At 68.7% G+C, this 57236-nt stretch carries 50 protein-coding genes (2 of these 50 running past the window's edge); 28 read left to right on the forward strand and 22 right to left on the reverse strand.

Going from position 1 to position 57236, the window contains the following annotated elements; all coding sequences use genetic code 11:
* Positions 1–41, forward strand: partial view of an NAD(+) diphosphatase gene (gene nudC / locus AC07R7_RS13140; RefSeq protein WP_494635445.1) — the 3' end only. It extends 898 nt beyond the left edge of the window; the window shows 41 of its 939 coding nt (coding positions 899–939); its start codon lies off the left edge, out of view; its stop codon occupies positions 39–41.
* Positions 42–89: 48 nt separating this feature from the next.
* Here the strand turns inward: nudC and AC07R7_RS13145 are convergent, their stop codons facing one another.
* Positions 90–1544: an AMP nucleosidase gene (locus tag AC07R7_RS13145; protein WP_494635446.1), complete on the reverse strand. Its 1455-nt coding sequence runs from the start codon at positions 1542–1544 to the stop codon at positions 90–92.
* Between the two features lie 307 nt (positions 1545–1851).
* Here AC07R7_RS13145 and AC07R7_RS13150 point away from each other — a divergent pair, with 307 nt between their 5' ends.
* Both AC07R7_RS13150 and AC07R7_RS13155 read left to right on the forward strand, forming a co-directional pair.
* On the forward strand, positions 1852–3108 hold the full coding sequence (locus tag AC07R7_RS13150) for a dicarboxylate/amino acid:cation symporter (protein ID WP_494635447.1): 1257 nt from the start codon (positions 1852–1854) through the stop codon (positions 3106–3108).
* Between the two features lie 252 nt (positions 3109–3360).
* The gene (locus tag AC07R7_RS13155; RefSeq protein WP_494635448.1) at positions 3361–3783 is read left to right on the forward strand and encodes a DUF6491 family protein; all 423 of its coding nucleotides are present in this window, start codon (positions 3361–3363) and stop codon (positions 3781–3783) included.
* 109 nt (positions 3784–3892) lie between these two features.
* Here the strand turns inward: AC07R7_RS13155 and AC07R7_RS13160 are convergent, their stop codons facing one another.
* Positions 3893–4933, reverse strand: a complete 1041-nt coding sequence (locus AC07R7_RS13160; protein WP_492887170.1) for a ribonucleotide-diphosphate reductase subunit beta — start codon at positions 4931–4933, stop codon at positions 3893–3895.
* A gap of 136 nt (positions 4934–5069) precedes the next feature.
* Here AC07R7_RS13160 and AC07R7_RS13165 point away from each other — a divergent pair, with 136 nt between their 5' ends.
* From AC07R7_RS13165 to AC07R7_RS13180, 4 genes are all read left to right on the forward strand, one after another.
* A complete protein-coding gene (locus AC07R7_RS13165) occupies positions 5070–5759 on the forward strand; it encodes a glutathione S-transferase family protein (RefSeq protein WP_494635449.1) in 690 nt (229 codons plus the stop codon).
* The gene (locus tag AC07R7_RS13170) at positions 5760–6638 is read left to right on the forward strand and encodes a hypothetical protein (RefSeq protein WP_494635450.1); all 879 of its coding nucleotides are present in this window, start codon (positions 5760–5762) and stop codon (positions 6636–6638) included. It begins immediately after the preceding gene.
* Positions 6639–7069: 431 nt separating this feature from the next.
* Entirely contained in the window at positions 7070–8887 is a 1818-nt protein-coding gene (locus AC07R7_RS13175) for a CPBP family intramembrane glutamic endopeptidase, BDIM_20840 family (RefSeq protein ID WP_494635451.1), read from the forward strand.
* Positions 8888–9110: 223 nt separating this feature from the next.
* Positions 9111–10157, forward strand: a complete 1047-nt coding sequence (locus tag AC07R7_RS13180; RefSeq protein WP_494635452.1) for an aspartate-semialdehyde dehydrogenase — start codon at positions 9111–9113, stop codon at positions 10155–10157.
* Between the two features lie 20 nt (positions 10158–10177).
* Here AC07R7_RS13180 and AC07R7_RS13185 read toward each other — a convergent pair whose 3' ends face one another.
* Positions 10178–11104: a LysR family transcriptional regulator gene (locus AC07R7_RS13185; RefSeq protein ID WP_494635453.1), complete on the reverse strand. Its 927-nt coding sequence runs from the start codon at positions 11102–11104 to the stop codon at positions 10178–10180.
* A 95-nt stretch (positions 11105–11199) separates the two neighbouring features.
* Here AC07R7_RS13185 and AC07R7_RS13190 point away from each other — a divergent pair, with 95 nt between their 5' ends.
* The 5 genes from AC07R7_RS13190 (at position 11200) to AC07R7_RS13210 (ending at position 16116) form a co-directional block, all read left to right on the forward strand.
* A complete protein-coding gene (locus AC07R7_RS13190; protein ID WP_494635454.1) occupies positions 11200–12366 on the forward strand; it encodes an MFS transporter in 1167 nt (388 codons plus the stop codon).
* A 37-nt stretch (positions 12367–12403) separates the two neighbouring features.
* Positions 12404–13174: a sulfite exporter TauE/SafE family protein gene (locus AC07R7_RS13195; RefSeq protein ID WP_494635455.1), complete on the forward strand. Its 771-nt coding sequence runs from the start codon at positions 12404–12406 to the stop codon at positions 13172–13174.
* A gap of 242 nt (positions 13175–13416) precedes the next feature.
* A complete protein-coding gene (gene trhA / locus AC07R7_RS13200) occupies positions 13417–14100 on the forward strand; it encodes a PAQR family membrane homeostasis protein TrhA (RefSeq protein ID WP_492836345.1) in 684 nt (227 codons plus the stop codon).
* A 9-nt stretch (positions 14101–14109) separates the two neighbouring features.
* Complete coding sequence (locus tag AC07R7_RS13205; RefSeq protein WP_492887178.1) at positions 14110–15378, forward strand: patatin-like phospholipase family protein; 1269 nt, start codon at positions 14110–14112, stop codon at positions 15376–15378.
* Positions 15379–15480: 102 nt separating this feature from the next.
* Entirely contained in the window at positions 15481–16116 is a 636-nt protein-coding gene (locus AC07R7_RS13210; RefSeq protein WP_494635456.1) for a DUF2799 domain-containing protein, read from the forward strand.
* Between the two features lie 6 nt (positions 16117–16122).
* Here AC07R7_RS13210 and AC07R7_RS13215 read toward each other — a convergent pair whose 3' ends face one another.
* The 9 genes from AC07R7_RS13215 to AC07R7_RS13255 all read right to left on the reverse strand — a co-directional run bounded on the left by AC07R7_RS13215 (position 16123) and on the right by AC07R7_RS13255 (position 26328).
* Positions 16123–16458 carry a hypothetical protein gene (locus AC07R7_RS13215; RefSeq protein ID WP_492836339.1) on the reverse strand — a complete coding sequence of 112 codons (336 nt, stop codon included), beginning with the start codon at positions 16456–16458 and terminating at the stop codon, positions 16123–16125.
* 106 nt (positions 16459–16564) lie between these two features.
* Positions 16565–17548: a lipid A-modifier LpxR family protein gene (locus AC07R7_RS13220; protein WP_492887180.1), complete on the reverse strand. Its 984-nt coding sequence runs from the start codon at positions 17546–17548 to the stop codon at positions 16565–16567.
* A gap of 191 nt (positions 17549–17739) precedes the next feature.
* A complete protein-coding gene (locus AC07R7_RS13225; RefSeq protein WP_492836918.1) occupies positions 17740–19629 on the reverse strand; it encodes a ribonucleoside-diphosphate reductase subunit alpha in 1890 nt (629 codons plus the stop codon).
* A gap of 500 nt (positions 19630–20129) precedes the next feature.
* Positions 20130–21332, reverse strand: coding sequence for an OmpA family protein (locus tag AC07R7_RS13230; RefSeq protein WP_494635457.1), 1203 nt, complete (start codon positions 21330–21332; stop codon positions 20130–20132).
* Between the two features lie 336 nt (positions 21333–21668).
* Positions 21669–22847, reverse strand: a complete 1179-nt coding sequence (locus AC07R7_RS13235) for an ABC transporter permease (protein ID WP_492836333.1) — start codon at positions 22845–22847, stop codon at positions 21669–21671.
* A complete protein-coding gene (locus AC07R7_RS13240; protein ID WP_492887182.1) occupies positions 22844–23779 on the reverse strand; it encodes an ABC transporter ATP-binding protein in 936 nt (311 codons plus the stop codon). Before AC07R7_RS13240 ends, AC07R7_RS13235 begins: the two co-directional genes overlap by 4 nt.
* Positions 23776–24774: an HlyD family secretion protein gene (locus AC07R7_RS13245; RefSeq protein WP_494635458.1), complete on the reverse strand. Its 999-nt coding sequence runs from the start codon at positions 24772–24774 to the stop codon at positions 23776–23778. The genes AC07R7_RS13240 and AC07R7_RS13245 overlap by 4 nt, the downstream gene beginning before the upstream one ends.
* Positions 24771–25412, reverse strand: coding sequence for a TetR/AcrR family transcriptional regulator (locus AC07R7_RS13250; RefSeq protein ID WP_494635459.1), 642 nt, complete (start codon positions 25410–25412; stop codon positions 24771–24773). The genes AC07R7_RS13245 and AC07R7_RS13250 overlap by 4 nt, the downstream gene beginning before the upstream one ends.
* 52 nt (positions 25413–25464) lie before the next feature.
* Positions 25465–26328: a class I SAM-dependent methyltransferase gene (locus AC07R7_RS13255; protein ID WP_494635460.1), complete on the reverse strand. Its 864-nt coding sequence runs from the start codon at positions 26326–26328 to the stop codon at positions 25465–25467.
* A 32-nt stretch (positions 26329–26360) separates the two neighbouring features.
* Here AC07R7_RS13255 and AC07R7_RS13260 point away from each other — a divergent pair, with 32 nt between their 5' ends.
* On the forward strand, positions 26361–26786 hold the full coding sequence (locus AC07R7_RS13260; protein WP_494635461.1) for a helix-turn-helix domain-containing protein: 426 nt from the start codon (positions 26361–26363) through the stop codon (positions 26784–26786).
* A gap of 109 nt (positions 26787–26895) precedes the next feature.
* Here the strand turns inward: AC07R7_RS13260 and AC07R7_RS13265 are convergent, their stop codons facing one another.
* Positions 26896–28692 carry a cation:proton antiporter domain-containing protein gene (locus AC07R7_RS13265; RefSeq protein WP_492887187.1) on the reverse strand — a complete coding sequence of 599 codons (1797 nt, stop codon included), beginning with the start codon at positions 28690–28692 and terminating at the stop codon, positions 26896–26898.
* Between the two features lie 18 nt (positions 28693–28710).
* Positions 28711–28959: a helix-turn-helix domain-containing protein gene (locus tag AC07R7_RS13270; protein WP_494635601.1), complete on the reverse strand. Its 249-nt coding sequence runs from the start codon at positions 28957–28959 to the stop codon at positions 28711–28713.
* Between the two features lie 71 nt (positions 28960–29030).
* On the opposite strand from AC07R7_RS13270, the gene ybaL reads away from it, so the two are divergent.
* The 3 genes from ybaL to AC07R7_RS13285 all read left to right on the forward strand — a co-directional run bounded on the left by ybaL (position 29031) and on the right by AC07R7_RS13285 (position 33591).
* Complete coding sequence (gene ybaL, locus AC07R7_RS13275) at positions 29031–30713, forward strand: YbaL family putative K(+) efflux transporter (protein ID WP_494635462.1); 1683 nt, start codon at positions 29031–29033, stop codon at positions 30711–30713.
* Between the two features lie 60 nt (positions 30714–30773).
* The gene (locus tag AC07R7_RS13280) at positions 30774–31268 is read left to right on the forward strand and encodes a copper chaperone PCu(A)C (RefSeq protein ID WP_492887189.1); all 495 of its coding nucleotides are present in this window, start codon (positions 30774–30776) and stop codon (positions 31266–31268) included.
* Positions 31269–31470: 202 nt separating this feature from the next.
* Entirely contained in the window at positions 31471–33591 is a 2121-nt protein-coding gene (locus AC07R7_RS13285) for a M13 family metallopeptidase (protein ID WP_494635463.1), read from the forward strand.
* Positions 33592–33719: 128 nt separating this feature from the next.
* On the opposite strand, the gene AC07R7_RS13290 is transcribed toward AC07R7_RS13285, so the two are convergent.
* On the reverse strand, positions 33720–33968 hold the full coding sequence (locus AC07R7_RS13290) for a hypothetical protein (RefSeq protein ID WP_494635464.1): 249 nt from the start codon (positions 33966–33968) through the stop codon (positions 33720–33722).
* 708 nt (positions 33969–34676) lie between these two features.
* Positions 34677–40796, reverse strand: coding sequence for a hemolysin-type calcium-binding protein (locus AC07R7_RS13295; protein ID WP_494635465.1), 6120 nt, complete (start codon positions 40794–40796; stop codon positions 34677–34679).
* A gap of 510 nt (positions 40797–41306) precedes the next feature.
* Here AC07R7_RS13295 and AC07R7_RS13300 point away from each other — a divergent pair.
* From AC07R7_RS13300 to AC07R7_RS13345, 10 genes are all read left to right on the forward strand, one after another.
* A complete protein-coding gene (locus AC07R7_RS13300; protein WP_494635466.1) occupies positions 41307–42383 on the forward strand; it encodes a helix-turn-helix domain-containing protein in 1077 nt (358 codons plus the stop codon).
* A gap of 8 nt (positions 42384–42391) precedes the next feature.
* On the forward strand, positions 42392–43060 hold the full coding sequence (locus AC07R7_RS13305; protein ID WP_492887194.1) for a phytanoyl-CoA dioxygenase family protein: 669 nt from the start codon (positions 42392–42394) through the stop codon (positions 43058–43060).
* 192 nt (positions 43061–43252) lie between these two features.
* A complete protein-coding gene (locus AC07R7_RS13310) occupies positions 43253–44311 on the forward strand; it encodes a DegT/DnrJ/EryC1/StrS family aminotransferase (RefSeq protein WP_494635467.1) in 1059 nt (352 codons plus the stop codon).
* 105 nt (positions 44312–44416) lie between these two features.
* Positions 44417–45427 carry a 3-oxoacyl-ACP synthase III family protein gene (locus tag AC07R7_RS13315; protein ID WP_494635468.1) on the forward strand — a complete coding sequence of 337 codons (1011 nt, stop codon included), beginning with the start codon at positions 44417–44419 and terminating at the stop codon, positions 45425–45427.
* A 9-nt stretch (positions 45428–45436) separates the two neighbouring features.
* On the forward strand, positions 45437–45661 hold the full coding sequence (locus AC07R7_RS13320; protein ID WP_492887197.1) for a phosphopantetheine-binding protein: 225 nt from the start codon (positions 45437–45439) through the stop codon (positions 45659–45661).
* 2 nt (positions 45662–45663) lie between these two features.
* Positions 45664–46734 carry a 3-oxoacyl-ACP synthase III family protein gene (locus AC07R7_RS13325; protein ID WP_494635469.1) on the forward strand — a complete coding sequence of 357 codons (1071 nt, stop codon included), beginning with the start codon at positions 45664–45666 and terminating at the stop codon, positions 46732–46734.
* Positions 46731–47492: an SDR family NAD(P)-dependent oxidoreductase gene (locus AC07R7_RS13330; RefSeq protein WP_494635470.1), complete on the forward strand. Its 762-nt coding sequence runs from the start codon at positions 46731–46733 to the stop codon at positions 47490–47492. Before AC07R7_RS13325 ends, AC07R7_RS13330 begins: the two co-directional genes overlap by 4 nt.
* 14 nt (positions 47493–47506) lie before the next feature.
* On the forward strand, positions 47507–48127 hold the full coding sequence (locus AC07R7_RS13335; RefSeq protein WP_492887200.1) for an LbetaH domain-containing protein: 621 nt from the start codon (positions 47507–47509) through the stop codon (positions 48125–48127).
* Positions 48124–49149, forward strand: coding sequence for an aromatic ring-hydroxylating oxygenase subunit alpha (locus tag AC07R7_RS13340; RefSeq protein ID WP_494635471.1), 1026 nt, complete (start codon positions 48124–48126; stop codon positions 49147–49149). Before AC07R7_RS13335 ends, AC07R7_RS13340 begins: the two co-directional genes overlap by 4 nt.
* Positions 49149–50594: a glycosyltransferase family protein gene (locus tag AC07R7_RS13345; protein ID WP_494635472.1), complete on the forward strand. Its 1446-nt coding sequence runs from the start codon at positions 49149–49151 to the stop codon at positions 50592–50594. Before AC07R7_RS13340 ends, AC07R7_RS13345 begins: the two co-directional genes overlap by 1 nt.
* A gap of 39 nt (positions 50595–50633) precedes the next feature.
* Here AC07R7_RS13345 and AC07R7_RS13350 read toward each other — a convergent pair whose 3' ends face one another.
* Positions 50634–51311 (reverse strand): ferritin-like domain-containing protein, encoded by a 678-nt coding sequence (locus tag AC07R7_RS13350; RefSeq protein WP_494635473.1) that lies wholly within the window; start codon positions 51309–51311, stop codon positions 50634–50636.
* Positions 51312–51516: 205 nt separating this feature from the next.
* On the opposite strand from AC07R7_RS13350, the gene AC07R7_RS13355 reads away from it, so the two are divergent.
* Positions 51517–51912 carry a MerC domain-containing protein gene (locus AC07R7_RS13355; protein WP_492887204.1) on the forward strand — a complete coding sequence of 132 codons (396 nt, stop codon included), beginning with the start codon at positions 51517–51519 and terminating at the stop codon, positions 51910–51912.
* Between the two features lie 120 nt (positions 51913–52032).
* Here AC07R7_RS13355 and AC07R7_RS13360 read toward each other — a convergent pair whose 3' ends face one another.
* Positions 52033–52779 carry a siderophore-interacting protein gene (locus AC07R7_RS13360; RefSeq protein ID WP_494635474.1) on the reverse strand — a complete coding sequence of 249 codons (747 nt, stop codon included), beginning with the start codon at positions 52777–52779 and terminating at the stop codon, positions 52033–52035.
* Positions 52779–53474 carry an O-methyltransferase gene (locus AC07R7_RS13365; protein ID WP_494635475.1) on the reverse strand — a complete coding sequence of 232 codons (696 nt, stop codon included), beginning with the start codon at positions 53472–53474 and terminating at the stop codon, positions 52779–52781. Before AC07R7_RS13365 ends, AC07R7_RS13360 begins: the two co-directional genes overlap by 1 nt.
* Positions 53475–53622: 148 nt before the next feature.
* Here AC07R7_RS13365 and AC07R7_RS13370 point away from each other — a divergent pair, with 148 nt between their 5' ends.
* Complete coding sequence (locus tag AC07R7_RS13370; RefSeq protein WP_494635476.1) at positions 53623–54441, forward strand: AraC family transcriptional regulator; 819 nt, start codon at positions 53623–53625, stop codon at positions 54439–54441.
* A gap of 411 nt (positions 54442–54852) precedes the next feature.
* On the opposite strand, the gene hisG is transcribed toward AC07R7_RS13370, so the two are convergent.
* The 3 genes in view from hisG to hisS are tightly spaced (at most 2 nt apart) and all read right to left on the reverse strand, a layout consistent with a single transcriptional unit that may run on beyond the window.
* Positions 54853–55812 (reverse strand): ATP phosphoribosyltransferase, encoded by a 960-nt coding sequence (hisG, locus tag AC07R7_RS13375; protein ID WP_494635477.1) that lies wholly within the window; start codon positions 55810–55812, stop codon positions 54853–54855.
* Positions 55809–56939 carry an ATP phosphoribosyltransferase regulatory subunit gene (locus AC07R7_RS13380; protein WP_494635478.1) on the reverse strand — a complete coding sequence of 377 codons (1131 nt, stop codon included), beginning with the start codon at positions 56937–56939 and terminating at the stop codon, positions 55809–55811. Before AC07R7_RS13380 ends, hisG begins: the two co-directional genes overlap by 4 nt.
* A 2-nt stretch (positions 56940–56941) precedes the next feature.
* Positions 56942–57236, reverse strand: the final stretch of a protein-coding gene (gene hisS, locus AC07R7_RS13385; RefSeq protein WP_494635479.1) for a histidine--tRNA ligase. 1202 nt of this gene lie beyond the right edge of the window; the window shows 295 of its 1497 coding nt (coding positions 1203–1497); the start codon falls outside the window, past its right edge — the gene reads right to left on this strand; its stop codon occupies positions 56942–56944.

The raw sequence follows: 57236 nt of genomic DNA on the forward strand, positions 1-57236 counted from the left end.
CGATCGCCCATCAACTGATCAAGGCGTGGAGCGAGGAGTGACGCTCCAGACGCCCCCCGGACGACGGGGAGCATCGTCCAAGGGCGCCCCTATCGGAACGGCGGCTCGTCGAAGGCTCGCAGCTTGCGCGAGTGCAGGTTCGGGCCCTCGGCGTGCAGCAGCTTGCAGGTCAGGATCCCGATCTGCAGGTGCTGGCTGATCGCCCGCTCGTAGAAGGCGTTGGCCTGGCCGGGCAGCTTGATCTCGCCGTGCAGCGGCTTGTCCGACACGCACAGCAGCGTCCCGTACGGCACCCGGAAGCGATAGCCCTGGGCCGAGATGGTCGCGCTCTCCATGTCGATCGCCACGGCGCGGCTCTGGTTGAAGCGCAGGGCCGAGAGGCTGTGGCGCAGTTCCCAGTTGCGGTCGTCGGTGGTGACGACGGTGCCGGTGCGCAGGCGCTTCTTCAGCTGGTCGCCGCTGTCGCCGCTGATCGCCTTGGCCGCGTCGTAGAGGGCGCGCTGCACCTCGGCGATCGATGGGACCGGGATCTCGGGCGGCAGCACGGCGTCCAGCACGTGGTCGTCGCGCAGATAGGCGTGGGCCAGCACGTAGTCGCCGATGGTCTGGGTGTCGCGCAGGCCGCCGCAGTGGCCGATCATCAGCCAGGCCTGCGGGCGCAGCACCGCCAGGTGGTCGCAGATGGTCTTGGCGTTGGACGGGCCGACGCCGATGTTGAGCAGGGTCACGCCCGCGCCGCCCGGGGCCATCAGGTGATAGGCCGGCATCTGGTGCTTGCGCCAGGTCGACTCCGCGATCGCCAGTTCCGGATTGACCGTGTTGGCGGTGATGGTCAGGCCGCCCGAGCAGGACAGGGCCGTATAGGGGCTGCCCTCCTGCTGCAGCTGTTCGATTCCCCAGCGGACGAACTCGTCGACATAGCGGTGGTAGTTGGTGAACAGGATGAACTGCTGCACGTCCTCGGCCGGGGCGCCGGTGTAGTGCTTCAGGCGGGCCAGAGAGAAGTCGGTGCGCAGGCCGTCGAACAGCGACAGCGGGCGGGTCTCCTCCAGCGCCGGGTTCCAGACGCCGTCGGCGATCTCGTCGCCGATGAAGGCCAGGTCCGTGGTCGGGAAGAAGCGGGCGATGTCCTCGCTGCGCACGTCGGCCTGGTTCAGGTCGATGGTGGCGTCCAGCACGTAGGGATAGGGGATCTCCTGGCTGGAGCGGTCGACCTCGATCTCGACGTCGAAGTCGTCCATCAGCAGGCTGAGCTGCTCGACCAGATAGTCCTTGAACTGGGCCGGCTTGGTGACCGTGGTCGAATAGACGCCGGGGCGGCTGACGCGGGCGTACGACCGGGCCAGCTTGGGCGGCAGGGCCTCCGGGTCGTAGGTCAGTCGCAGCTCGGGATAGGCGAACGTGCCGTCGAACCGCGTCTGCGGGTCGGGGCGGGTTCCGTTTTCGAGATAGGCGCGCAGGGCGGTCCGCAGAGCGTTGACGGCGCGTTCGTATTCGTCATTCAGCCGTTCGACGACGGCGATTGCTTTTTCTTGGTTTGACATGGGTCCTTATAGCGACGTTTTGCGACGTTGGCGAGACGCCGGCCCGGCCAAATGGGAATGATTTATTACTTAGCGAAGGTGAGGAAGTCGCGCGGACTTCCGTCTCTAGGATGAGCCTAATTCTTCGGCTTGGTTTGCCGGAAGCTAGGCCGTGTCATCGCAAGGGCATGGACGAACCGGCGCCGGTCGGCCACAAGGGCTGAAATGCTCAAGGAGGGGCGAATGGCGGCGCGAGCGTTCTCGCGCGTCGTTCCTTCCGAACACCAGAACAAGGCCGTCGACGTCGAGACAGACGCCAGGGGGATTCATGAACAAGCGCTTCGCCTATCTGATCATCGCATCCATGATCCTGGGGGTCACGGTCGGCTGGGCCTGTAATCAGTTCCTCGATCCGGCCCAGACCGAAGAAGCGGTCAAGTGGTTCAAGATGGGAACCGACCTCTTCCTGCGGCTGATCAAGATGATCATCGCCCCGCTTGTGCTGACGACGCTCGTCGCGGGCATCGCCCACATGGAGGACGCCGCCGCCGTGGGCCGGATCGGCGCCAAGACCATGGCCTGGTTCATCAGCGCCTCGGCCGTATCGCTGCTGCTGGGTCTGCTGATGGTGCACCTGTTGCACCCGGGCGCGGGCCTGAACCTGACCGAGCTGACCAGCGCCGCCAACGCCCCGGCGGCCTCGACCGAAACCTTCACCCTGCAGGGCTTCCTGACCCATCTGGTGCCGGCCTCGATCTTCGAGGCCATGGCCAAGAACGAGATCCTGCAGATCGTGGTCTTCAGCCTGTTCGTCGGCACCGCCGTCGCCTCGCTGGACAACAAGGCCCCGCACATCCTGGAACTGGCCGAGCAAGGCGCCCAGGTGATGCTGAAGGTCACCGGCTTCGTCATGAAGCTGGCCCCGCTGGCGATCTTCTGCGCCCTGGCCTCGACCATCGCCACCCAGGGCCTGTCGATGCTGGCCGTCTACGGCAAGTTCGTGCTGGGCTTCTACGCCACCATGGGCACGCTGTGGCTGCTGCTGTTCATCGCCGGCTTCCTGGTGCTGGGCAAGCGGGTGATCCCGCTGTTCGGCGTGATCCGCGAGCCGGCCCTGCTGGCCTTCTCGACCGCCTCGTCGGAAGCCGCCTATCCGCGCATCCTCGACAGCCTGCCCAAGATCGGCGTGCGCCGGCGCATCGTCTCGTTCGTCCTGCCGCTGGGCTATTCGTTCAACCTCGACGGCTCGATGCTCTATTGCACCTTCGCCACCATGTTCATCATGCAGGCGCACGGCGTGCACCTTTCGGTCCAGCAGCAGATCTTCATGCTGTTGCTGCTGATGGTGACGTCCAAGGGCATCGCCGGCGTGCCGCGCGCCTCGCTGGTGGTGATCATGGCCACCCTGACCTATTTCGGCCTGCCGGAAGCCTGGATCGCCCTGGTGCTCGGCGTCGACCACCTGCTGGACATGGGCCGCTCGGCCACCAATGTCGTCGGCAACAGCGTCGCCGCCGCCGTGGTCGCCAAGTGGGAAGGCGAGCTGGACGAGATCCAGCCCGACACCGAGCCCGCCAAGGCCTAAAGCCCTCCGAGGGCAAGGCTTCGATCATAGCCCGCCACCCCCGAGCCAGTCAGGTTTCCAACCTGGCTGGCTTTTTCTTTTCAGGGAGAAGCGCGCGCCTGAGCGCGCCGGCTTTTCAGGGAGAGGCGCGCGCTTGAGCGCGCCGGGAGGCGGGCTTTTTCGTGTACAGTTTCAAATGTACAGTAAAAACTTGACAAGGCCCCGGCGAGGTCCAATCTCTTGAGGCGAGGGGCCTTTGAGGACGATGACGTCATGAGCAAGATCACCCACATCGCGCGCTCGGCGCTGATCGGGCTCGCTCTGGCCGGCATGGGCGCCACGGCCGCTTCGGCGGCGCAAGGCGACGTCCCGGTCAAGGCGGCCAAGCCCGCCCGCCAGTGCTTCTACCTGTCCGACTGGCGCGGCTGGACCGCGCCGGACAAGAACACCCTGTACATGAAGGTCCGCGGTCGCGACGTCTATCGCGTCGACCTGGCGTGGGGCTCCAACCAGCTGACCTGGCCGGGCACGCATCTGGTGTCGATCGTGCGCGGCCCCGACAGCGTCTGCGGTCCGCTGGACCTGGATCTGCGCGTCGGCGACGGCCTGGGCATGGCCATCCCGATCCGGGCCAAGACCATCACCAAGCTGACGCCGGAAGAGATCAAGGCGATCCCGAAGAAGTATCAGCCGTAAGGCCGCCGGGCGCCACCCTGTGTCGGCGCCGACGCCCAGGAAGCGAAACAACAAAGGGCGGGACCCGGCTTCCGGATCCCGCCCTCTGCTCACGCCCCTCGTGAAGCGATCACTGCGCCGGCGTCAGGTCCGTGCGCTTCTTCATCATCTCGTCGAAGCTGGTCCAGACGCCCTCGGCGCCGTGCCACTGGCCCTTGGTCGCGGCCTTGGAATATTCCGTGGCGCGCGCCTCGAAGAAGTTGGCGTGCTCGACGCCCGACAGCAGCGACTGCAGCCAGGGCAGCGGGTTTTCCTTGACGCCGTACACTTCCGGCAGCTGCAGCTGGCGCAGGCGCCAGTCGGCGATGAAGCGGATATAGGCCTTGATGTCGTCGGGGGTCATGCCCTGGATTTCGCCGGCCTCGAAGGCCAGGTCGATGAACTTGTCCTCCAGCCCGACCACGTGCTTGCAGCAGTCGACGATGTCGTCGGCCACCGACTTGGTCACCGCGCCCGTCTCCTTGTTGAAGGCGTGGTACAGCTTGATGATGCCGTCGCAGTGCAGGCTCTCGTCGCGGATCGACCACGAGACGATCTGGCCCATGCCCTTCATCTTGTTGAAGCGCGGGAAGTTCATCAGCATCGCGAACGAGGCGAACAGCTGCAGCCCTTCGGTGAAGCCGCCGAACATCGCCAGCGTCCGGCAGATGTCGGCATTGGTCTCGACGCCGAAGGTCTGCATGTAGTCATGCTTGTCCTTCATGGCCTCGTATTCCATGAACGCCGAGAACTCGGTCTCGGGCATGCCGATGGTCTCGAGCAGCAGGGCGTAGGCCGCGATATGGATCGTCTCCATGTTCGCGAACGAGGCCAGCATCATCTTCACTTCGGTCGGTTTGAACACCCGGCCGTAGCGCTCCATGTAGTTGTCCTGCACCTCGACGTCGGACTGGGTGAAGAAGCGGAAGATCTGCGTCAGCAGGTTCCGTTCCTTGTCGTTCAGCTTGACGGCCCAGTCCTTGAGGTCCTCGCCCAGCGGCACCTCTTCGGGCATCCAGTGGACCTGCTGCTGGGTCTTCCAGAAGTCGTAGGCCCACGGATAGCGGAACGGCTTGTAGCCGCCCGACGGGGTCATCAGGCCGGGCAGGATGAGCGACGACGGAGCAGACATGGCGGGCCTCGGGAGCGAGAATCGAGCGGACGGGTTAGGCTTAAGGCTACGGCAGGCCGACGCCCGACGCACCCTGATAGTGACCCACTACATTTAGTGTGACAATGGGCCGCGCCCACAACATAGGGGATGATTTGTGGAGAAACCGTTCACGATTTTCAGCGCTCTCGGCTCGGGCGGCGTGCCCGTCGAGGCGGCTATGTCCTTGATCGGCCTGCCCTATGAGATCGTCGAGGCCCCGACCTGGGAGGGCGAGGCCGAGCAGGCCAAGGTCGCCGCGATCAATCCCCTTAAGCAAATTCCGGCCCTCGTCACCCCGGCGGGCGAGACGATCACCGAAAGCGCCGCCATCCTGATCTGGCTGGCCGACCGCTATCCGGAAGCGCGGCTCGGTCCCGCGCTCGACGATCCGACCCGCGCCCAGTTCCTGCGCTGGATGACCTTCATCCCGGCCTCGATCTATTCGCTGTTCTGGATCAGCGACGAACCCTCGCGCCTGGCCGGCCCCGACGCCGAGCTCCAGGCCAGGATCAAGGCCGCGATCAAGGAACGCATCGTCGACTGCTGGGCGATGATGGAAAGCCAGATCACGCCCTTCAGCGAGAAGATTGGGGGGCGGTATCTGCTGGGCGACGAGCTGAGCGTGCTGGACCTCTACGTCACGGTGCTCAGCCGCTGGGGTCCGCGCCGCGTGCGGTTCTACGAGGCCGCGCCGAGGATGAGCGAGGTGGTCAGGCGGGTGGACGCGGATCCGAGGTTGGCGGAGCTCTGGGCGAAGCGGTTCCCGTTCTTCGACGGGTGGGAGCGGTTGGGGCAGCAGGGGTAGATGTCAGCACAGTTTCGTTGGGACGGAACACCTCTCTCCCTGCCATTTTTGGACTCTGTCGCGGGCGACCTTTCAAAGCTCGCCAAGCCAGGAACGGCGCGATTCAACTTTACAATTAATTCCATCATTATCCGGCACTTTCTCGGCGACGATTGGTTCCGGGAAAATTTGCTGCCCGATGCCAGGCCCGATTCCTTTTTCCGGCCAGACTTTTCAAACACCGAAGCAGATCCAAGATATTCGGCACTTACGCTCGAGCTCGCCGAGAATCTTCTAAATCTTCAGTCTGTCCGGGGCTTTCATCGTTGCCTGGATCATATGGCCCCTCGTCAGATGCAATCTGGACTAGCTGAGCTTCAGATAGGCCAAGTGCTGAGACTGCGTGGCGTACCGTTTCGCTACATTGAAGAGAATGAACCAACGACCGTGGATTTGATGTTGCAAGCGCCGTCTGGAGACGAATGCCTCGGCGAGATTAAGTGCAAATACGAGGAAGTAGAATATTCCGACCGCACCCTTACAGATGCGCTCGCGACAGCTCGCAAACAGATTGGCAAAGGCAACTCTGGCGTAGTTTTCGTTAAGGTGCCCCTGGCTTGGGTTGACGTGCTGAACGCGGCCGCAAACTCGCCGCCTGATATTCGACTGCCGGCGCGAATTGTCGCCGCAGCGAAGGCCGCGATGCTCCAATCCGCTCGGATCAAGAAAGTGATTTTCTACGTATTCCATCATGCCTTTGATCCGAATTGGGGTCTCAGCGCGACGCACGCGACTATGGAGATGACCAACCCTCAGCTCAGCGAGATATCGCCATGGCGGGGTGAACTCCTGAATGGCGAAGGCACCTGGGTTCGAATGCCAGACCTCGCGAAGAGGTAGTCATAGTAGGCGCCACCCCGACCTTCCGGGGCCGGGTGCGATCCTTGAATCTCTTGGAGGCTGCAGCGTGCCGGTCTGGACAGGTCAGTTAAGGACGGCCCTCGGGGCCGCCGTGAGATGTAAGGAGGGCTCCTTCTCCGGGGAGAAGGCGGCTCAAGCTCGAACCCCATAAACACCCGATCTCCCCGGCGAATGCCGGGGCCCAGATTCATCCGGAGCGGTTTGGGTGGGCGCGCCTGTGCGCTCCCAGGAACACCCGCTTCGGCGGGCTCGATCTGGGCCCCGGCATTCGCCGGGGAGATCGGCGGTTAAATGGTCCCTACCCTGGCGGAGCGCGCCTGAAGCGCTTTAAAAATCTCGCCCCCTCCCACGCCTCTAGCGTGGCCCCCGCCCTCTCTCACCGAGAGAGGGATTTCGCACTTCGGAGCCCCATGGACATCCACCAGCTCGACGTCGTCGTCCGCGTCGCCGGCGCGACCCTGCTGCTGTTCCTGGCGGGGCTGCTGGCGCGCGAGCCACGGACGCGGCGGCTGGCCGTCTATTTCGCGCCGATGGCCGTGTGCCTGGCGGGCTTCCTGGCCGGCAACACGCCGGATCCGGCGCTGCGGCTAGGCGGACCGCTGGGCCACGTCGGGGCGCTGATCGCCGGTTATGCGGCCGCCTTCCTGTGGTGGTTCTGCCTGGCCAGCTTCGATCCGACCTTCCGGCCGCGCGGCGCGGTGCTGGCGGCGGGCCTGGCCTGGATCGCGATCGCCAGCGCCGATCGCGGCCTGCTGGGTCCGGCGGTCGAGGGCAAGGGCCTGTCCTGGCTGCTGATCGCGCTGGGCCTGTCGATGATCGGCTATCTGGCCTGGCGGCTGGTCCACGACCGCGAGGGCGACCTCGTGGAGGAAAGCCGCCTCGCCCGGGTGCTGGTCGTCGCGCTGCTGGCCGGACAGCTGCTGGCCGACTTCCTCGTCGACCTGGTCATGGGCCTGGACTGGGGACCACCGGCCTTCACCATCGTCCAGAACACGGTCTTCCTGGCCTTCGGCGCCTGGCTGGCCCTGCGCCTGCTGCCGGTCTCGCCGCCCCTCGCCGCGCCCAAACCCGTCCTCGCCACCGCCATGTCGCCCGCCCCCGGGGAAGAGGCGCGGCTGGCTGAGCGGCTGCGGGTTCTGGTCGAGGTCGAGCGGGTCCATCTGGAGCCCGACCTGACCTTCGCCGACTTCGCCCGCCGCATGGGCGCGCCGGAGAAGACGGTGCGGGTCTTCATCAACCACCGCCTGGGCCACGACCACTTCCGGGCCTTCCTGAACGTCCCCCGCGTCGCCGAGGCCCGCCGGCGCCTGGCCGATCCCGCCCATGCCGGCGACAAGCTGATCACCATCGCGCTCGACAGCGGCTTTGCCTCCCTGGCCTCGTTCAACCGCGCCTTCCAGGCCGTCGAAGGCCGCCCGCCTAGCGCTTTTCGTCTTCCGAGGAACGATCCCCGTCTTCTGAGGAGCCGGCCTGAGCCGCCGCCGCTAGACGCCCTTCATCATCTTCGGAGGGGTTTCATGGACGGACTATTGGGGATCGGCCTGGTGCTGGCGCTGTTGCTGGGCGCCGGCGGCGTGATCGGGCTCGTGGGCAAGCGCGAGGACTTCTCGCCGCGCTGGCTGCTGGCGGCGGCCGTGCTGGTCCTGCTCAACGACCTACTGCTGACCCGCTTCTACGGCCGCCTGCCGGACCTGATCCCCGGCCATTGGAACTGGGAAGGCAAAATCCTGGCCCTGCTGGCCACCCTGGCCGTCGCCTCCCTGCCCGCCCTCGGCTGGACCCGGAGCGGCCTCACCCCGCGCCAGGCTGACCTGAAAGCCCCGCTGATCGTCACCGGCCTCTACTGTCTGCTGTTCGTCGGCCTGGCCCTGGCCTTCCCCAACGAAGCCAACACCGCCGAGACCCTGGCCTTCCAGCTGACCATGCCCGGTCTGGAGGAAGAGGCCTTCTATCGCGGCGTCCTGCTGCTGGTCCTGGGGCAGGCCTTCACCGGCCGAGTGCGCTTTCTCGGCGTCGACTGGGGCTGGGGCGCGCTGCTGTCCTGCGCTCTCTTTGGGCTGGCCCACGCGCTGGGGGTCTCGCACGGCAAGGCCTCCTTCGAGCCGATGGTCTTCGCCCTGACCGCCGGGCCGGCGCTGATCGGCGTCTGGGTGAGGCTGCGGACGGGAAGCATTTTATTGCCCGTCCTGATGCACAATGTCGGCAACGCGGCGTCATTGTTCCTCTAGCGTGGCTTTACGGGGCGGCGCTGACCCGCTAGAAGCGCCGCCGATGACCTTCGCCGCGACCATGATTATTACCCCGAAAACGACCCGCCTCGGCGGGGCGTGGTCGGGTCTGTGCGCGAACTAGCGAGCATCCCCAACCAGCCCCGCCGATGCGCGGGGCCGGTTCTCACACCCTTGAGACCTCCAAGCCCGCGCCTCCGCACTTTTCAGGAGACGTAGACCCGTGAGCTTCAAGTTTTCCCGAGCCAACCCGCCCCGCGTCGGCGTCGTCGGCGCCACCGGCCTGGTCGGCGGCATGATGCGCGAGCTGCTGGCCGAGCGGGACTTCCCGTTGGCGGACCTGCGCCTGTTCGCCTCGGCCCGCTCGGCCGGGACCAAGGTCGACTTCAAGGGAACCCAGGTGGTGGTCGAGGACGCCGCGACCGCCGACTTCGCTGGCCTGGACATCGTGTTCTTCTCGGCCGGCGGCGGCACCTCGCTGGAGCTGGCCCCGCGCGCGGCGGCGGCCGGGGCCGTGGTGATCGACAACTCCTCGGCCTGGCGCTCCGACCCGGACGTGCCGCTGGTGGTGGCCGAGGTCAATCCGCACGCGCTGGCCAATATCCCCAAGGGCATCGTCGCCAACCCCAACTGCACCACCATGGCCGCCATGCCGGTGCTGAAGCCCCTGCATGACAAGGCGGGCCTCAAGCGCCTGACCGTCAGCACCTACCAGGCCGCCTCGGGCGCCGGGGTGGCGGGCATCCAGGTGCTGGGCCAGCAGTTGAACGCGGGGCTGGACGGCGACATCGAGGGCCTGGCCCGCTCGCCCGACGCCGCGCCCCTGCCCGCCCCGGTCAAGTGGGCCGTGCCGCTGGCCTATAACGTCGTGCCGCTGAACTATCGCGTGGTCGAGGACGGCTACACCGAGGAAGAGGTCAAGCTGCGCGACGAGAGCCGCAAGATCCTCGAGATCCCCGGCCTGCCGGTGTCGGGCACCTGCGTGCGCGTGCCGGTGTTCACCGGTCACTCGCTGTCGATCAATGTCGAGTTCGAGCGGCCGATCTCCGCGGCCGAGGCCGCCGCGCTGCTGGCCGCCGCGCCGGGCGTGGTGCTGGACGAGGTGCCGAACCCGCTGGCGGCGACCGGCCAGGATCCGGTGTTCGTCGGCCGCATCCGGCCCGACCCGACCGTCGAGCATGGCCTGGCCCTGTTCGTGGTCGGCGACAACCTGCGCAAGGGCGCGGCGCTGAACGCGGTGCAGATCGCCGAAGTGATGCTGGGGGCGTAAATCTCGCCGAGGGGCGGGCGCTAAACCGCTCGCCCCATCGGCCAGTCCACATCGACCTCCGCCGCCAGGAAGTCGATGAACGCCCGCACCCGGGCCGGCAGCGGACCCGCATGGCCGACATAGACGGCGCTGACCGTCTCCAGCTCGCCGGAATTGAAGTCGTCCAGCACCGGGACCAGCCTGCCCGCCCGGATGTGGTCGACGATGTGGAAGATGCCCAGCTTGGTGATCCCCTGCCCGGCCAGGGCCAGGTGCGTGGCGCTTTCGCCGTCTCCGACCATGGCCCGCCCGTGAGCGGGATAGCACACCCGTTCGCCGGCGATCTTGAACGGCCACTCGTCGCACTGGCGCGAGAAGTTGAAGGTGATCAGGTCGTGATCGGCCAGGTCGTCGGGATGCCGCGGCGTCCCGCGCCTTGCCAGGTAGTCGGGCGAGGCGACCAGGACGGTGCGACTGTCGCCCAGCTTCCTGGCCACCAGCTGCGAGGGCCGCATCGGCCCCACCCGGATCGCCAGTTCGGTCCGCTCGTCCAGCAGGTCGATGATCTGGTCGGTCAGGGTCACGTCGACCTGCACCTCGGGGTTCAGGGCGGTGAACTTCGGGACCACGGGCAGCAGGTGGTGCAGGCCGAACGGCACGTTGGCGTTGATCCGCAGCCGGCCCTTGGGGACGGCGCAGGCGGCGACCGAACGCTCGGCCTCGTCCAGGTCGGCCAGCACCCGCAGAGTCCGCTCGTGGAAGGTCAGGCCCTCGGCGGTCAGCTGCAGCTTGCGGGTCGAACGGTTGATCAGCCGCGAGCCGAGCCGCGCCTCCAGCCGCGCCACCAGCTTGCTGACCGCCGACGGGGTCATCGACATCGCCTTGGCGGCGGCCGTGAAGCCGCCCTCCTCGACGACGCGGGCGAAGACCTCCATCTCCCCCGAGCGATTGATCTCCGAGCGCGCCATTGTGCCCTCATTTCACAAGTAAAGTTCCTTCATCCAATCTAATTCATCGAACACGCCGGCGCTATCTGGGGGGCCAACCCAATACGAGAGCCGTCATGCCCCTCGCCCTCTATGCCCTGACCGTCGGCGCCTTCGGCATCGGCGTCACCGAGTTCATCATCATGGGCCTGCTGATGCAGGTCTCCGCCGATCTCGGCGTCTCGATCCCGACCGCCGGCCTGCTGATGACCGGCTATGCGCTGGGCGTCTTCGTCGGCGCGCCGATCCTGACCATCGCCACCCGCCGCCTGCCGAAGAAGACCACCCTGCTGGTGCTGATGGCGATCTTCACCCTGGGCAACATCCTGGCCGCCATCGCCCCGACCTATGGCATCCTGATGGGCGCGCGGCTGGTCACGGCCCTGGCCCACGGCACGTTCTTCGGCGTCGGCGCGCTGGTCGCCGTCTCCCTGGTGCCCCCCGAGCGCAAGGCCTCGGCGATCTCGATCATGTTCACCGGCCTGACCCTGGCCACCCTGCTGGGCGTGCCGTTCGGCGCGTGGCTGGGCCTGGCCTTCGGCTGGCGGATGGCCTTCTGGGCCGTGGCCGCCGTCGGCGCCCTGGCCTTCGTGGTCCTGGCTGTGCTGGTTCCGAGCGCGAAGGAAACGGTCGAGCCCGCCCCGCTGCGCGAGGAGTTCGCCGTCCTGGCCCGCCCGCAGGTGCAGCTGGGCCTGGCCATGACCGTGCTGGGCTTTGGCGGGGTGTTCGCGGTCTTCACCTATATTCAGCCGATCCTCACGGAGCTGGCCGGCTTCTCGCAGGCCGCCGTCTCGCCGATCCTGCTGGTGTTCGGCGCGGGCCTGGTGGCCGGCAACCTGGCCGGCGGCCGCTGGGCCGACAGGAGCCTGAACGCGGCCCTGGCCGGGACCCTGATCCTGCTGACGATCATCATGGGCGCATCGGCCTTCGCCTTCCATAGCCAGGTCGGCGCGGTGATCGCCGCCTTCCTGCTCGGCGCGGCCGCCTTCGCCACCGTCGCGCCGCTGCAGATGCGGGTGCTGAGCCAGGCTGGCGGCGCGGGCCAGGGCCTGGCCTCGAGCCTGAACATCGCCGCCTTCAACCTGGGCAACGCCTTCGGCGCCTGGCTGGGCGGGGCGGTGATCGACCACGGCCCGGGCCTGGCCGCCGTGCCCCTGGTCGCCGCCGTGGTGCCCCTCTCCGCGCTCGCCCTGGCCGCCTTCAGCCTGAGCCTGGAACGTCGGACGGGACCCGTCCTGGCCTGAATAGGCATGGGCGGGGCTTGCTGCTAAGCACCGGCCCATGCTGACCGATCCGTTCTTCTACGCGGTGGCGATCCCCGCCGTGATCCTGCTGGGCCTGGCCAAGGGCGGCTTCGCCGGGATCGGCGTGGTGGCGGTGCCGGTGATGGCCCTGGCCGTCTCGCCCGTGATGGCCGCCTCGATCACCCTGCCGATCCTGCTGGTCCAGGACGTGGTCAGCGTCTGGGCCTTCCGGAAGAGCTGGGACAAGGGCCTGCTGATCCTGATGCTGCCGGCCGCCGCGGTCGGGATCTTCCTGGGCTGGGCCCTGGCCGCCTTCGTCAAGGAGGCCGCCGTAGAGCTGGCCGTCGGTCTGATCTCGGTGGCCTTCGCCCTGCAGCGCCTGTGGGTCGAGCGCGCCGTCAAGGCCGCCGCCCAGGTCGAGGCGACCCCAGGCCGGCCGTGGCTGGGCGCCCTGTGCGGCGCGGCGGCCGGCTTCACCAGCCAGATCGCCCACGCCGGCGGCCCGCCGTTCCAGATCTACGTCCTGCCGCGCCGCCTGCCGCGCGACGCCTTCATCGGCACCAGCGCCATCTTCTTCGCCGTGGTGAACTGGATGAAGGTGCCGGCCTACATCGCCCTGGGCCAGTTCACGCCCAAGGTGCTGGCCACCGCCGGGGTGCTGCTGCCCCTGGCCATCGCCTCGACTTGGGGCGGGGTCTGGGTGGTGCGCCGCGTGCCGGCCGAGGGCTTCTATAAGGTCATCTACGTGCTGCTGGTCGCGGTCGGCGGCAAGCTGATGTTCGACGGGGCCAGAGGTCTTCTCTTTTAGAGGGGCCTCTTTTTCTGACGCCTTTGCGTGGTCCCCGTCCTTCGACAAGCTCAGGAAGAGGACCAAAATCGCTTCAGTGGAAAACCTCATCCCGAGCCTGTCGAAGGACGGGGTTTTCGGTTCCGCTGATTTTTACCTCGATCGTGTCGCCGACGCCCTTTCGCGGCCACGATGATCGACGCTTATATGTCACGGAACGAACCTAGCGTTCGGACGTACTGCATTTCGCATCGAGCGGGGCCATGACGACCACCACGACCGACATCATCGCCACCGAGGTCGCCACGCATTATCCGACCCCGGCCGCCAAGTGCGCCGACCTGGTGGTGCACCTGGCCGGCCTGGCCTGCGCCCTGCTGGGCGGCGGCATCCTGCTGGGCCTGGCCTTCGGGATCGGCAATCTGCAGCAGGTGGCCGCGGTCAGCGTCTATACCGTCGGGCTGATCCTGATGCTGTCGCTGTCGACCGCCTACAACTTCGCCAAGGCCCGCTGGCGGCCGCTGCTGCGCCGCTTCGACCATGCCGGCATCTTCGTGATGATCGCCGCCTCCTACACGCCCTTCACCACCCAGAACCTGCACGGCTGGTGGGCGATCGGCATGACCACGGCGGTCTGGACCGTGGCCGGCGCGGGCGTGCTGGCCAAGCTGTTCCTGCCGGGCCTGGACAAGCGCTTCTGGGTCGGCCTCTACCTCGCCCTCGGCTGGCTGGTGCTGGTCGCCATCAAGCCGATGATCGACGGCCTGTCCTGGGTGGCCCTGCTGCTGCTGGCCATCGGCGGCCTGGTCTATTCCACCGGCACCATCTTCTACCTGATGCAACGGCTTAAGTTCCGCCGCGCCATCTGGCACGGCCACGTCATCGGCGGCGCGGGCCTGCACTACGCGGCCGTCCTGGTGGGCGTGGTGCTGGCCGGCGCGCGCTAGAGGCCCTCCTTGGAAAAGGATCCCTCCGGCAAGATCAACCTCCAGGGCTTCTTCAAGGACAGGAAGGCCACCGATCCGCTACGCGGCAAGCGCCTGCCCGCGCCGACGTCGGAGCGCCACGTCGAGGCCCTGGGCTTCCCGGGCGTGCGCCTCTCGGTCGACCAGGCCGACGACGCCCTGCGCAGCGCCGCCGACCGCCTGGCGCCGCTGCGCTCGCTGATCGGCCGCGACGAGTTCAACATCCTGGCCCTGTCCGGCGGCGCGTCCGGCGGCGCCTATGGCGCGGGCGTCCTGGCGGGTTTGACCAAGGCGGGCCGCCGCCCCGACTTCGCCATCGTCACCGGCGTCAGCACCGGGGCCCTGATCGCGCCCCTGGCGTTCCTCGGCCCGGCCTGGGACGAGCGCCTGACCGACGCCTATGTCGGCGGCCACGCGGCCGAGCTGCTCAGCTTCCGCCGCCTGGGGACGGCGCTGGGCCCCAGCATCTTCAAGGGCGAGAGTCTGGACGCCCTGGTCGAGACCTTCGTCGACCAGGAGATGGTCGACGCGGTCGCCGCCGAGCACCTGAAGGGCCGGCGCCTGCTGATCGCCACCACCAATCTCGACAGCCAGCGGGCCGTGGTCTGGGACATGGGCGAGATCGCCAACCACGGCGGCGACGCGGCTCTGAAACTGTTCCGTACCCTGCTCGTCGCCTCGTCCTCGGTGCCGGGCATCTTCCCGCCCAAGCTGATCGACGTCGAGGTCGACGGCCAGCATCACCAGGAAATGCACGTCGACGGCGGCGTCGCCGCGCCGCTCTTTCTGATGCCCGACGCCCTGCTGCACTGGCGCAACCTCGGCCCCCGCTTCCGGCGCGGCCGGGTGCATGTGATCGTCAATACGGTGCTGGATCCCTCGCCCCAGTCGACCCCGCCCGGCGTGGCCTCGATCATGGCCCGCAGCTTCGACACCATGCTGCGGTTCTCGTACCGCCAGGCGCTGAGTCTCGCCGCCGGCTTCTGCTCGCGCCACAACCTGCCGCTCAGCGTGGCCTCGATCCCCAACAGCTTCGAGGGGACCAACCTGCTGAAGTTCGAGACCGACCTGATGCGCCGCATCTACGACGCGGGGCGCCAGCAGGCGCTGGAGGGCACGGTGTGGACCAGCGCGGTCGAGGAGCAGAGCCTGTGGCGCGGCCTGTTCAAGAAACAGCTCCCCGCCCCGTCCAGCGGCACGGGCGTGATCATCCGCGACGAGCCGGGCCCGGTAGGCATCACGGCGCCGCTGGAGCCCTAGGTTTCCCGGAAACGGCCGCTGAACGCCGTTCAGCCACGGTTCACACGGCCAAGCTCTATGCTCGCCCGACACCAGGGGAGCTTTCGGATGCCGAGCCTATCGATGCGAAGCCTTATCGTCGGGGTGGCTGTCGCTGGAGCACTGACCACGGTCGGCTGCGCGACCATCAGCAAGGAGCAGTGCCTGAGCGGCGACTGGGGCGCGGTCGGCTACGGCGACGGGGTGGACGGCCGCCCGATGAGCCGCCTCGACGCCCACGCCAAGGCCTGCGCCAAGGTCGGGGTGACGCCGGAGCCCGTCCCCTATTTCGCGGCACGCGCCGAGGGGCTGAAACGCTACTGCACCGAACCGAACGGCTTCCGGGTCGGCCGCGAGGGCAAGAGCTATGCCGGGGTCTGCCCGCCGCCGGTCGAGGCCGAATTCCTGGGCGGCTACGCGGACGGCGAGCGGGTCCACGCGGCGACGCAGCGGCTGGAGTCGGCGCGATCGGATCTCAACTCGGCCGACGCGCGCGCCGACAAACGCGCCCGCCAGGCCGACGGGGTCGAGGATGAGTTGCGCAATCCCAAGCTCACCGACGAGCAGATCCGCGAACTGCGCGATCGTCTGAACCGGCTGCGTCGCGAGCGTCGGGAGGCGATCGAGGACGGCCGCCGCGCCGACGCGGCGATCCGTGACGCCGAGCGCGAGGTCGATGATCTCAGAGCCCGCTTCTCGCCCCGCTACGGCGGCTGGTGAGCGCCCCTAAGCCTTCTTCAGGTGCCGGGCGCGCAGTTTTTCGACATTCGGCGGATCGGCGCGGAAGTCCGACGCCAGGCCCAGGCGGGCGTTGCACGACGGGCAGCGGACCGAGTCCTCGTCGGGGATGTCCGTCGGCGGATCGAAACGCGTGCCGCAAGGCTTGCACTTCCAGTCGCCGGTCGGCGCGGGGGCCGGCGGCGGCGGGGCGGCATGGGGCGTGAACACGGTGGCGCGGGCCGACGGCTTGACCATACGCTCGAGCGGCGGCGGCCCACCGGGCGCGGCGACCGCGCTCTTCAGGCTCAGGGTCTTGCGGCGCGGGGGCTCGCTATCGCTCATGATCTCGCTTGGCGGCTGGTGGAAGGGACGGCGCTAGCTGCATGAAAGCGGCCCGGAACACAAGCCTAATAGGCCTTTGGTCCGCTCGCCAGCGGCTTGAGCGCGCCTACCACTGGGGCTTGAGGCTGAACGACAGGGCCACCACGTCGTCTTTCTGGGTGGCCAGACCCATGATGCCTTCCCTGGCCTTGATCTCGCGGTGGATGTAGCCCAGCGAGGCCTGCATCGGACCGCGGCGCCAGGCGACGCCGGCCTGACTGTCGCCGATCAGTTTGCTGGTGGCGTCCTGGGTCAGGCCCGCGCGGCTCCAGTCGCCGTTCTGGCCGCGCAGCATGTTCAGGCCCACGGCCCGGCCGCTGGCGGCGGCGAAGATGTACCAGCGTCCGCGCGTCCCGAAGGCCGCATTGCCGTCCTGGACGCCGAGGGCGTCGTTCACCCGGGCGCCCATGTTCTTCTTCTTGCCCAGGCGCACGGTGGCGCCGGCCTCGGCCGAGCCGCCGGCCCCGCCATAGCCGATGCCGGCGTGCGGCGTGACGTCGAGGGCGAACCTGCGGCCTTCCAGCGACATGGCCGAGGGCCAGCCGCGCGTCACGGTCACATCGACCTCGCGCAGCGCGTAGCCGTCCTCGTTGTCGGGGCGGACCAGGGTCAGCGGCGCATAGGCGGCGGTCGGCGCCATGCCGGCCATCGAGACGCGGACCGAGTCGATCGGACCGCCGGCCTTGGCCTGGTGGCTGAAGGCGTTGGAGCGCCAGGTCACGGGACCCGCGCCGTCGTAGAAGCGATCGGCCTCGAGGATGCGGGCGTCGCCGGCCAGGGCGGCGGCGGGCGACAGCGCGAAACCGCCCTCGACCTTGCCCTGGGGCGCGTCGAGATCGCGGGCCGCGAACCCCGTGGCGCTTTCGGGATCAAGCGGACGCAGGCTCTCGGGCTTTACCTGAAAGGAGATCGGCGCGAGGGGCTTGGGAGCCGGCGCGGGCGCGGCCTTGCCGACCTTCTGAGCCGCGCAAGCGACGCCGGCGTGGCCGGCCGCCATGCCCGCGATCACGGCCATCAGGCAGAAAACGGTACGCTCCCCAGCGACCCGCATCACGGATTCCCCAATCCAATCGGACACTCAGCCTACGCCCGTTTCTCCGCGTGTCCATCGCGGCGAAAACGCACAGGGTCTGAACCCGTTGTGACAGACCAAGGTTCCCGGAACGTGAAACGGCGGCGCGATTTCTCGCGCCGCCGTCTCTTTCACAGATCCTGGTCGCCGGGCCTACCGACGGGCCACGCCTACTGACAGGCAAGGCACTCGTCGTAGTCGGTCTTTTCCGGGACGTCGAAGCCGCCCGCGCCCGGGACCGCCGCGACCTTGTCCTCGGCGCCGGCATAGGCCGCGCGCTGCACCGACTTGGAGCGCAGGTAGTAGAGGCTCTTCACGCCCCGCTCCCAGGCCTGCCAGTGCAGCATGTGCAGGTCCCACTTGTCGACGTCGCCCGGCAGGAAGATGTTGACCGACTGGCTCTGGCAGATTTCCGGCGTGCGGTCGGCGGCCAGCTCAACCACCCAGCGCTGGTCCAGCTCGAAGGCGGTCTTGTAGACGTCCTTCTCGTCCTGGCTCAGGAAGTCCAGGTGCTGGACCGAGCCTTCCTGTTCCAGGATCGAACCCCACACCGCGTCGGTGTTCTGGCCCTTCTCCTCGAGCAGCTTCTCCAGATAGGGGTTCTTCACCGCGAACGAGCCCGACAGGGTCTTGTGGGTGTAGATATTGGCCGGGATCGGCTCGATGCCCGCCGAGGTGCCGCCGCAGATGATCGAGATCGAGGCGGTCGGGGCGATGGCCAGCTTGTGCGAGAAGCGCTCCTTGGAGCCGCGATCGGCGGCGTCCGGGCACGGGCCCTTCTCTTCGCCCAGGGCGATCGAGGCCTTGTCGGCCTCGCGGCGCAGGTGCTTGAACATCCGCATGTTCCAGCTCTTGGCCAGGGCGCTTTCGAACGGCACGTTCTGGCTCTGCAGGAAGCTGTGGAAGCCCATCAGGCCCAGGCCCACCGAACGCTCGCGCATGGCGGCGTAGGCTGCGGTCGAGGCCGCGTCCGGGGCGCGATCGATGAAATCCTGCAGGACGTTGTCGAGGAAGCGCATGACGTCCTCGATGAACGTCGGGTGGTCGCGCCACTCCAGATAGGTCTCGGCGTTGACCGACGACAGGCAGCAGACGGCGGTGCGCTCCTGGCCCAGGTGGTCGGTGCCGGTGTGCAGCATGATCTCGCTGCACAGGTTCGACTGGCGCACCTTCAGGCCCAGCTCGCGCTGGAACGAGGGCATGGCGCGGTTCACCGTGTCGGAGAAGATCAGGTAGGGCTCGCCGGTCTGCAGGCGCAGCTCCAGGACCTTCTGCCACAGGGCGCGGGCGTCGACTTCGCGCAGGACCTCGTTGGTCTTGGGCGAGCGCAGGCCGAACTTGGTCCCGTCACGCACGGCGTGCATGAAATCGTCGGTGATGGAGAGACCGTGGTGCAGGTTCAGGGACTTGCGGTTGAAGTCGCCCGACGGCTTGCGGATCTCGAGGAACTCCTCGATCTCCGGGTGGTGAATGTCGAGATAGACGGCGGCCGAGCCGCGACGTAGGCTGCCCTGCGAAATCGCCAGGGTCAGCGAGTCCATCACGCGGATGAAGGGGATGATGCCCGAGGTCTGGCCCTGGCCCTTGACCTTCTCGCCGATCGAGCGGACTCCGCCCCAGTAGGTGCCGATGCCGCCGCCGTTAGCCGCCAGCCAGACGTTCTCGTTCCAGACGCCCAGGATGCCGTCCAGGCTGTCGTTGACGGCGTTGAGGAAGCAGCTGATCGGCAGGCCGCGATCGGCGCCGCCGTTCGACAGCACCGGGGTGGCCGGCATGAACCACAGGCGGCTCATATAGTCGTAGACGCGCTGGGCGTGGTCGGCGTCGTCGGCGAAGGCCGTCGACACGCGGGCGAACATGTCCTGGTAGGACTCGCCCGGCAGCAGGTAGCGGTCTTCCAGCGTGGTCTTGCCGAAGTCGGTCAGCAGGGCGTCGCGCGAGCGATCGACCAGCACCTTCTGCACCAGCGCCAGCTGCGGGCGCTTGGCGGGCTTGATCGCGGCCAGACGGGCCTCGTTCCGGATGTTCGTCTTCGCCGCTTCACTGCCGTTCATGACCAAATCCATTGCTCAATCAGCGTGTTCCGGAGAAGGGACATGCCCCGGTCAGCCGCTATATCTTGTGGCTGAGGAGCCCCCTCAACCCACATATGGGGCCACAGTGGTGAATGACTCGTCAACGGCTGCGCCCTGAGTTTTTCGTTAACAACCTGTGAACGCCCCGAACTTGTGAGGCAGGATCAAGGGGTTGCATAGGCGAACTTTTTTCACCCGCGACAGGACGCCGCAAGGCGCTCCAGGACATCCGCCCCCGGACAACGTCGTTCGTTAACAGGAGGGCCACAAGGGATGGTGGTCGGCGGTGGACGGCGCTCGCGAGCTCGCCTCTCGCGCGACCGCCGCGAAAGCCCAACAAACCGGGCCTTCAGGTCGGATATGGGGTCGGCGGCCGCGCCGCCAAGCGTCGCCGGACGGCTCAAACGGCGCCCGCTCGGCGCCGGACAAAGAGAAAGGGCCCGGCGTTGCCGCCGGGCCCTCCCAAGTCTTCAGTCGATTCGATCTTAGAAGTTGATCGAGATCGTGGAACGGCGGTTCAGCGGTTCCTTCACACCGTCGCCGGTGGCGACGGCCGGAGCGCTTTCGCCCTTCCAGTCGACGCCGAGCACGGCGGCCGGGACGCCTTGCGAGACCAGGGCGTCAGCGACGGCCTTGGCGCGGCGTTCCGAGAGCTTCACGTTGTACTTCGGCGAACCCGACGTGTCGGTGTGGCCGACGACGATGATCTTCGTCGCGTGACCGTCGTTCGAGTACTTCGCGGCTTCCGTGACCACCGATTGCGCTTCCGGCGTCAGGACCGATTGGTCGAACGGGAAGTACACGATGAACTCGCGGGCCTCATACTGCGGCGGCGGCGGAGGCGGCGGCGGGGGAGGCGGCGGAGGCGGGGGCGGAGGCGGCGGCGGCGGCGGCGGGGGCGGCGGCGGCGGGGGCGGCGACGCGAACGAGTAGCGGAGACCCACGGTCACCGACTGGTCCTTGTACTGGCCCTTGAAGGCGCCCGGCTGGATGAAGTGCGAGCCGGTCGACGACCAGTTGTGCTCGGCGCCGGTGATGTAGCGGTAGGTGACGTCGATCTTCAGCTTGTCGGTCGCCTTGATCGAAGCGCCGGCCAGACCTTGGTAGGCGAACGCGATATCGTCGTCGTCAACCGTCAGGTTCTGGACCGCCGGGTTGGTCGCCGAGATGGCGCCCGGGACGTTGCTGAACTGGCCCAGGGCCTTGACGTCCAGACGGTTGATGCCGACGCCGACGCCGACGAAGGGGTTCAGCCAGGCGTCCGGAGCGAAGTCATAGATGACGTTCGCCATCAGGGTCCAGGCGTCGATCGAGCCGCTCGGCGAGCCGCAGGTCGCGGCCGCCGTAGTGCGGGTCACGCCGGGGGTGCAGAGACCGATCGGCGAACGCACGGCCGGGCCGCGGACGCTCACCAGGTCGCCGGGGCGATAGCCGCCTTCGACTTCAGCGCGGACGTGCGGGTTGAATTGGTAGCCAAGGCGCACGAAGCCGGTCCAGTCCTTCTCGGACTTCCACGACCAGTGAGCGAATTCGCCGTCCGGCAGGGTCTGGTTCGACTGCGAGCCGAGCGATTGCGGCCAGTGATAGCCGAGGTCGACCGCGCCGTACCAGCCGGTCTCTTGGGCCGAAACGCCCGACGCGGCGAACACCGCGACCAGAGCAGCTCCTGCCAGGAGGTTGAGTTTCATCGTTGAAGAGCCCTCTATTGCCCTGCCCAGGCCGGATACCGACCGAGCACTGTTATACCAAGGCGAACGCCACGGGAAAGTGTCAGCAAAGACACACTCGTCAGGTTTCGCCCCCCTGCCCTTTGCTCAGGAAAGCCAAACAAGACCGCCCCTCAGAAATCAACTTCCGAGCGTGCCCGCCGACATCCACTGCAGATAAGCGTCAGCTCCGCTGGGTTCGCACGTGAACAGGTCGCGCGCAAGGGCTTGAAGGTGGGAAACGATCAAGCATTCGCAAAGCGTCGCCTAAAAACCGCACATTTCAACCTCTTCAGTCAGGTCCTGGAGAACGTCAGCCTAATCCAGAGTGGTCCGGTACCGCGCCATGGCCAGGCCGGAGATCGCGACGACAAACAATCCGAGCGCGGAAAGACTTGGCCAAAGCTCGGCGGCGTCCAGCCCCTTGAGCAAGGCGCCGCGCACGACTCTGAGAAAGTGCGTCACCGGGATCACGCCGCCCAGGGCCTGAGCCCATTGCGGCATTCCCCGGAACGGGAACATGAAGCCCGACAGCAGGATCGAGGGCATGATGTAGAAGAATGACATCTGCATCGCCTGCAGCTGGGTGCGGGCCACGGTCGAGATCAGGAAGCCCAGGGCCAGCGATCCGATGATGAACAGCAGGACGCCCAGGCTCAGGGCCAGCCAGCCCCCAAGAAGATCAGAGCTTCCCATCGGCACGGCGAACAGGGCCTTGGCCAGGACCAGGATCACCACCGTCTGGATCACGCCGACGGCGACATAGGGCGTCAGCTTGCCGATCATCACCTCGATCGGCCGGGCCGGCGTGGCCAGCAGGCTCTCCATGGTGCCGCGCTCATATTCCCGCGTGACGCCCAGCGCGGTCATCATCACCAGGGTCATCGACAGGATCACCCCCAGCAGGCCCGGCACGATGTTATAGGCGGTGATGGCCTCCGGGTTGTAGCGGCGGTGGATCACCACCTCGAACGGGTCGCCGCCCGCCGCCCCTTGGCTCCTTGGGGCGACCGCCCCCACCAGATCGCGCGTCAGGGCCGTCCGGGGCAGGCTGGACAGCGCCGCGAGCGCCCCGCCTGTCGCGGCGGGGTCCGAGGCGTCGGCCTCGACCAGGATCTGGGCCGCGTCGCCGCGCACCACGCGCCGCGTGAAGTCGGCGGGTATCGTCAGGGCGAACTGCGCCTCGCCGCGCGCCACGGCTTCGTCCAGCTCCCGGGGAGACGTCGCCGTGCGAACGATCTCGAAATAGCCGCTGTTGACCAGGGCCGAGAGAGTCGAGCGCGCCATCGGCCCCTGGTCCTGCACCAGCACCGCCATCGGCAGGTTCCGCGGGTCGTTGTTGATGGCGTAGCCGAACAGCAGCAGTTGCACGATCGGCATGACCAGGATCATGGCGTAGGTCAGCCGGTCGCGCGTGAGCTGAATGAACTCCTTGATCAGCACCGCCAGGATGCGCGCGCCGGAGAGCCGCCTCCCCCTGCCGCCTCGGGCGCTCATTGGAAATTGTCCGACGACTGATCCATCAGCCGGATGAACACGTCCTCCAGGGTCGGCTGGACCTCGGTCCATTCCAGGGGCGGCTTGCGATAGGGCGCGATGGCCGCCTCCAGCGCCCCGCGGTCGGGTCCGCTGACGTGCAGGGCCGACCCGAACGGCGCGGCCATCAGCACGCCGGGCGCCGTGGCGAGATCCCCGGCCAGGCGATCCGCGCCCAGTCCTTCGGCCGTCTGCCCCTCGGCGCGGAACGTGATGAGGCCGCTCTCGGCGATCACCGCTTCGGCCGTGCCCCGCGCCATCAGCTTGCCGTAGGCGATGTAGGCGATGTCGTGGCAGCGCTCGGCCTCGTCCATGTAGTGGGTCGAGACCATCACGGTCAGGCCCTCGGCCGACAGGGCGTGGATCTCGTCCCAGAACTCGCGCCGCGCCTTGGGATCGACGCCGGCGGTCGGCTCGTCGAGCAGCAGCAGCCTGGGTTCGTGCATGACGCTGGCGGCCAGGGCCAGGCGTTGCTTCCAGCCGCCCGACAGGCTGCCGGCCAGTTGCTTCCTGCGGGCGGTCAGGCCCAGGCGGTCGAGGCTGTCCTTCACCCGCTCGCGGCGGCGGTCCAGCTCGTGGACCCGGGCCACGAAATCGAGATTCTCCTCGATCGACAGGTCCTCGTAGAGCGAGAACTTCTGGGTCATGTAGCCGGTCTGGCGCTTGACCGCCTCGGCGTCCTTGCGGAAGTCGAGACCCAGCACCTCCCCTTCGCCGCTGTCGGGAGTCAGCAGGCCACACAGCATCCGCAGGGTCGTGGTCTTGCCCGAGCCGTTGGGTCCCAGGAAGCCCGTGATCTTGCCCGCCCCGACCTGGATCGCCAGGTCCCGCACCACGTGGCGCGGGCCGAAGCTCTTGTTCAGCCCCCGGACATCGACGGCCAGGTCGTTCACCGGCCATCCCCCTTGGACGAGCCATCCAGAGGAACGATGTCGACCGGCTGGCCCGGCGCCAGGGCCGGACCGGGCTCGGGCTTCGCCTCGACCAGGAACACCAGGCGCTGGCGGGCCTCGCGGCTGTAGATCACCGGCGGGGTGAATTCCGACCGAGGGCTGACATAGTTGATCCGCGCCGAGCGCTCGGCCCCGCAGCCGTCGCACGAGAAGCGGACGATCGTTCCCGGCCGATAGCGCGCCACCTCGGCCTCGGGCGCGAAGAAGCGTAGCCGCACGCGGTCGTCGGACAGCAGGGCCACGACCGGCTGGTTGGCGGCCGCCCACTCGCCGGGCTGGTAGAAGACGTCCTGCACCCGGGCGGCGGCCGGGGCCTTGGGGCTGATCTGATCCAGACGCGACTGGGCGGCGGTCAGGGTCTCGCGGGCCGAGGCGACAGCGGACTGGGCCGCGGCCACGGCGTCCGGCCGCGCGCCCAGCCCGCCGACGGTCTTGCGCCGCGCCACGGCCGCGGCGTTGGCGCGGGCGGTGTCGAGCGCGGCCTTGGCCTGGTCGAGACGCGCCGGCGCATAGATGCCCTTGGCCACCAGCGGCGCGATGCGGTCATGGTCCGACCGGGCCTGGCGGATCTGAGCCTCGGTGGCGGCGCGCTCGGCGTCATAGACGGCCAGTTCCTGCGGGCGCTGACCCTTCTCGGCGTCGCGCAGCTGAGCCTGCGCGATCGCCACCTGGGCGGCGGCCTGGTCGCGGGCGGCGGTCAGCTGGGCCGCGTCCAGGGCGAACAGCGGCTGGCCGGCTCTCACCCGATCACCGCGCTGGACGGCCACCGTGCTGACCAGGCCCGCGTTCGCGGCCCCGACATACAGCGTCTCGCCCTCCACATAGCCCGACAGCCGATGCGGCCGATGGGCGTCCGGCCCCAGCAGCCGCCAGCCCAGGAAGCCGGCCAGACCGACGCCCGCCACGACGGCGACGATGCGGACGGCGGGCTTCAAGACTTACCCTCCGGACGCGGCGTCAGGCCCAGCAGCACCGTGTCGGCGTGCTGGGCGATCAGCGCCTCCAGATCGACGGCGGGCGCGCCGACGGGGGTGAAGGTTTCGCGCCAGATCACGCCGGTCAGGATGGGCCCCATGATGCTGAAGGCCTGCAGGCGCGGGTCGCCCGGCCGGACCTCGCCGCGCTCCTGGCCCCGCCGGATCGCGCTTCCGATCGCCGACAGGGCGCGGCTGACCACCTCGTCGTGCCAGACGCGGGCCAGCTCCGGGAAGTTTCGCGACTCGCCGATGACCAGCTTGGCCACCGCCCCCAGCCTCGTGGTCACGATCACCGAGGCGACGCGGGCGAACATCAGGCGCAGCATGTCGGGAAAGGGGATCGTGGCCTGGGCCAGCATGGCCTCGACCATGTCCAGGTTCGGCGCCACCGCCTCGCGGACCACCGCGCGGAAGATGTCCTCCTTGGTCTCGAAATAGAGATAGAGCGCGCCCTTCGAGACGCCGGCCCGGGCGGCGATCTCGTCCAGCTTGGCGGCGGCGAAGCCCTTCTCCGCGAACACCTCGAACGCCGCCTGGACGATCTCGCCCGGCCGCGCCTCGGCGCGTCGACGCCATTTGGGATTTCCGGCCTGCATGCCTGCTCGCCTTTAATGACCCAGAAGTCATTAGAGGCGAACAGGCCGAAACTCAAGCCTTCGCGGTCACCAGCCAGCAGGCCGAGTTCATCTCGGCGACGCCATCCTTCACGTAAGGCTCCAGCGCCTTCGTCACCGCTTCTCCAACCGTCTCGCGCACGGCCTCGTCCTGGCCTGTTAGGATCGGGTTCAGCGGACCGACGCGCAGGCTCATGGTCAGCAGCTCCTCGGCGCTGACCGGCGTCGGGTCGTCCAGCGGATCAACCACTACGTCGCGCCAGCCGCTCTGTTGCAGGATCGCCAGCACCCGGTCCGGATCGGCGAAGCCGAAGCGGCCCGGCGCGTCCTTCTCGAACTTCGGGAGGCTCGGCAGGAACGGCGCGGCGGCCGCCAGCGGGACCGTCGTGATGGCGTTGTCCTCGGGCCCGCGCCAGCAGGCGAAGGCCAGGCGGCCGCCGAGCTTCAAGGCCGCGCGCAGATTGGCGAAGGCCGCGACAGGATCGGGGAAGAACATCACCCCGAACCGCGAGACGATGGCGTCGAAGTCGGCCTTGAAGGCGTGGGTCTGGGCGTCGGCCTGCAGGAAGTCCACGCCCTCCAGACCATCCTCGCCCGCCCGGCGCCGCGCCAGCGCCAGCAGCGCCGGCGAGATGTCGACGCCGACCGCGCGGCCCGTCGGCCCCACGCGCCACGCCGCCTCGAAGGTCGTCGCGCCCGCGCCGCAGCCGACATCCAGCACCGCCTCGCCGTTGCGAAGGTCGGCCGCCTCGACCACCGCCCGGGCGATCGGCCGGTACATCCGGTCCAGCAGCCCCTGCTGCTCGACCCATACCTTCCCGGCGCGGTCCCAATAGGCCGCCATGTCCTGGTCGCTCACGCGCGTCTCCCTGTTGTTGCGATCGTCGTCTTCACGCATCCTGCAAGTTAAAGCGCACTTGAGGTCAAGCGGTGTTCGAGATTGATATTTCAGACCTGGCGAAACGGACCGGCGTGCGGGCCTCGGCCCTGCGGTTCTACGAGGAAAAGGGGCTGATCGCCTCGACCGGCCGGCGGGGCCTCAAGCGGCTGTTCGCCCCGGCCGTGATCGAGCGGCTGTCGCTGATCGCCCTGGGCCGGGCCTGCGGCTTCTCGCTGGACGAGATCGGCGGGATGCTGGACGGCCCCCAGCGAACCGGCCGAGACATCGACCGCGCGGCCCTTCGCGCCAAGACCGTCGACCTGGACCGCCGCATCGAACAGCTGATCCGACTGCGCGAGGGCCTGGCCCACGCCGCCGACTGCAAGGTCCCGCTACTGATGGACTGCCCGCATTTCCTGCGCCTCGTGAAGGCGGCGGGCCATCACCGCCGGCGGTACCGGGCGGAAGCGGTCTAGAGCATTTCCCGATCCAACTGGATCGGTAAACTGCTCTAGGCTCTTGTTTTAACGCATTTTCTGACGACGAACCGGTGTCCACTTCGTCGGAAAATGCTCTAGCGTCTTCTCACAGAGAGGCGTCGCGCAGACGTCGGCGGCGACCGCCCAGGGCGTCGGGGCGGTTCAGTTTCTTGCGGTACTCGTCGCGGCGCGCGTGGATCGAGGCGATGACCAGGCCCATCGGCACGCCGATATCGACCAGCACGGCCTCGGACAGCTGCAGCGAGGCCTCGATGGTCTCGGGCACGGCGTCGGTGGCGCCCAGCTCGTAGAGCCGCGCGGCGTGGTGGGCGTCGCGGGCGCGGACCACGATCGGCACGTCCGGCCGGGCCCCGCGCGCGGCGGCGACCACGGCTTCGGCCACCTCGAAGGCGTCCATGGTCACCACCACCGCCTTGGCCGTGGCCAGGCCGCAGCGCTCCAGAAGCTCGAGCCGCGAGGCGTCGCCATAATAGATGCGCTCGCCGTTGCGCCGTCCCTGCTCGACCAGACGCGCGTCGCGCTCGACGGCGATCCATGACAGCTCGTGGCGGCCCAGCATGTCGCCGACCAGCTTGCCGACCCGGCCATAGCCGATGACCAGCACCTGGCCGGCCGGCTCGGGACCGACGCGGTCCGGCTCGCGCGGCGTGGACGGCGGGGTTTCGCTGATCGGCAGCGGCGCGCTCTTGCGGCCCAGATACCCGCCCAGCGCCGCCAGGGCCGGGATCAGGAACATGGTCAGGGTGGCCGAGACCAGCACCGCCTGGCCCAGCGGCCGCGACACCACTTCGGCGTCGATGGCCTTGTCCAGCAGCACGAAGGCGAACTCGCCGCCGGCCGCCAGGATCAGGCCGGCCTCGATCGCCGCGCGCCGGTTCAGGCCCATGGCCAGGCCGCCGACGAAGACCACGGCCGTCTTCAGCAGCATCAGGCCGACCGCCGTGGCCAGGATCGCCACCGGCTGGGCGGCCAGCAGGGAGAGATCCAGGCGGATGCCCAGCGAGACGAAGAACAGGCTCAGCAGCAGGCCCTTGAACGGCTCGATCTTGACCTCGACCTCGTGGCGATACTCGGTCTCGGCCAGCAGGATGCCGGCGACGAAGGCGCCCAGCGCCATCGACAGGCCCGAGAGCGCGCTGACCAGACCCGCGCCGATGATCACCAGCAGGCAGGCGGCCATGAACATCTCTTCGCTCTTGGCCTTGGCGACGGACTTCAGCATGGGCCGCAGCGCCAGGCGCCCGACCAGCACGATCGCGCCCAGGCCCACGGCCGCGGGGGCCAGGGCCAGCAGGTCCTTGACCTGGAACGATCCATGGCCGCGGCCGAGAATGGCCAGGGTGATCAGGATCGGCGCCACGGCCAGGTCCTGGAACAGCAGCACCGAGAAGGTGGCGCGGCCGGCTTCGGAATGCAGGCGGCGGCGCTCGGCGAGCACCGGCACGGCGATGGCGGTCGACGACAGGGTCAGGGCCGCGCCGATGGTCAGGGCCGCCACCGGGCTCTGGCCCAGCAGCATGGCCACCGCGCCCAGGCCCAGCGAGCAGGCGATCACCTGGATCGCGCCCAGGCCGAACACCCATCGGCGCATCAGCCGCAGGCGCTCCCACGACAGCTCCAGCCCGATCATGAACAGCAGGAACACGACCCCGAACTCGGCCAGCTGGGCGATTTCGGCGGGGTTGTCGACGGTGACGTAGTCCAGCCACGGGGCGTAGGGGATGAACCGGCCCAGGCCGAACGGCCCCAGGATCACCCCGGCCAGCAGATAGCCCAGAATCGGATTGATTTTCAGCCGCTTGAAGAGCGGCGCGACGATACCGGCGGTCGCCAGGAACAGGACCAGGTCCTTGTAGCTCTCTGGTGAAACCTCGTGCGCCACGCGCCCTCCTCGTTGATCCTAGTCAGCTCTCTTCAGACGCACGCCCGCCCCAGCTTCACCCGCCGCGATCAGCGACACCCCGCCGGCCTCGATCGCGTCGATCAGGAGGCGCTCGGTGCTATGGTGCAACGCATGACGCTCGGTCTCGAAGTCCTTGACCGTGCTGCGCGAAACGCCCGCCTTGTCGGCAAGCTCGCCCTGGGACCAATTGATCAGCCCGCGAGCGGCCCGGCATTGCGCCGGAAGGAGAATTTTTGCGTGCGGCATCTGGCGTACCTGGGTTTTATCACCCATATTGGTTGAGTACGCCCGAAAAAGCTGATCGTCAAGGAGAGCCTTTGCACCACACCTCGCTGATCGCCACCATCGTCGCGGGTCTCGGTCTCGCTTTCATCTTCGGCGCCATCGCCAACCGGCTGAAACTGCCGGTGCTGGTCGGCTATCTGCTGGCCGGGGTGCTGGTCGGGCCGTTCACGCCCGGCTACGTGGCCGACCAGGAGCTGGCGCCCCAGCTGGCCGAGATCGGCGTGATCCTGCTGATGTTCGGGGTCGGTCTGCACTTCTCGCTGAAGGACCTGATGGCGGTGAAGAACATCGCCATCCCCGGCGCGGTCGTGCAGATCGCGGCGGCGACGGCGATGGGCCTGGGCCTGGCGGTCTTTCTGGGCTGGAGCGTCGGGGCGGGGATCGTCTTCGGCCTGGCCCTGTCGGTCGCCTCGACCGTCGTGCTGCTGCGCGCGCTTCAGGAGCGACGGCTGATCGAGACCGGACGTGGCAAGATCGCGGTCGGCTGGCTGATCGTCGAGGACCTGGCCATGGTGCTGGCGCTGGTCCTGCTGCCCGCCCTGTCCGGCGTGCTGGGCGGCGAGGCCCCGGCCAACCAGGCCGCTTCCGGTTTCCTGGGCGGCGGCGTCCTGGGCGCCTTCGCCATCACCATCGGCAAGGTCGTGGCCTTCGTGGCCCTGATGCTGATCGTCGGTCGCCGGGTGATCCCGTGGATCCTGCACCGCGTCGCCCACACCGGCTCGCGCGAGCTGTTCCGCCTGGGCGTGCTGGCCATCGCCCTGGGCGTCGCCTTCGGCTCGGCCGCGCTGTTCGGCGTGTCCTTCGCCCTGGGGGCCTTCTTCGCCGGCATGATCATGGCCGAGAGCGAGCTCTCCCAGCAGGCCGCCAACGAGACCCTGCCGTTGCGCGACGCCTTCGCCGTGCTGTTCTTCGTCTCGATCGGCATGCTGTTCAACTATCAAGTCCTGCTGGAGCAGCCGCTGGCAGTGCTGGCCACCGTGGCGATCATCATCATCGGCAAGTCGATCTTCGCCCTGGGCATCGTCCTGGCCTTCCGCCGCCCGATGAGCACCGCCCTGACCATCTCGGCCAGCCTGGCTCAGATCGGCGAGTTCTCGTTCATCCTGGCGGGGCTGGGCGTCTCGCTGAAGCTGCTGCCGCCCGAGGGGCGCGACCTGATCTTGGCCGGCGCCATCCTGTCGATCCTGCTGAACCCGCTGCTGTTCGCCCTGCTGGACCGCGTGCTGCCCAAGATGATCGCCAGGGAGCGCAAGGCGGCCGGCGAACCGCCGATCCTGGCCGCCGCCAAGCCGCACGCCCTGCTGGTCGGCTATGGCCGGGTCGGCAAGCTGGTGGCCGAGGGCCTAAAGGCCAAGACCCCGCTGGTCGTCATCGAGGATGATCCCGAGCGCGCCGAGGAGCTGCGCAAGGCCGGCTACGAGACGATCGGCGGCAACGCGGTCAAGCCCGAGGTGCTGCTGAAGGCCGGTCTCGACAAGGCCACCCACCTGTTCGTCGCCGTGCCCAGCCCGTTCGAGGCCAGCCGCATCATCGAACAGGCCCGCGCCGCCAACCCCAACTGCGAGATCGTCGCCCGGGCCTATACCGACGCCGACGTCGCGCTTCTCAAGCAGATGGGCGCCACCCACGCCCTGATCGGCGAGGAGGAGATCGCGCGCGGCATGCTCCTGCGCGCGCCGAAGAAGAAGCCGGCGGCGCAGACAGGGCATCACTAGCGTCCGCCAGCCAAGGGCTTCATAGGGCTGACGCCCGACCATCACTGAGGAGGAGCGCCCATGTCGCGTCCGTTCGCCATCGCCCTGACCGCCATCCTGGCCGCCGCCGTCGCCGCCCCGCTGGCTCACGCCGGCGACTACAAGCTCGGCGCCCTGACCATCCGCCAGCCCTGGAGCCGCCCGGCCCAGGCCGGCATGAACGGGGTGGGCTTCATGACCATCGACAACGCCGGCAAGACGCCGGTGACCCTCAGGCGGGTGGAAACCCCGGCCGCCGCCTCGGTCGAGATCCACCAGTCGGCCATGGTGGGCGGCGTCATGACCATGCGCGAACTGGACAAGGGCGTGGTGATCCCGGCCGGCGGCCAGGTCGCCTTCGCCCCCGGCGGCTACCACCTCATGATCCTGTCGCTGAAAGCGGCCCAGACCGTGGGGCAAAAAGTTCCCGTGACCCTGGTCTTCGACAACGGCCGCAAGGCGCGGGTCGACCTGGTCGTGCAACTGACCCCGCCGTCCGGCGGGCGGGCTCCAGCCATGGCCGAGCACAAGCACTGACGAGTCGAAAATGGGCTACATGAACTTTTTTTAAGGGAGCAAATATTCCGCGTCCGTGCAGATTGCCGGCCAGAGCCTGTCCGTTTCCGATGAAAATCGAAACGGACAGGCTCTGCCTCAAACACCTGGAGCGTGGCGGCCGCCGAAACCGCTCACACTTTCGGCTGCCGCGCTCCAGCTCACACCAACGGATGCGACTTCCATGAAACGAGTTTGGTTCGGCGCCGCGGCGATCGCGGCGCTGTCTCTGTCGGCCTTCGGGGCGCAAGCCCACGAGGAGCACCCCTGCGTCAACGACGCCTGCACGGTGCAATCGCTGCTGCCCTCGCTCGCCGAGGGCGTGGCCTCGGGCGACGTCACCTCGCTGGAGTCGCCGCGCTACGGGACCTGGGGTTTCGACCTCTCGGGCATGGACACCTCGGTGAAGCCGGGCGACGACTTCTACAAGTTCGCCAACGGCGCCTGGGACGCCAGGACGGTGATCCCGTCGGACCGCACCCGCTACGGTAACTTCGACAAGCTGGCCGAGCTGTCGGAAGCCCGCACCAAGGCCCTGATCGAGGCCGCGGCCGCCGACAAGGCCACCACCGGCGACAAGGCCAAGATCGGCGCCGCCTACCGCGCGTTCATGGACGAAGCCGCCATCGAGAAGCTCGACGCCGCCCCGATCAAGCCGTGGCTGGCCGGCGTCCAGAAGGTCAAGACCAAGGACGAGTTCACCGCCCTGATGGGCAAGAGCTCGACCACGCCCTATTCGGCCCTGATCGGCCTGGGCGTCTCGACCGACGCCAAGAGCCCGAACGCCTACGCCGTCTACGCCGCGACCGGCGGCCTCAGCCTGCCCGACCGCGACTACTATCTGGACGCCAAGTTCGCCGACAAGAAGACGGCCTATCTGGCCTATGTCGAGAAGATGCTGACCCTGGGCGGCTGGGAAAAGCCGGCGCAGAACGCCAAGGCCGTGGTCGACTTCGAAACCAAGCTGGCCGAGGCCTCCTGGAGCCGGGTCGAGCGCCGCAACCGCGACAAGACCTACAATCCGGCCACCCTGGCCGAGCTGCAGGCCCAGACGCCGGGCTACGACTGGAACCGCTACCTGGTCGGCACGGAACTGCCGAAGATCGACCGCGTCATCGTGACGACCAACACCTCGTTCCCGAAATACGCCAAGATCTATGCCGACACCCCGATCGAGACCCTGAAGGCCTGGCAGGTGTTCAAGGTGATCGACGGCGCGGCCCCGATGCTGTCCAAGCGCTTCGTCGACGCCAGCTTCGAGTTCCGCAACAAGACCCTGTCGGGCCAGCCCGAGCAGCGCCCGCGCTGGAAGCGCGGCGTCGCCCAGGTCAACGGCCTGCTGGGCGAAGCGGTCGGCAAGGAATATGTCGCCGCCTACTTCCCGCCGGCCTCGAAGGCCAAGATGGTCGCCCTGGTCGGCGACATCCGCACCGTCCTGAAGACCCGCATCGACGCGTCGGACTGGATGGGCGCCGAGACCAAGGCCAAGGCCCAGGACAAGCTAGCCAAGTTCACCGTCAAGATCGGCTATCCCGACAAGTGGCGCGACTATTCCAAGCTGGAGATCAAGGAAGGCGACGCCTATGGCAACGCCCTGCGCGAAGCCGCCTGGGACTATCGCCACGACGTCGAGCGCCTGAACCAGCCGGTCGACAAGACCGAGTGGGGCATGACCCCGCAGACGGTCAACGCCTACTACAACTCGGTCAACAACGAGATCGTGTTCCCGGCCGCCATCCTGCAGGCCCCGTTCTTCCATCCGGACGCGGACCCGGCCGTCAACTACGGCGGCATCGGCGGCGTGATCGGCCACGAGATCGGCCACGGCTTCGACGACCAGGGCCGCAAGTCCGACGGCGACGGCGTGCTGCGCGACTGGTGGACGGCGGAAGACGCCGCCAAGTTCGACGTGCAGAAGAACAAGCTGGGCAAGCAGTACTCGGCGTTCGAGCCCTTCCCGGGCATGCACGTCAACGGCGACCTGACCATGGGCGAGAACATCGGCGACCTGTCGGGCCTGGGCTTTGGCCTGGACGCCTATCACGTGTCGCTGCAGGGCAAGCCCTCGCCGGTCCTGGACGGCTTCACCGGCGACCAGCGCGTCTATCTGGGCTGGGCCCAGGTCTGGCGCCAGAAGTCGCGCGACGACGCGCTGAAGCAGCAGATCGCCAGCGACCCGCACTCGCCGGCCGTCTACCGCGTCAACGGCACGGTCCGGAACCAGCCAGGCTGGTACGCCGCCTTCGACGTCAAGCCGGGCGACAAGCTGTACGTCGCCCCAGCGGACCGCGTGAAGATCTGGTAGGTCCCGCGATCCAGCGGAAATGGGAAAGGGCCGGCGGAAACGCCGGCCCTTTTCGTGAGCGAAACAGACGACAGCCCAAAGCCGGAAAGCTGTCGTTCCAGGTGGCGGCGAAGGGTGGGCTGCGGACGTCAGCGGCGCGCTTCGGAGACCTGGATCATTAGGTCGGGGCGCTCATCAGGGAGCATGGCCCGCCAGGATTGTTTTACGCCGCTGACAGCTTCGAGCCGCAGTCGCATGACGTCTGCGGCCCTTCGTGAAGCGATCTCCGGGAAGGCCGCCGTGACAGCATCCAGCAGCCAGCCCTGGGGATTACTTTTCCGAAGCTCGATCGTCCTCGTCTCGGTGCCGCAGGTAATATGATAGCGGAAAAGCGGCATCTCGAACTCCGGCGGCAATGGCGGATATCACCAGACATCGCGATGGTCGCCAACGGGTGGTCTGCGGACGGCTAGGTGGTGATAGCCTCAACATGTCGCAACAGGAGGCGTCAGTGGCCTACTCAGAGATCGACGGCGTGATCCGAGAATGGTCCGAGCGGCATAGCCTTACGCTCAGCACTGAGTTCGGAGGCCAAGAACGTCGCTTTTGCTATGTCTCGGGCGGCTCAGAAGAGTGCTTCCAAGTCTCTATCGAACCTCCTGAGTCAGGAAGAGTTCTAGTGAACGCTTGGTCGGTCGAGACCATCGATGACGCGGAATTGCATGAGTCTTGGACGGTTGAAATCCGCGATCTGCCTCAGTCGTTGGAAGTGGCACTAAGGCAGGTAAGCGCGTGGAATGCTCGGCCTAAAGGCCCGGCAACCTGGGGAATGTCCGACTAGGGTCGGGAGCCGACGTGAGATACTTCCCCGCGATGCGGGGAGCTGTCGCGAAGCGACCGAGGGGGCGAACTGGACATTGGGCGGGGGGAGGCTCTGTCCGCGAAACCGATCTGGTTTCGCGTTCGGTGCGCGCACGCCCTCTTGGCGCCCGCTGGTTCGGTAGGATGCGAGCGGATTGCCTGGCAGTCCGCGCCTGCCTTCCCCCCCGGGCGGATGGAAGGGCTCCCGCTACGAGGACGGGAACGACGGCGCCCTGGGGTTGGACCTAGGTCAGCGTCCCCCAGGCGTGGCCGTCGCCGTAGACGCCCACAAGGTCGACATTGAGCTTGGCGTCGCCGTCGGCGAAGTCGTTGAGGAAGGCGGTGTTGGCCGCCGCGTAGCGGCCGGTGTTCTCCAGCACCGCCGCGGCCAGCAGCCAGCCGATGATCCCGGCCTTGGCGCCCTCCGCCGAGCCCGCGAAAAGCTCGAAATAGTGCAGGCGGGTCATGTCCTGGCCGACCTGATCGTAGAGCAGGTGCTGGATCTTGTCGTTCGTCAGGGTGACCCCGAAGATCTCCTTATAGGCCTTGGTCAGGGTCTGTTCGGCGTTCAGCGCGCCATAGTTGGTCTCGAACCAGGCATGGGCCTGGCCCTGGGGCGAGGCCAGGTTGACCGCGAAGTTGATGTAGCGGTTGTCGACGTTGAACGCCTGATAATAGGCGTCGCTCAGGTCGCTGGCGTTGACGGTGTCCGCCGCATGCAGCAGGTACGTCAGCCCCGCCGCCGTCGGCGTCTTGCCGGTGAAGAACGCGTAGGTCATCACCGCCACCGACGTCGTCCCGGCCACCAGCTTGTTCAGGTCGGTGACCGTCGAGCCGTCGACCATCTTCAGCGTCTCGACACCGAGGATGGTGTCGTCGCCCTCGAAGCTTGCGGCCAGCAGGCCCGCGCCGCTGTGGGTGAAGATGTAGTCCTTGAGGTTGCCGCCCATCAGCACAGTGTCATTGCCCACGCCGCCGTCCATCAGGTCGTTGCCGTCGCCGCCGAACAGCGTGTCGTCGCCGGCGTCGCCATAGAGCTTGTCGTTGCCGCCCTTCGATCCGACGGTGTCGTCGCCGCCGCCGCCGTGCAGGATGTCGTCATCGGCGCCCAGCACGATGTACTGGTTTTGGTTGTCGCCGAAGACCACCTGGGATCCGTCGCCGCCGCCGACCTTGGTGGCGCCGACGATGGTCACGAAGTCGATGTTGTTGAGATTGATGACCGTGCCGGACGGCAGCTTGGTGACGTCGAGCACCAGGGCCGTCATGACGCCGTCCGTGGGCGGGCCGCCGTCGAAGGTGAGGGGGGTGTTCGACGGGGCTCCCGGCGACACGGTCGGGGTCACCGACTGCACCAGGATGCGCGAGTCGCTGGTCAGGCTGGAAAGGAAATCGCCGCCGGCCCCGGTCTGGCTGTTGTTTCCGCCCGCGGCCACGATAGCCGTGATCAGGTTGTTCAAAGAGCTTCCCGCTGTTTCCGGCTTGTCGCTGCCGGTGACGGTCATGCTGAAGCCCACCGGCGCCGACACCGACAACAGCGACTGGCCGTTCTCGGTAAACAGCGGAATGTCGGCGGTCTGGTCGGTGGCCGAAGGCGTGACCGGCGCGATGACCGTCGTCTGGGTCACCGAGCCATCGGCGTTGGCGGTCTTGGTCACCTCCACCGGCGCGCCGTCGATCACCGTACCGGTCGTGGTCGACGGCGGCGTGCTGCTGCCGACAGTGACCGTCGTCGAGGCGACTGACTCGGCCGCTCCGTGACCATCGGTGTAGCTGGCCACGACACTGATCGTCTTGCCGACGTCGGCGCCGGTGAGCACGAGCGTGGCGTTCGTCGCGCCGACGATGTCGGCCCCGCCCGCCTTCCACTGGTAGTGGATGGTTCCGACGCCATCGGCGTCGGCCAGGGTGTTGCCGGCCGTCAAGGTCTGCCCATCGACCGCCGCGCCGGCGATCACCACCGCGCCGGTCGGGAGGTCGTTGACGTTGGCGACCGTCGCGGTGGCGGCGCTGGTCGCCGACTCCGAGAAACCCTGTCCGTCGGTGTAGCTGACCACCACCTGGACCGTGGCGCCGACGTCGGCGTCGCCCAGCGTATAGGTCGCCTGGTCGGCCGCGCCGATGCTGACATAGCCGCCGCCCGTGTCGCGCCGCCAGTCGTAGTGCAGCGTCCCCAGGCCATCGCCGTCGGCCAGGGTCGAGACCGCGGTCAGGACCTGGTCCTCGGTCGCCGTCCCCGTGATCGACGCCCCGCCGGTGTGCGGATCATTGACCCCGGCGATGTTGGCGGTCGCGACGCCATTGACCGTCTCGGCCGCGCCCTTGGCGTCGGTGTAGCTGACCACCACGCGGATCGCCTTGCCGACGTCCGCGTCGCCCGGGGTGTAGGTCGTCGCGTCGGTCCCGACATCGTCGTAGCCGGCGCCATTGGACCTTTGCCACTGATAGTGCAGCGTCCCCAGGCCATCGCCGTCGGTCAGGGCCGCGGTGTTGACCGTCAGCACCTGGCCCTCGGTCGTCGCGCCGGTGATCGTGACCGCGCCGGTCGGGAGGTCGTTGACGTTGGCGATGTTGACGATCACCGCGCCGCCGGCCTGGGACGTGGGACCCGAGCCCTGACCGCCGCCGGGCGAGCCGTCATCGAGCAGGTAGTTGAGCGTCACGCTGGGCGGCGGCGCGTCGCTGCCATTGGTGTAGGTGATATGGTTGATGACGTCATTGACCCGCGCCGTGGTGGCGGATGCGCCCGAGCTGGTGAAGCTGATCGTCAGCGCGCCGCCGCTATTGGTGAACGTGGCGAACGTCAGCCCGCCGACCTGAAGGTCGCCGCCGGAGACCGTGAACGATCCGCCGCTGGCGAAGGCGAAGCTGTCGGCGGCGTTGGCCGAGGCGCGCTGCACCGTGAAGCTGGCGCCGCCGTAGTCGCCATTGCCGCCGTTGCGGGCGTCCAGCTCCAGGTCCGACACCGCCAGCGCGCCCAGCAGCGTCGCCGCCGTCTGCTCGGTCGCGCCGACCGCGGTGGCCGTGGCCGGCGCGACGGGGGTGTCGTTGGTCGCCGTGATGGTGGTGGTCAGGGTCAGGCTGGTGTCGCTGAAGCGGGTCTGACCGCCGTTGACGCTAACGTCCAGGAGCGCGCCGGCCGTCACCGCGCCGCCCGAGCTGTCGATCAGATAGGCGGTCAGGGCCGGCGTCGTCCCGTTGTAGTTGGCGGCGGGCAGGAAGCGGACCAGCGTGCCGGCCGCCAAAGCCAGGGCGGCGCTCTCGGTGGGCGCGCCGATCGTGACCCAGGCGCCGTTGAAATATTGCCAGACGCCTTCGCTGGTGGCGGCGTTGCCGGTAATGGCCACGCCGGCCAGGGTGTCGCCGCCGTCGATATCGGTGAAGTGCGCGCCGAAGATCGTCGAAACGTTCTGGCCGCCAGGCGCGGCGGTGTCTTCGTCGACGGCGGCCAGGGTGGCCGAGCCGGTCGGGATCGGGGCGTCGTTGGTCGCGGTGACCGTGACGCCCAGCGTCATGGCCGCGCCATACTGGCTCGAGCCGCCCGTGACGGTCAGGTCGGCGGTCGCGCCGGTGGTCACCGCGCCCGCCGAGTCCTCGATCATGTGGACGGTCAGGCTGGGCGGCGAGCCCGAATAGTCGGCCGCCGGCGCGAAGCGCACCCGGGCGCCGGCGTCGAGGATCAAGGCCGAGGCGGTCGAGACGGCCGGCAGGTCATGCCAGACCGCGCCGTCATAGTACTGGTAGACCCCCTGGGTCGCGGACGCCGTGTTGGCCGTCACCGCCACGCCCGCGAAGGCGTTGGCCGAGCTGCCGCCCGACACCGTGTCCTTGGCGTCCGAGAAGTGGCTGCTGAACAGCGAGCTCACCGTCTGGCCCGCGCCCGGCGCGGAGTCCTCGCCGATGCTGGTCAGGGCGACGGCCGCGCCGCCGGTGGTGACCGGCGCGTCGTTGACCGCCGTGACGCCATGGTCCAGCACCACCGTTCCGGCGCTGTAGACCGTCGAGCCGCCGTTGGTGGTGGTGGCGACGATCGCGCCGTTGGTCAGCGCGCCGCCGCTGGCGTCCACGACCCGCGCCGTCAGGGTCGGGGCCGGACCGTTGAAGTCGACGGCCGGCGCGAAGCGGATCGCCGTCGAGGCGGCCAGCAGCACCGACGCCGCGCCCGAGGCCGCGCCGACGTTCACCCAGGTCGCGCCGTTCCAGTACTGCCACTGGCCCGTGCCGGCGGCGGAGCCGTTGGCGACGATGGCGACGCCGGCGAAGGCGTCCGAATCGGTGTCGCTGTACTGACCGCTGAACAGGGACGAGACCGTGTTGGTCAGGGTCGTGGGCGAGACGTCCTCGGTGGTCGCCGCCAGGGTTTCCGTGCCATCGCCACCCACGGTCGGGGCGTCGTTCACGCCGAGGACGGTGATCGCGTAGCTGTCGCTGTCGCTCTTCACGCCGTCCGCGCCGGAGCCGCCGCCATCGCTGGTGACGACGGACAGGGAATCCGTCCCGCTGAAGCCATTGTCGCCGAGATAGACGAGGCCGTTCGACGCCGCCAGGGTGGCGTTGATCGCCGCCTGCGTGCCGGTGATCGTGACGCTGGCCGTGCCATTGCCGGTCATGCCGCCCGCGGTCAGGCCGCTGGCGACATTGGTCAGCAGGGTGAGCACGCCGTTCGACACGCCGAGCGTCATCGTCATGGTCTGCGACGCCAGGGCGTCGACATCGCTGATCTGCAGGCCGGTGATGGCGATGTTCGCGCTTTCGGCGCCCGTGGCGCTGGTGACCGCGCTGTTGACGGGCGCGTCGTTGACGCCGCTGATGTTGAGCGTGGTCGTGCCGGTGTTGACCGTCGATCCGGCCATGTCGGGCGTGCCGTCATTCAGCGTCCAGGTGATGGTGCGGCTGGTGTTGGCGCCGTGGTTGGTCGGGTTGTCGCCCGTGGCCCAGTAGCTGACACCGGCCAGGGCCGTCTGGTAGTGAGCCAGGGTGTCGTAGCCCGACAAGGTCAGGGTCTCGGTCGCCGCGTTCCACGACACGGTGATGTTGGTGGTGGCGATCGTGCCGGTGATCTGGCCCGATGATCCGTAGCCCAGGTGATCGTCGGCGGCGCTGGTCTCGCCGGTCGCGAACGTGCCGCCGGTGATCCGCACCGTGGCGCTGGTCAGGTAGCCCCCGTCGCTGTCGGCGACGGTCGGCGCGCCGGTCAGCAGCGTGGTCTTGGTCGCCGCCTGCTCGACGGCCGCCACGCCCGTGCCGGTCAGGCCGCTCAGCACCGGCAGCTGCGCGAAGGTCAGGCCTTCGATATTGGCGCCGGAATGGGTGAAGCCCGGCGAGAGGCTGTCGATCAGGGTGGCCGTCGTGCCGGCCCCGTCCAGCTGGAAGACGTAGATGACGTCGTCCGTGTCCGAACCGTTGGTTTCCTCGCTCTCGATATAGAGCTGGCGCAGGTTCGGATCGAACGTCATGTCGGCGGGATAGAAGGCGCCGCCGCCCGGCATGCCGACCAGGCTCACCTGCGTGGCCGTGCCGTTGGAGGCGTTCTCGCTGATGTACCAGAGCGCGTTCTCGGCGGCCGTGTAGTTGCCGCCGCCGGACGGGTTCTGGGAGTGGGTCACGAAGTAGACGAGGTCGGTGCTCTCATCGACCTCGATGTCGCCGAAATAGCTGCTGCCGTCCGGGAACTGCGACTGGGCGACCAACTGGGTATGGACGTTCGGGTTCGACAGATCGAGACGGAAGACGCCCGCCGCCAGGCCATCGATACGCTCGGTGTAGAACAGGCGGCCGATCGAGGAATCGAGCGCGAAATCCTGCGGGTCGAGGACGAAGTAACCGCTTTCATCGGCGCGGTCGTCGCTCACGGCCGTGGTCAGGAAGCCGTTATCCGTCAACGCGCCGGCCGCGTCATAGCTGTAGACGCGGATGCCGCTCTGACTGCCGTCCGGCGGGACCGTGCCGTCCTGATAGCCGGCGTAGATCTTCCGGTTGACCGCATCGACCTCGATCGTGTTGACGATGATATTGGTCGGGAAGGTCACGACGGCCGTCGGCGCCGCCGCGCTGCCGATCTGGCCGCGCACCAGGACGGCGTGGTCGTTGTTCTGGCTGCCGATCACCGCGAAGTAGAAGCCCGCCGCCGTATCGACGCCGATGTCGGACGTGAGCGACGAGCTGAACTGGTCGTCGCCCGCACCGCCCACGCCGTTGCTGGCGACCGTGGTCTGGCTGGTTCCGTCGCTGTTGATCCGGTACAGGCGGGTGTCGGAATCGCCGCCCTCGGTGAACACCCAGAGCTGACCCGTCAAGGCCGCGCCACCGGCCCGTTGCGGAGCGTTGTCGGTGTTGCCGTCACCGTTGGTGTTTACATGCGCCATGGATCAACCCCAAATTTGAACAGGCGCGCGGCGTGGCGCCTTGAAACTATCGGGCTGTCCTGGATGGCGAAGATTCTCGCGGGCGCTTACTAAACGTGCTTGCCCCAAGAACAATATTCACTCGGCTCCACGAATCTCCTGGCCGATGCACTGTTCAACCCTGGGTTTTTGCCGTTGGCAACTGACGCAACCCAAGATATTCACCACACTTAATTGGCGAATATTTAACTCAGAGACCGGATAGGCAACGTATTTGTTGTTCGTGACTCCGAATGTCCTTAGCTCTTCCCACCCATGTGTCGTGATTTCGACATCCGGCTTTCCGTTCCCGACCGCCATTTCGCTTTCTGGCGCGCGTGATGTTCTTGCCATAGTCAAAGCACGTCTGAGACTTTTGCCCAGCCATCGCCATTTTGGCCGCGAAAACACATTGGCGTCTTTGACTGAACGTGCCACTAATCTTGCACCAGCGTGCCAATCTGCCGGTTGCGTGATATATTCAAGACAACCATGGCGATATCTTCACTTCCAACGCCGTGTCCCGGACCCGCCGCGCGCCACGAGACCGACGCGCCGTCCGAGACCTCCGCGCCACGCGTGGAGTGGATGCTGTCGGGTCATCAGGGGGCGGAGCGCTACCGGTCCGGCATGGCGCCGCTGCTCGACGTGGCGCTGCCCGACGACATGGTCTTTCATGATCATCTGCGGGGCTATCACCTGGGCCCGGCCGTGGTCGCCCGCCGCCGATCGTCGGCCCGCATCCTGACCCGCACGCGCGCCCTGGCCCGGCTGGACGGGGTCGACTCCGTGCAGGTGATCCTGCAGCTGTCCGGGACATTCCAGGTCGATTGCGACGGACGCGAGATCGGCGGCGGCCCCGGCGCGATCCGCATGCTGGACATGGGCCGGCCCTTCAGCGTGACCGAGAGCGACGGCGAGATGATCGAGCTGAGCCTGGCCCGCGAGCGGCTGGACGCGGCGACGGGCGGCCGCGACGCTCACGGCCTGGTCTTTCCCGACGGCGCCGCCATTACCCGGCTGCTGGTCGCCCACCTGGAGGGTCTGGCCCGGGCCGCGCCCGAACTGACCCCGAACGAGGCGGCGGCCGCCGCCGACGCGGCTTGCGCCCTGGCCGCCGGCCTGATCGGCGGCCGGACCGGCCTGGATCCAGCCCAGCACGGTCCCGTCGAGGGCCGGCTGTTCGCCATCGCCCGCCGCTATATCGACGCCCAACTGGACAGCCGCGACCTGACCCCGACCGCCATCGGCGCGCATCTGGGCGTCTCGCGCCGGACGCTCTACCGCCTGTTCGACGGCAAGCACGGCGTCGCGGGCTACATCCAGCAACGTCGCCTCGACCGCGCCTTCAGCGCCATCGCCCAGCATGCGCCCCCCGCGGCCTCGCTGGCCGAGATCGCCTATGCCCACGGCTTCCAGTCCGAGGCCCATTTCAGCCGCGCCTTCCGCGCCCGCTTCGACATGCGCCCGGGCGAGGCCCGCAGCTTCGGCCAGGACGGCCGCCGCCCGGTCGAGGTCGCCGGCCAGTCCGAGATCGACAAGCTGCTGTCCTGGCTGCGGGGACTTTAAAGGCGCCGATGACCGCCCCCCTGTCGCCCACCCAGGTCGAGCCGCTGGCGACGGAGCAGGCGGCCGCCCTCGATCGCGACGGCTATCTGCTGCTGCGCGGCGCCGTGCCCGAGGCCTGGCGCCAGGGCCTGCGCGACGCGTTCGACGCCGGCGTCGGAACCCCGGACCAGTGGGGCGCGCCCAAGGGGCCGGGCTGGCGCCACGCCCTGGTCGATCTCGATCCCCTGGTGCGGCGGACGTGCCGCGCGCCGGCCCTGCTGGCGGCGGCCGGGCGGCTGGTGGGCGGTCCCTTCTATTTCAGCCAGGTCGAGGGCCGCGAGCCCCTGCCCGGCGCCGGCCACCAGCCCCTGCACCGCGACGGCCTGGGCAAGCGCTGCGTCGCCGCCCTGATCTTCCTGGACGCCTATGGTCCGGACAACGGCGCGACCCGCGTGGTCCCGCGCCCGCTCGACCACGGCGCGCTGGATGAGTCCCTGGCGCGGACCCTGGCCGGCGAGGCGGGGGACATCTTGGTGTTCGACGCCGACCTGCCGCACGGAGCCACCCGAAACCGCGTCGGCGCGCGGCGGCGCTCCCTGCTGCTGAGCTTCCGTCCGGAGGCCGACCGGGCGGTCGACGCGGCCACCCGCGCCCTGCGCACCGTGCGGATGGACACCGCCGAGGTGTTCGTTCCGTAGCGGCCGGGGGCGTCAGTCGGTCGCACCCCGGAGACCCCGCCCGCAACCCTCGATTAACCATCGTGGCGCTTACTCGAACCTTCCGGCAACCTTGAGCGATCCGCTTTGGTTCATTCGTCCGCTCTCCTCTCGGCCGTTGAGGCTTTGGGCCCGTCACCGCAGGACGCCCCCGTCCCGGTGGCGCGGCCGTTCATGCCGTCGGCCGAGGCGATCCTGCCGTATCTTCAGCGGATCGACGCCAAGCGCTGGTATTCCAATTTCGGCCCGCTGCTGATCGAGCTGGAAGCCCGCCTGGCGGCGCGGTTCACGCGTCCGACCCTGGCCTGCACCGCCGCCAACGGCACCCAGGCCCTGACCCTGGCCCTGCTGGCGCTGAACGCCAAGCCGGGCGGCCTGTGCCTCATGCCGGCCTGGACCTTCGTCGCCACGGCCCATGCCGCGATCCAGGCGGGTCTCGTGCCCTGGTTCGTCGACGTCGATCCCGTCACCGGCGTGCTGGACGCCGACCATGTCCGCGAGCGCCTGGCGCACGCGCCCGGCCCCGTCTCGGCGGTGATCCCGGTGGCGTCGTTCGGCCGACCGCTGGACCCCGCGCCCTGGGTCAGGTTGCGGGAGGACACCGGCCTGCCGGTGGTCATCGACGCGGCCGCCTCGTTCGACAGCGTCGGCGCCGCCCCGGTCCCAACCATGGTCAGCCTGCACGCCACCAAGTCGCTGGGCGTCGGCGAAGGCGGCTTCATCGCTTCCGAAGACCCAGCCTTCATCGCCCGCTTCCGGGGCCTGACCAGCTTTGGCTTCATGGGCGACCGCGAGGCACGGTTCCCAGCCAACAACGCCAAGCTCAGCGAATATACCTGCGCGGTCGGTCTGGCCGCCCTGGACCAATGGACCTCGACCCGCACGGCCTACGCCGCCACGGCCCAGCGCCTGCGCATGGCCCTGCTGCACACGCCGTCGGTCGTCTTCCAGCCCGGCTGGGGCCCGGAGTGGGTGTCCAGCACCTGCGTGGTCGAGCTGCCGGCCGGTTCCGCCGACACCGTCGAGGCGGCGCTGCGCGCGCAGGGCGTCGACACCCGCCGCTGGTGGGGCGCGGGCTGTCACACCAGCCGGGCCTTCGCGTCCTGCCCGGCCGATCCGCTGCCCGTCACCGCCCGCCTGGCGTCGGCGACCCTGGGCCTGCCCTATTTCGCCGACATGACGCTGGACCAGGTCAACCGCGTCGGTCTCAGCCTCGCGCAAGCCCTGGCCTGAGCCCGCGCTGCGACGCCGCGCCGCATCCGCGCGGCCTTATGGTTAACCGGTCTTTAGAACTTGGAACCCTAGTCTCAGCCGTCGGTTGAGGAGCGTCCGAGTCAGGTGGGCACCAGCGGAAAAATCGTCGCGATCGCCAGCCACCTGCCCGAGCGGGTGCTGAGCAACGACGACCTGGCCGCGCTGTATCCCAGCTGGCCGGCCGACAAGATCCTCGACAAGACCGGCGTCCAGACCCGCCATATCGCCGCCCCCGACGAGACCGCCGTCGACCTGGCGCAGGCCGCCGCCGAGGCGCTGTTCGCCCAGGGCCGCGTCGCGCCCGGCGACATCGACTACCTGCTGTTCTGCACCCAGGCGCCGGATCACATCCTGCCGACCTCGGCCTGCATCCTGCAGCGGCGGCTGGGGCTGCGGACGGACATCGGCGCGCTGGATTTCAACCTCGGCTGTTCGGGCTTCGTCTACGGCCTGTCGATGGCCCAGGCCCTGATCGCCAGCGGCCAGGCGCGGCGCGTGCTGCTGCTGACCGCCGACACCTATTCCAAGCTGATCCATCCGATGGACCGCGGCGTGCGCAGCCTGTTCGGCGACGGCGCGGCCGCGACCCTGATCGAGGCTATCGAGGCCGATACGCCGGCCCTGGGTCCCTTCGTGTTCGGCACGGACGGATCGGGGGCCGAGAACCTGATCGTCCCGGCCGGAGGGTTCCGCCAGCCGCGCACGGCGGAGACGGCCGTCGTCACCGAGGACGCCTCGGGCAATCTGCGCTCGGCCGATCACCTCTACATGAACGGCGCGGCGATCATGACCTTCACCCTGGGCGCGGTCCCGGCGGCGATCGACAAGCTTCTGGCCCGCGCCGGCGCCACGCTGGACGACTACGACGCCGTCGTGCTGCACCAGGCCAGCGCCTTCATCCTCGACCGCCTGCGCCGCAAGCTGGCCGTGCCCGAGGACCGCTTCGTGGTGGCCCTGCGCGACTGGGGCAACACCGTCTCATCCACCATTCCCATGGCGCTGGAACCGCTGGTCAGGGACGGGCGTCCGCGCCGCGTCCTGCTGGTCGGCTTCGGCGTCGGCTATTCCTGGGCCGCCGCCCAGGCCCTTCTCTAGGAGCCTCTTATGCAAGAACTGTACGCCGGCCTGGCCGAGATCTTCGAGACCGACACCGCCGAGGTGAACGCCGACACCGTCCTGGCCAACCACAACTGGGACTCGCTGGCCATCGTCTCGACCATCGCCCTGGTCGACGAGATCCGTGGCGAGCTGCTGGACGGCGCGGCCCTGGCCGAATGCGTGACGGTGGCCGACATCGTCGCCCTGATCCCGCGGGCTCAGGCGGCCTGATCATGACCACGGCCACGTCCGCCGCCGGTGAGCGTCCGCGTCGGGGCGGCTACGCCCTGTCCGGCGTCGCCCTGCGCGGCGTGGTCTGCGCCGCACCCGGCGCGCCAGTGCCCAACGCCGTGATCGCCGAGACTCTGGGCGACCAGGCCGTGGCCGACGTCGTCAAGATGATCGGGGTCGAAACCCGCCACTGGTCCGCCCCGGACCAGACCACCGCCGACCTCTGCTTCGCGGCCGCCCGGCATCTGCTCCAGAAGCTGGACTGGGACCCCGACAGCGTCGACGCCGTGATCTTCGTCACCCAGACCCCGGACCATCCGCTGCCGGCCAGCGCCTGCCTGCTGCACGGACGCCTGGGCCTGGCCGCCGACTGCCAGGCCTTCGACGTCAATCTGGGCTGCTCGGGCTATGTCTACGGGCTGTGGCTGGCGGCCAGCCTGATCCAGTCCGGCTGCCGGCGCGTCCTGTTGCTGGCGGGCGAGACCATGAGCCGCCTGGTCGATCCCAACGATCGCGGCACGGCCGTCCTGTTCGGCGACGCGGGTTCGGCCTCGGCCATCGAGCACGATCCCGCCGCGCCGGTGATGCGCTTCCGCCTGGGCTCCGACGGCTCGGGGGCTGGCGCGCTGATGGTGCCGCAAGGCGGCTTCCGCCCCGTCGATCCCGATCGCGCCTTCACCCTCGATCCGACCCGCCTGCACATGGACGGCGGCGAGGTCTTCACCTTCACCCTGCGCGAAGTGCCCAAGCTGGTGGCCGACACCCTGGCCGACGCGGGCATGACCGGCGACAGCGTCGACGCCTATCTGCTGCACCAGGCCAACCGCTTCATGCTGCGCCACATCGGCAAGAAGATCGGCGCCACGGACACCGACCGCCTGCCGATCAACATCGACCGCTATGGCAACACCAGTTCGGCGACCATTCCGCTGCTGCTGGCCGACGACATGGCCCAACGCCTGACCACGGGGGCGGAGACGCTGATGCTGGTCGGCTTCGGGGTCGGGCTGTCGTGGGGCGCGGTCCTGGCCGAGTTCGGGCCGCTGGCCTGCGCCGAGGTGATCTCCGCATGACCTTCTCGGCTGACGCGCTGAAGGATCGCTCCATCCTGGTCACGGGCGCCTCCTCGGGCCTGGGTCGGGCCACGGCCGCCCTGATCGCCCGGTGCGGCGGCCGGGTGATCGTCACCGGTCGCGACGAAGCGCGTCTGGCCGCCACCCTCGAGGCCCTGCCCGGTGAGGGCCACACCGCCTTCGCCGCCGAGCTGAACGAGGCCGACGCCGTCGCCGATCGCATCTCGGCCATCGCCACGGAGGCCGGCGGCCTCGACGGCATGTTCCACTCGGCGGGCAGCGAGCTGGTCCTGCCGGCCCGCCTGACCAAGGCCAAGCAGATCGACGGCGTGTTCGGGGCGGCGGTGCACGGCGCCCTGGGCCTGGGCCGCGCGGCCGGCAAGGCCAATGTGATGAAGGCCGGCGCGTCGATCGTGCTGATGTCCTCGGCCGCCGCCCACCGCGGTCGCGCCGGCATGATGGCCTATTCCGCCGCCAAGGCCGCGATCGAGGGCCTGACCCGGTCCCTGGCCTGCGAGCTCGCCCCGAAAGAGATCCGCGTCAACGCCATCGCCGCCGGCGGGGTCGAAACCGAGATGCACGCGCGCCTGGCCCGGGGCCTCTCCGACGCCGGCATGAGCGCCTATGAGGCCCAGCACCCGCTCGGCTTCGGCCAACCCGACGACGTCGCGGGCGCCGCCGTGTTCCTGCTGTCGCCCGCCGCCCGCTGGGTGACCGGCGCGGTGTGGGCCGTCGACGGCGGCTACCTGGCCAGCTGAGGGGAAGACGCGCAATGACGGACTATGTGCTGGTCGGCGGCGGCGCCTTCGCCCGCGAGATCCACGACTGGTTCGCCCCCGGCCTGCCCGAGGGCGACCGCTTCGTCGGCTATCTGGACGACGGCGACCGGCCCATGGCCGCCTTCGGCCGCGACCTGCCGCAGCTGGGCGACACCAGGGCCTATACGCTCGCCCCCAACCAGCGCCTGGTGATGGCGGTCGCCGGTCCGGCCGGCAAGGTCGCCCTGGCCGGACGGCTGGGCGGCCCCGACGCCTTCGCCACCCTGCTGCATCCGCGCGCCTGGGTCTCGGCCTCGGCCAGGCTCGGACGCGGCGTGGTCGTGGGTCCGTTCGCGGATGTCTCGGCCGACAGCCGGGCCGGCGACCTCGTCACCATCAACGCCCATTCGGGCCTGGGCCACGACGCCAGCCTCGGCGACTTCGTCACCCTCAGCGGCTATGTCGACCTGACCGGCGGCGTCACGGTCGGCCCGCGCTCGTTCTTCGGCTCGGGCGCGCGGGTGCTGCCGCGCCTGTCGATCGGCGCCGACTGCACGGTCGGCGCGGGCGCGGTCGTGGTGCGCGGCTGCGAGGACGGGGTGACCCTCTACGCGGCGCCGGCGAGGCGGCTTTGAACCCCCTCGACACCACCCTTCTGAACGGCTTCTGGCACCTCGTCGCCCACCGGAGCGAGCTGGCCGAGCCGGGCGCCTTCCTGCGCCTGGACTGGGCCCTGGGCGACCTCGTGCTGCACAATGACGAAGGCCAGATCGTCGCCTTCGACAATGTCTGCCCGCATCGCGGCGGGCGGTTCTTCGTCGAGGACCACGGCGTCGGCCGCGCCGTCTGCCCCTATCACGGCTGGAGCTATCGCGGCGGCCAGGTGCGCGTGCCTTTGGCCAAGACCTTCCCGCCCGGCGCCCTGGACAAGGTGAGCCTGCGCCGCTTCCAGACCGCCTGGTGCGGCGACTTTCTCTTTGTCGGGATCGCGCCTACGCAGACCCTGGAAGCCCAGCTGGCCAGCGCCTTCGCGCCGCTGGCGCGGGTCTCCGGCCACATCGCCGGCCGACGCGACTTCAACGCCTTCGCGTTCCAGGCCGACTGGCGGGTGGCCGTCGAGAACGCCCTGGAGACCGACCACGTCAACGCCGTCCACCCCCACACCCTGGCGCAGCTGGGGCTGAAGGAGGAGGCTACCGTCCATGACGGCCTCAACGTCACCTATACGGGCCACGTCACCGACAGCCGCACGCTGCGCGGCCTCAAGACCCTGAACCGCTTCTTCGACGTCGATGGCGCCTATCCGGGCTATTGGACGATCTATGTCTTCCCGTTCGCCATGGTCTCCTCGACCTTCGGCTATTCCTATTCGCTGCAGACCTTTCTGCCGTCGGCCACGCCGCGCCGGTCGCACTTCTGCAGCCGCCTGCTGGCCGGCAAGATCAAGCCCGGCTACGAGACCGCCGTCGCGGCGTTCCTCGACTCCAGCGCCCGGGTCAACCGCCAGATCTTCGACGAGGATCACGCGATCTGCGCCCGCGTCAGCCCCCACTACGACCTAACCTCCGCCGACCGGGTGTTTTCGCCCGGCGAGGCCCGCGTCGCGCGCCTGCACGCGATCCTGACGGCGATGACCCAACAAGAGGACCTGCTCTGATGGCTCTGTTCGATTTCCTTCAGGAAGGCGCCCAAGAGCGGTACCTGCCCTCGATCCAGATCATCGCCGAGCGTTGGGACTTCATGCTGGGCGAAGACGCCCTGGACGGCGTCAACGACTATACCTTCGCCGAGAGAGTGATCAGCCTGCTGGAAAGCGGCAAATACCCGGCCGACTACATCCTGCAGGTGATCTCCGACCTCGGCTCGATCGCCTGGTGGCGCGGCCCGCATCTGGGCGATGGCCACGCGGCCCGGGTCGCGGCCCTGGCGCGGCGCCTGCACCTGAACGGCGCGGACGCCCTGATCCTGCCGCCACGCGACATTCCGCTCAGCGCCGCTCGGCGCGCCCACGTGGTCTTCGTCGGCGACCTGGCCGGTCCGTTTCACTCGCCGTCGCGCGGGGCGATCGACTATGTCGCCGCCCTGGCCATGGACCCGACGGTCGAGCGGATCGACCTGCACCATGGCGGCGAGATCAAGAACAATCTGCAGGCCTATATCGACGAGCGCCTGGGCGACGTCCCGCCCGAGCGGGGCCTCAATCTGATCTCCACCCAGGAGAACCCCAACTACCTGGTCGACGCGATCCGCAAGGGGCCTTGCACCTATCACTTCTGGTGCGAGCCGATCATGGCCCCGCAGATCACCATCGCCAGCCGCCTGGGCCCGACGGTGATGTTCACCTGCGGCGACGAGCCGCCGCCCCAGTACGCCGACGTCTTCTGGTACTTCCACGAGCCCCAGCACATGGCGCCGATCTGGAAGCGCCGCGGCGCGCCGGCCAGCTACATCCGCAACTACGTCCAGAGCCTGTCGGGGCCGTTCTACGACGAAGGTCCGCCCGCCCCGCGCTCCCGCGCCGAGGTCCACCTGCCGCAGGACGCCTTCGTCATCGCCACGGTCGGCAACCGCCTGGCGGTCGATCTGGACGAGACCTTCGTCACCGGGATGGAGAAGATCCTCCGCGACCGTCCCAACTGCATCTGGCTGGTGGTCGGCGGCCTGCCCGACAATCTGCTGGACGCCTGCCAGGCGATTCTGGGCGATCAGTTCCGCTACATCTACCAGGACCTGGAACTGGCCCGGCTGATGACCACGGTCGACGTGTTCGCCAACCCGTTCCGCCAGGGCGGCGGCAACAGCGCCATGATCGCCCTGACGGCGGGCGCGGTGCTGCTGACCACCAAGGACGGCGACGTCGCCTCCATGGCCCCGCCCGAGCATCGCGCCAAGGATCCCGACGACTATTTCGCCCGCCTGGCGACGCTGATCGACACGCCCGCGACCCTGGACGCCTGGCGCGGCCCGCAGCAGGAACGCTGTCGGCTGATGACTGACCAGACCCACTTCCTCAGCGCGCTGAAGGCCATGATCGACCTGGCCCATGAGCGCTTCGAGGCCCGCCAGGGCCGCACCCTGACCTCGGTGGTCAACGAGGACTGAGGGTTCGGACGAGGGTCGGGACCAGCGGCCCGTTCCGGCTCAGGCCGCCGCGAGCGCCGGCCCGGACAGCGCATCACCGTCATGCGCGTCCGGCCAGGTCGTCCGGCGGGCCAGGCGCGGCGACAGGAACAGCAGCGGCAGTTTCACGGCCAGCAACTCGCCGTGGATGAACCCGTCGACCGCGCGCTCGTAGGTGTTCGCCTGGCGTCGGCCATGGTCCGCGAGCCAGCCGTCATAGGGCGCCCAGTGGCTGGGTTCGTCCTGTTCGATCACACGGAAGATCTTGGTCAGGGACCCATCCCCGAGGACCCAGGGGTTGCGAAGCAGCACCTCGACCTGCCGGTAGCCTCGCTTCTCGGTGAGGGAGATGATCCGGCAGAGGCGTTCGAACAGATCCTCGCGGCCGATCAGCGCGGGGTCCAGCGCGTCGATCGGCGATCTGAACATGATCTCGACGAAGCTGTCGATGTGGCCGCAGGCGCGATCCACGTTCAGCGGCATGACGCCCCGCCGTTCGAACCAGCGCCGGAACATCATGTAGTGCTTGCGCTCGTCGGCGCGGTGCTTCTCGATCAGATCGATCAGCCTGTGATCGTCCGGCCAGCTCGAACGGACCGCCCACAGCATGCGGTCGATCGCCGTGTAACCGCGGTGCTCGTTGTAGATGTAGATCGAGCACAGAAGATCGAGATAGCGGCCCCTGAACGCGCCAGCCATGGGCTCAACCCCAGTCAACCGGTTCCGGTTGGCGCCGATGCGCCGCGAACCTTCACCACAACGGTCTGTCGGCGCGCCCGTTCCGTCGGGCCGCTCGGCCTTGTGTTATATTATATCACTACTAGATAGGAGCCATCGGGCGGGACCGGGTGTCGGCGGAGGCCGCGTCTGAATGTCCCGCGACGCGTAGATCAGGAGCGCCTTCATGACCCCCACCCTCGCCAGGGCGCTCGACGCCTCCGCCGTCGGGCTGTCGGCCCTGTGCCTCGTCCACTGCCTGGCCTTGCCGGCGCTGGCCCTGCTGCTGCCGGTGCTGGGCCTGTGGGCGCGGGCCGAGTGGGTGCACGTGGCCTTCGTGCTGGTCGCCGCCCCGGTCGCGGCGCTGTCGTTCGTCGACCTGTCCACGCGTCGGCCGCGCTCCTGGCGCCTGGCGACGGTGGCGATCCTGGGCCTGGCCCTGATGATCGCCGGCGCCCTGGAGTTTCCGGCCGCCGCCGACGAGCGCGCGCTGACCGTGCTGGGCGGCTTGCTGCTGGCCGGCGCGCACCTGGCCAACTGGCGCCGCCGGCACAACGACGCGCGCTGCGCGGCCTGCGAATAGGATCGCGAGGCCAGCGCCGGGCGACGTTCAGAGGGTTGACTTGACCTGAAAACGCCAGAGCCGGCCTTGGATCCTTCGGGGTTCGAGCCGGGATCTCCACCGATCCTGACGGGATCGGCGTCAATCCAGACCGGTCTTGCCGGGCGCCCAATAGGCCTTGGTGACGATACGCCCCGGCGAGACTCCCTCCAGCTTCAGGCCCTGGCGAAGCTTTTGGATCGCGCCCGCCCTTCCGGTCAGAACGAAAGACGCGCCAGCGGCGACCCTTGACGCGAGCGCGGCCGCCATCGCCTCGAGATGCGCGTCATCAGGGGTCCTTTTGAACAGCGCCGCGTCGGACAGACCCAGGCGCATCGTGACCGCCCTGGCGTGATCGACGTCGCCGACCTCGAAGACGCACGCGAGGGTCCGGGCGCTGTCCCGCGCGGCCAGCGCGTGGGCCAGGCCCATCGAGGTTTCGTCGCCGAAAACGGCGACCGGTCCCGTCAGGCCCGCGACATCCAGCGAGGGGCGCGGACCGAAGATGTCGCATTCGACGCCGGGTTCGAGCGCTTCAAGCCAGCCGCTTCCTGGCCCGTCGCCGTGCGCGTAGCCGAGGATCCGGGCGCGCCCCTCGGCGCCGTCCCAGGCTATCGGGGTATAGGTTCGCGCCACGAACGCCGAGCCCATGGCGATCTGGATCTTTTGCCCTGGCGTCCAATTCACGCCAGCCAAGGCCGGCCCCTCCAGCGTGATCAGCCGGAAGCGAGGGGCCAGCGGCTCTATGGCGGCGACGGTCGCGCGCTTCATCAAAAGGCGGGTCAGCGCCTGGCTCAGCCGCCCGGGCGGCTTGGGCTTCGGGCGCAGGGACAAGACGAACTTGGCCATCAGCCCACCCTCACGGCGAACTCGTTGCCGCGCCCCTCGTCGATCGGCAGGGTCTGGGAGAGGTAGCCGTTGGCGGGGTCGCGGATATAGGCGAGATAGTCCGGGTCGAAGGCGTTCTCGCCCAGGACGACGGCGCCGGGTCGCAGGTAAGGCTCGACCAGCTTGAGCACCGGCAGGTAGAGCGAGAACGCGCCGTCCACCAGCAGCAGATCGACCTCGCCGCCGGCGTCCTTCAGCGTCTCGCGCGCATCGCCTTCGCGGATCTCGACCAGATCGCCAAGGCCCGCCGCTTCGAGGTTGGCGCGGGCGCGCGCCACCTTGCCGGGCTCGAATTCAGACCCGACCAGGCGTCCGCCGCCGTTGTCGCGCAGGGCGGCGGCCAGATAGATCGTCGAAATCCCCATCGAGGTGCCGAACTCGACGATGCGGGTCGCCTTGCAGGCGCGCGCCATCGCGTAGAGGAACCGCCCATAGGTTGGGGTGACCGCCAGATAGTTGCCGGCATAGCGGTGATAGACCGCCCGGTAGTCGGAGCGCTCTTCGGCCAGCAGGCCGGCGATCAATTCCTCCATCGAGGCGCCCGGCGCCCCGAGGGTCGTCATCATGGCTTCGACATGCTCGCGGTCGGAAGCCTCGGCGTCCCCATGCAGCTGGGTCAACAGCTTGGCGACCCGTTCGCTGGCCAGTGTGGTCACGATGATTCCCTTGCGATCCGCGAAGCCGACCCGATCTCGACTTCTCCTGGCTGATCGGATAGCCGGGAGCGAGACTGGCGTCATTCCGAAGGATGGACAGAATGTTATCCAATCTCGCCATCGGCGATATTCGCTCCGGACGCGCGACATGCCGATCCTGAACATCGCGGACGTGGACGCGGAAGATGACTGGATCGAGCCTGACGACGTGCCGCGTCCCATCGTGGCCCTTGGCGCGGCGATGGAAGGCGTTGGCGGGGTCGAGATCGACCATCATCGTCACCGGAAGGGACAGATCATCCTCGTGCAGCAGGGCGCGCTCAGCTGCGAGGTCGAGGGCGGCCTGTGGATCGTGCCGCCGCGCAGCGCCATCTGGATCCCCGGCGGGGCGCTGCACGCCGTCAAGGCCAGCGGCGCGCTCGTCGGCTACAACGCCTTCATCGATCCGGACGTCGGCGCGGGCCTGCCCGAGGCGTGCCGGGCCGTGTCGGTGACGCCCTTGTTGCGCGAACTGCTGACCCGCGCGGCGCACCTGCCCTACCTGTACGAGGAAGGCGGCGCCAATTCGCGGCTGGTGGCCGTGCTGCTCGACGAGCTGGCCGTGGCCAAGGTCGAGGACCTTCACCTGCCGATGCCGGCCGACCCTCGCCTGCGCAAGATCGTCGACGAGATGATGGCCGCGCCGGCCGCGCGCGGAACCCTGGACAGCTGGGCCAGGCGCGCCGGCCTGAGCGGCCGAACCTTGATGCGCCTGATCGCCCGGGAAACCGGCATGAGCTTTGGCCGCTGGCGCCAACAGCTCGGCATCGTACTGGCCGTGAAGTGGCTGGCCGAGGGGGCTTCGATCCAGGCGGTGGCCGCCGACCTCGGCTATGAGAGCACGCCCAGCTTCGTGACCATGTTCCGAAAGGCGCTTGGCGCGTCGCCGGGCCGCTACATGGCCGAACGGCATCCGGCGCGCGGTTGATCCGTCCAAGGCTGGGCCGCCGGGTCAGGGCGAGAGCGCGTCCCGCGCGCCGGAGCATCTGGAAGCGCTTTCAGGCCCCTGAATGAATTTTGACTCTTTCGTCAAAAGACTAGCCAAGGCCCAGATACACCAAACCCGCCGCGGGGGATAATCGCGACGGGCTGGCTATTTTCTCGATCATTCGATCTAGGCGGGCGTTTCCTCCCCGAAACGCCGAAGAACGGGAGCTCTCTGTTGGGCTCGTTTCGTCCTTGCATCGTCTAGAAACGTCAAATTCATGACGGTGTCAACGCGGCAAATCCCTTTTTCGCAAAGGTTTGGCCGAATTTTTGACGCGAGCGCCGTAGTTTGGACTGGAAAGTCGATTTTACCTTGTGAATCGATGTTATATTTTGACGATATCGTCAAAACTTAGTGGCCGAGCGCGATGGTGAAGCGATCCAGCACGGCCGAGCGCGACTCGAACACATAGTCCGGACGCGACACGGTGACGGGCTCCACCCCGGCGGCGGCCAGGGCGGCGGCGGCGTCGAACAGGTCGCCGGTCGCCAGCAGGGCGCCGTTGGCCCGGCGCGAACCGCCCTTGGCGACAAAGTCGGCCACGGCCGCCTGCCCCGCCGCGTCCTGCTCGGCCGGCCAGACCAGCGCGGCCAGCTTGCCGGCCCGGCCCTTGGCCTCGACCACGGCCAGCAGCCTCTTCAGGCTGTCCAGCTGCGACGGCGACCACGCCGCGATCAGCGAGGCGGTCAGCTGGGCCTGGCTCTTGAGGATCACCCCGTCCGACAGGATCTTCAGGCCGTTGGCGGCCAGGGTCGCGCCGGTGGTGGTGATGTCGACCACCAGCTCGGCCGCGCCGGCGGCCGGCGCCCCCTCGGTGGCGCCGCTGCTCTCGACGATGCGGTAGTCGGCGACGCCGTGGCGGGCGAAGAAGGCGCGGGTCTGGGTGACGTACTTGGTCGCCACGCGCAGGCGGCGGCCGGTCTTGGCCAGATGCAGGTGCCCGACCTCGTCGACATCGGCCATGGTGTCGACGTCCAGCCAGCTCTTGGGCGCGGTCACGACGAGGTCGGCGCGGCCGAAGCCCAGGGCGCGCAGCAGCATGACCCGGCTGTCCATGTCGTCGCCGCGCTCGCGCAGCAGGTCCTCGCCGGTGACGCCCAGGTGCAGGTCGCCGCTGTCGAGGCCGGCGGCGATGTCGCCCGCCGACAGGAGCCGCACCGAGACGCCGGGCAGGCCGGCCAGCTCGGCCGAATAGCCGCGCGCGCCGCCGGTCATCTCCAGCCGGAAGCCGCAGTCGGCCAGCCAGGCCTCGACCTGGTCCTTCAGGCGGCCTTTCGAAGGGATGGCGAAGATCATCGGTGCAGCTGTCATTCGCCGCCTCCCGCATAGGCGCGCGCCGGACGGACCATGCAGCCCACCGCGCCGGTGTTGGTGGAGACGCCCAGCTTAGCCGGGAGTCCGTCATAGCGGCCGCCAGCGGCCAGCGGCCGCTCGGCGCCAAGAGCGGCCGAATGCACCTCGAACAGGTAGCCGTCGTAATAGCCGAAGGCCCGGCCGAAGGCGGCGGCGAGGGTGGCGCGTTCCAGCGGGACGCCGCGCGCGGCCATGCCGGCGAGGCGCGCGCGCCAGCCGGCGATGGCGGCCTTCAAGCGCCCGTCATTGGGTCCCGCCAGGGACGCGATGATGTCCAGCGCCGCGTCCGGACGATCCGAGACGGCCAGGAAGGCGCGGACCTTGTCGGCCTGCGCCGCGTCCAGACGACCGGCCTTGGCGGCCTCGGCGCGCTCGACCAGGCGGTGGGCGATCTCGGCCGGGCGGCGGCCGCCGACAGGCTCGATCCCGGCCAGGGACCACAGCTCCTGCAGCACGGCCGAGGCCTCGGTCTCGGGCAGGCCGGCCAGCAGCGCGGCGATGCGCGACTGCTCGCTGGAGAAGGCCGACGAGTCGCCGTCCAGCTCGGCCTTCAGCTGGCGCGGCTTGGCGAAGGCGCGCTTGAGCCGGGCGGCCAGGGGCGGGGCCAGGTCCAGGCTGTCGGCGAAGGCGGCGAACAGCGACACGTCGCCGAGGATCATCGACAGGTCCGATCGTCCGCCAGCGGCGGAAGACGCCCAGGCCAAGGCGGCGATCTCGGCGTCGGCGGCCACGGGGTCGCCCGCCTCGAACGCCTCGACGCCCAGTTGCAGGAACTCCTCGGCCCGGTCCGAACCGCGCGGGGCGACGCGGAAGGCCTTGCCCTCGTAGCGACGACGCGCCGGTTGCCCTCCGTTCTCGAAGTGCTGGCGGGCCACGGCGACCGTGAAGTCCGGGCGCAGGCAGGCCTCCTCGCCGCCGTCGCCGGAGACGACGAACAGCCGCGAGCGCATGGCCTCGCCGGTCAGGTCCAGCAGCAGGCCCAGGGGCTGCAGCACCGGGGCGTCGGTCAGGGCCGCGCCGGCGGCCAGCAGCGGAGCGCGGATGGCGTCGAGCGCCTCCGCCGGAATGGAACGCTCGAGCCTCATGACTAGCCCTCGATGATCTTCTGAACCGCCGCGACCAGCTGGTCGCGCGGGATGGTCTGCTGGCCCGGACGCTCGGCCTTCCAGGCGGCGTTGTCGGCCAGGCCCTGGGCGGCCTGGCGGCCGGCGTCGAGGTCCTTGATCGTCACCGTGCCGGCGGCGATCTCGTCCCCGCCCAGCATCACCACGGCCGGCGCGCCCCGGCGGTCGGCGTATTTCATCTGCGGCTTCATGCCCGAGGTCCCCAGATAGACCTCGGCGGCGATGCCCGCCGCCCGCAATTGTCCGACCACGGAGAAG

The organism is Caulobacter sp. GW821-FHT05F04, assembly GCF_059419665.1.

Coding starts and splice junctions, on each gene's coding strand:
- AC07R7_RS13210 (WP_494635456.1), top strand. CDS start 15,481: ATGCGAAGCCTTATCGTCGGGGTGGCTGTCGCTGGAGCACTGACCACG.
- AC07R7_RS13195 (WP_494635455.1), top strand. CDS start 12,404: ATGCTGACCGATCCGTTCTTCTACGCGGTGGCGATCCCCGCCGTGATC.
- AC07R7_RS13230 (WP_494635457.1), bottom strand. CDS start 21,332: ATGAAACTCAACCTCCTGGCAGGAGCTGCTCTGGTCGCGGTGTTCGCC.
- AC07R7_RS13215 (WP_492836339.1), bottom strand. CDS start 16,458: ATGAGCGATAGCGAGCCCCCGCGCCGCAAGACCCTGAGCCTGAAGAGC.
- AC07R7_RS13235 (WP_492836333.1), bottom strand. CDS start 22,847: ATGAGCGCCCGAGGCGGCAGGGGGAGGCGGCTCTCCGGCGCGCGCATC.
- AC07R7_RS13345 (WP_494635472.1), top strand. CDS start 49,149: ATGGCTCTGTTCGATTTCCTTCAGGAAGGCGCCCAAGAGCGGTACCTG.
- AC07R7_RS13305 (WP_492887194.1), top strand. CDS start 42,392: ATGACCGCCCCCCTGTCGCCCACCCAGGTCGAGCCGCTGGCGACGGAG.
- AC07R7_RS13175 (WP_494635451.1), top strand. CDS start 7,070: ATGGACATCCACCAGCTCGACGTCGTCGTCCGCGTCGCCGGCGCGACC.
- AC07R7_RS13220 (WP_492887180.1), bottom strand. CDS start 17,548: ATGCGGGTCGCTGGGGAGCGTACCGTTTTCTGCCTGATGGCCGTGATC.
- AC07R7_RS13270 (WP_494635601.1), bottom strand. CDS start 28,959: ATGCCGCACGCAAAAATTCTCCTTCCGGCGCAATGCCGGGCCGCTCGC.
- AC07R7_RS13250 (WP_494635459.1), bottom strand. CDS start 25,412: ATGCAGGCCGGAAATCCCAAATGGCGTCGACGCGCCGAGGCGCGGCCG.
- AC07R7_RS13280 (WP_492887189.1), top strand. CDS start 30,774: ATGTCGCGTCCGTTCGCCATCGCCCTGACCGCCATCCTGGCCGCCGCC.
- AC07R7_RS13145 (WP_494635446.1), bottom strand. CDS start 1,544: ATGTCAAACCAAGAAAAAGCAATCGCCGTCGTCGAACGGCTGAATGAC.
- AC07R7_RS13355 (WP_492887204.1), top strand. CDS start 51,517: ATGACCCCCACCCTCGCCAGGGCGCTCGACGCCTCCGCCGTCGGGCTG.
- AC07R7_RS13295 (WP_494635465.1), bottom strand. CDS start 40,796: ATGGCGCATGTAAACACCAACGGTGACGGCAACACCGACAACGCTCCG.
- trhA (WP_492836345.1), top strand. CDS start 13,417: ATGACGACCACCACGACCGACATCATCGCCACCGAGGTCGCCACGCAT.
- AC07R7_RS13255 (WP_494635460.1), bottom strand. CDS start 26,328: ATGCGTGAAGACGACGATCGCAACAACAGGGAGACGCGCGTGAGCGAC.
- AC07R7_RS13155 (WP_494635448.1), top strand. CDS start 3,361: ATGAGCAAGATCACCCACATCGCGCGCTCGGCGCTGATCGGGCTCGCT.
- AC07R7_RS13320 (WP_492887197.1), top strand. CDS start 45,437: ATGCAAGAACTGTACGCCGGCCTGGCCGAGATCTTCGAGACCGACACC.
- AC07R7_RS13150 (WP_494635447.1), top strand. CDS start 1,852: ATGAACAAGCGCTTCGCCTATCTGATCATCGCATCCATGATCCTGGGG.
- AC07R7_RS13185 (WP_494635453.1), bottom strand. CDS start 11,104: ATGGCGCGCTCGGAGATCAATCGCTCGGGGGAGATGGAGGTCTTCGCC.
- AC07R7_RS13360 (WP_494635474.1), bottom strand. CDS start 52,779: ATGGCCAAGTTCGTCTTGTCCCTGCGCCCGAAGCCCAAGCCGCCCGGG.
- AC07R7_RS13350 (WP_494635473.1), bottom strand. CDS start 51,311: ATGGCTGGCGCGTTCAGGGGCCGCTATCTCGATCTTCTGTGCTCGATC.
- AC07R7_RS13335 (WP_492887200.1), top strand. CDS start 47,507: ATGACGGACTATGTGCTGGTCGGCGGCGGCGCCTTCGCCCGCGAGATC.
- AC07R7_RS13325 (WP_494635469.1), top strand. CDS start 45,664: ATGACCACGGCCACGTCCGCCGCCGGTGAGCGTCCGCGTCGGGGCGGC.
- AC07R7_RS13285 (WP_494635463.1), top strand. CDS start 31,471: ATGAAACGAGTTTGGTTCGGCGCCGCGGCGATCGCGGCGCTGTCTCTG.
- AC07R7_RS13300 (WP_494635466.1), top strand. CDS start 41,307: ATGGCGATATCTTCACTTCCAACGCCGTGTCCCGGACCCGCCGCGCGC.
- AC07R7_RS13290 (WP_494635464.1), bottom strand. CDS start 33,968: ATGCCGCTTTTCCGCTATCATATTACCTGCGGCACCGAGACGAGGACG.
- AC07R7_RS13170 (WP_494635450.1), top strand. CDS start 5,760: ATGTCAGCACAGTTTCGTTGGGACGGAACACCTCTCTCCCTGCCATTT.
- AC07R7_RS13190 (WP_494635454.1), top strand. CDS start 11,200: ATGCCCCTCGCCCTCTATGCCCTGACCGTCGGCGCCTTCGGCATCGGC.
- AC07R7_RS13160 (WP_492887170.1), bottom strand. CDS start 4,933: ATGTCTGCTCCGTCGTCGCTCATCCTGCCCGGCCTGATGACCCCGTCG.
- AC07R7_RS13370 (WP_494635476.1), top strand. CDS start 53,623: ATGCCGATCCTGAACATCGCGGACGTGGACGCGGAAGATGACTGGATC.
- hisG (WP_494635477.1), bottom strand. CDS start 55,812: ATGACAGCTGCACCGATGATCTTCGCCATCCCTTCGAAAGGCCGCCTG.
- AC07R7_RS13330 (WP_494635470.1), top strand. CDS start 46,731: ATGACCTTCTCGGCTGACGCGCTGAAGGATCGCTCCATCCTGGTCACG.
- AC07R7_RS13380 (WP_494635478.1), bottom strand. CDS start 56,939: ATGAGGCTCGAGCGTTCCATTCCGGCGGAGGCGCTCGACGCCATCCGC.
- AC07R7_RS13310 (WP_494635467.1), top strand. CDS start 43,253: ATGCCGTCGGCCGAGGCGATCCTGCCGTATCTTCAGCGGATCGACGCC.